The sequence below is a fragment of the Chryseobacterium sp. MYb7 genome (assembly GCF_002979455.1).
Taxonomy (GTDB): domain Bacteria; phylum Bacteroidota; class Bacteroidia; order Flavobacteriales; family Weeksellaceae; genus Chryseobacterium.
In genome coordinates this window covers 114,976-171,446 of sequence record NZ_PCOU01000008.1, presented here as the reverse complement: position 1 = coordinate 171,446, position 56,471 = coordinate 114,976, and the positions used below count along the sequence as shown (strand labels likewise).

General features: G+C 35.9%; 52 protein-coding genes and 1 tRNA gene. 18 read left to right on the top strand and 35 right to left on the bottom strand.

Annotated features, from left to right (window positions below):
- The 7 genes from CQ046_RS09035 to CQ046_RS09005 all read right to left on the bottom strand — a co-directional run.
- The coding region (locus CQ046_RS09035; RefSeq protein ID WP_133166627.1) for a hypothetical protein at positions 1–587 on the bottom strand (587 nt) is incomplete at its 3' end.
- Positions 588–815: 228 nt separating this feature from the next.
- On the bottom strand, positions 816–1,157 hold the full coding sequence (locus tag CQ046_RS09030; RefSeq protein ID WP_105701939.1) for a YkvA family protein: 342 nt from the start codon (positions 1,155–1,157) through the stop codon (positions 816–818).
- Positions 1,158–1,240: 83 nt separating this feature from the next.
- On the bottom strand, positions 1,241–1,780 hold the full coding sequence (locus tag CQ046_RS09025; protein ID WP_105701938.1) for a TlpA family protein disulfide reductase: 540 nt from the start codon (positions 1,778–1,780) through the stop codon (positions 1,241–1,243).
- A gap of 9 nt (positions 1,781–1,789) precedes the next feature.
- Positions 1,790–2,353, bottom strand: coding sequence for a thioredoxin family protein (locus CQ046_RS09020; RefSeq protein ID WP_105701937.1), 564 nt, complete (start codon positions 2,351–2,353; stop codon positions 1,790–1,792).
- Between the two features lie 17 nt (positions 2,354–2,370).
- A complete protein-coding gene (gene aroC, locus CQ046_RS09015) occupies positions 2,371–3,441 on the bottom strand; it encodes a chorismate synthase (protein ID WP_105701936.1) in 1,071 nt (356 codons plus the stop codon).
- A 50-nt stretch (positions 3,442–3,491) separates the two neighbouring features.
- Positions 3,492–5,063, bottom strand: a complete 1,572-nt coding sequence (locus CQ046_RS09010) for an LIC_10190 family membrane protein (protein WP_228406916.1) — start codon at positions 5,061–5,063, stop codon at positions 3,492–3,494.
- Positions 5,064–5,182: 119 nt separating this feature from the next.
- Positions 5,183–5,737, bottom strand: coding sequence for a YMGG-like glycine zipper-containing protein (locus CQ046_RS09005; RefSeq protein ID WP_105701935.1), 555 nt, complete (start codon positions 5,735–5,737; stop codon positions 5,183–5,185).
- Positions 5,738–5,982: 245 nt separating this feature from the next.
- Between CQ046_RS09005 and CQ046_RS09000 the strand changes: the two genes are divergently transcribed.
- Complete coding sequence (locus CQ046_RS09000; protein ID WP_105701934.1) at positions 5,983–6,423, top strand: hypothetical protein; 441 nt, start codon at positions 5,983–5,985, stop codon at positions 6,421–6,423.
- Between the two features lie 462 nt (positions 6,424–6,885).
- On the opposite strand, the gene CQ046_RS08995 is transcribed toward CQ046_RS09000, so the two are convergent.
- The 9 genes from CQ046_RS08995 to thrA all read right to left on the bottom strand — a co-directional run bounded on the left by CQ046_RS08995 (position 6,886) and on the right by thrA (position 16,274).
- Positions 6,886–7,719 carry a glycosyltransferase family 2 protein gene (locus CQ046_RS08995; protein ID WP_105701933.1) on the bottom strand — a complete coding sequence of 278 codons (834 nt, stop codon included), beginning with the start codon at positions 7,717–7,719 and terminating at the stop codon, positions 6,886–6,888.
- Positions 7,720–8,576: 857 nt separating this feature from the next.
- Positions 8,577–8,846 carry a hypothetical protein gene (locus tag CQ046_RS08990; RefSeq protein WP_105701932.1) on the bottom strand — a complete coding sequence of 90 codons (270 nt, stop codon included), beginning with the start codon at positions 8,844–8,846 and terminating at the stop codon, positions 8,577–8,579.
- 277 nt (positions 8,847–9,123) lie between these two features.
- Positions 9,124–9,194, bottom strand: a tRNA-Cys gene (locus CQ046_RS08985).
- A 58-nt stretch (positions 9,195–9,252) separates the two neighbouring features.
- Positions 9,253–9,750, bottom strand: coding sequence for an RDD family protein (locus CQ046_RS08980; RefSeq protein WP_105701931.1), 498 nt, complete (start codon positions 9,748–9,750; stop codon positions 9,253–9,255).
- Between the two features lie 44 nt (positions 9,751–9,794).
- The gene (locus CQ046_RS08975; protein WP_105701930.1) at positions 9,795–11,159 is read right to left on the bottom strand and encodes a DUF4403 family protein; all 1,365 of its coding nucleotides are present in this window, start codon (positions 11,157–11,159) and stop codon (positions 9,795–9,797) included.
- Positions 11,160–11,195: 36 nt separating this feature from the next.
- Positions 11,196–11,564, bottom strand: a complete 369-nt coding sequence (gene folB / locus CQ046_RS08970; protein WP_105701929.1) for a dihydroneopterin aldolase — start codon at positions 11,562–11,564, stop codon at positions 11,196–11,198.
- A gap of 4 nt (positions 11,565–11,568) precedes the next feature.
- Positions 11,569–12,873, bottom strand: a complete 1,305-nt coding sequence (thrC, locus tag CQ046_RS08965) for a threonine synthase (protein WP_105701928.1) — start codon at positions 12,871–12,873, stop codon at positions 11,569–11,571.
- Positions 12,874–12,888: 15 nt separating this feature from the next.
- A complete protein-coding gene (locus CQ046_RS08960; RefSeq protein ID WP_105701927.1) occupies positions 12,889–13,815 on the bottom strand; it encodes a homoserine kinase in 927 nt (308 codons plus the stop codon).
- Positions 13,816–13,826: 11 nt separating this feature from the next.
- Positions 13,827–16,274 carry a bifunctional aspartate kinase/homoserine dehydrogenase I gene (gene thrA / locus CQ046_RS08955; RefSeq protein WP_105701926.1) on the bottom strand — a complete coding sequence of 816 codons (2,448 nt, stop codon included), beginning with the start codon at positions 16,272–16,274 and terminating at the stop codon, positions 13,827–13,829.
- Positions 16,275–16,333: 59 nt separating this feature from the next.
- Here thrA and CQ046_RS08950 point away from each other — a divergent pair, with 59 nt between their 5' ends.
- From CQ046_RS08950 to CQ046_RS08935, 5 genes are read left to right on the top strand one after another with little or no spacing between them, the layout of a single operon-like run.
- On the top strand, positions 16,334–16,567 hold the full coding sequence (locus tag CQ046_RS08950; RefSeq protein ID WP_123906596.1) for a hypothetical protein: 234 nt from the start codon (positions 16,334–16,336) through the stop codon (positions 16,565–16,567).
- 40 nt (positions 16,568–16,607) lie between these two features.
- A complete protein-coding gene (locus CQ046_RS08945; RefSeq protein WP_105701924.1) occupies positions 16,608–16,802 on the top strand; it encodes a bacteriocin-like protein in 195 nt (64 codons plus the stop codon).
- Between the two features lie 51 nt (positions 16,803–16,853).
- Positions 16,854–17,024 carry a bacteriocin-like protein gene (locus CQ046_RS23535; RefSeq protein ID WP_156121586.1) on the top strand — a complete coding sequence of 57 codons (171 nt, stop codon included), beginning with the start codon at positions 16,854–16,856 and terminating at the stop codon, positions 17,022–17,024.
- 60 nt (positions 17,025–17,084) lie between these two features.
- Entirely contained in the window at positions 17,085–17,282 is a 198-nt protein-coding gene (locus CQ046_RS08940; RefSeq protein WP_105701923.1) for a hypothetical protein, read from the top strand.
- A 36-nt stretch (positions 17,283–17,318) separates the two neighbouring features.
- Positions 17,319–17,528, top strand: coding sequence for a bacteriocin-like protein (locus tag CQ046_RS08935; protein ID WP_105701922.1), 210 nt, complete (start codon positions 17,319–17,321; stop codon positions 17,526–17,528).
- Between the two features lie 58 nt (positions 17,529–17,586).
- On the opposite strand, the gene CQ046_RS24040 is transcribed toward CQ046_RS08935, so the two are convergent.
- The 4 genes from CQ046_RS24040 to CQ046_RS08920 form a co-directional block, all read right to left on the bottom strand.
- Positions 17,587–17,748, bottom strand: coding sequence for a bacteriocin-like protein (locus CQ046_RS24040; RefSeq protein ID WP_410493678.1), 162 nt, complete (start codon positions 17,746–17,748; stop codon positions 17,587–17,589).
- A 53-nt stretch (positions 17,749–17,801) separates the two neighbouring features.
- Entirely contained in the window at positions 17,802–18,821 is a 1,020-nt protein-coding gene (gene nadA, locus CQ046_RS08930) for a quinolinate synthase NadA (RefSeq protein ID WP_034694934.1), read from the bottom strand.
- A 103-nt stretch (positions 18,822–18,924) separates the two neighbouring features.
- The gene (gmk, locus tag CQ046_RS08925; RefSeq protein WP_105701921.1) at positions 18,925–19,488 is read right to left on the bottom strand and encodes a guanylate kinase; all 564 of its coding nucleotides are present in this window, start codon (positions 19,486–19,488) and stop codon (positions 18,925–18,927) included.
- A gap of 86 nt (positions 19,489–19,574) precedes the next feature.
- Entirely contained in the window at positions 19,575–20,432 is an 858-nt protein-coding gene (locus tag CQ046_RS08920) for a YicC family protein (RefSeq protein ID WP_105701920.1), read from the bottom strand.
- A gap of 301 nt (positions 20,433–20,733) precedes the next feature.
- On the opposite strand from CQ046_RS08920, the gene miaA reads away from it, so the two are divergent.
- Entirely contained in the window at positions 20,734–21,654 is a 921-nt protein-coding gene (miaA, locus tag CQ046_RS08915; RefSeq protein WP_105701919.1) for a tRNA (adenosine(37)-N6)-dimethylallyltransferase MiaA, read from the top strand.
- Positions 21,655–21,904: 250 nt separating this feature from the next.
- Here miaA and CQ046_RS08910 read toward each other — a convergent pair whose 3' ends face one another.
- From CQ046_RS08910 to CQ046_RS08895, 4 genes are all read right to left on the bottom strand, one after another.
- A complete protein-coding gene (locus CQ046_RS08910) occupies positions 21,905–23,317 on the bottom strand; it encodes an efflux transporter outer membrane subunit (RefSeq protein WP_105701918.1) in 1,413 nt (470 codons plus the stop codon).
- Between the two features lie 171 nt (positions 23,318–23,488).
- Positions 23,489–26,671: an efflux RND transporter permease subunit gene (locus tag CQ046_RS08905; RefSeq protein WP_105701917.1), complete on the bottom strand. Its 3,183-nt coding sequence runs from the start codon at positions 26,669–26,671 to the stop codon at positions 23,489–23,491.
- 40 nt (positions 26,672–26,711) lie between these two features.
- Positions 26,712–27,872 carry an efflux RND transporter periplasmic adaptor subunit gene (locus CQ046_RS08900; RefSeq protein WP_105701916.1) on the bottom strand — a complete coding sequence of 387 codons (1,161 nt, stop codon included), beginning with the start codon at positions 27,870–27,872 and terminating at the stop codon, positions 26,712–26,714.
- A 364-nt stretch (positions 27,873–28,236) separates the two neighbouring features.
- The gene (locus tag CQ046_RS08895; protein WP_089689792.1) at positions 28,237–28,833 is read right to left on the bottom strand and encodes a TetR/AcrR family transcriptional regulator; all 597 of its coding nucleotides are present in this window, start codon (positions 28,831–28,833) and stop codon (positions 28,237–28,239) included.
- 310 nt (positions 28,834–29,143) lie between these two features.
- Between CQ046_RS08895 and CQ046_RS08890 the strand changes: the two genes are divergently transcribed.
- A complete protein-coding gene (locus CQ046_RS08890) occupies positions 29,144–29,698 on the top strand; it encodes a thioredoxin family protein (protein WP_047378998.1) in 555 nt (184 codons plus the stop codon).
- Positions 29,699–30,101: 403 nt separating this feature from the next.
- On the opposite strand, the gene CQ046_RS08885 is transcribed toward CQ046_RS08890, so the two are convergent.
- Positions 30,102–31,007 (bottom strand): AraC family transcriptional regulator, encoded by a 906-nt coding sequence (locus tag CQ046_RS08885; protein ID WP_105701915.1) that lies wholly within the window; start codon positions 31,005–31,007, stop codon positions 30,102–30,104.
- 123 nt (positions 31,008–31,130) lie between these two features.
- Here CQ046_RS08885 and CQ046_RS08880 point away from each other — a divergent pair, with 123 nt between their 5' ends.
- From CQ046_RS08880 to CQ046_RS08870, 3 genes are read left to right on the top strand one after another with little or no spacing between them, the layout of a single operon-like run.
- Positions 31,131–32,360 carry an MFS transporter gene (locus CQ046_RS08880; protein WP_105701914.1) on the top strand — a complete coding sequence of 410 codons (1,230 nt, stop codon included), beginning with the start codon at positions 31,131–31,133 and terminating at the stop codon, positions 32,358–32,360.
- A gap of 2 nt (positions 32,361–32,362) precedes the next feature.
- A complete protein-coding gene (locus tag CQ046_RS08875; RefSeq protein ID WP_105701913.1) occupies positions 32,363–33,844 on the top strand; it encodes a trehalase family glycosidase in 1,482 nt (493 codons plus the stop codon).
- 23 nt (positions 33,845–33,867) lie between these two features.
- Positions 33,868–36,297: a TonB-dependent receptor gene (locus tag CQ046_RS08870; protein WP_105701949.1), complete on the top strand. Its 2,430-nt coding sequence runs from the start codon at positions 33,868–33,870 to the stop codon at positions 36,295–36,297.
- Positions 36,298–36,430: 133 nt separating this feature from the next.
- On the opposite strand, the gene CQ046_RS08865 is transcribed toward CQ046_RS08870, so the two are convergent.
- A complete protein-coding gene (locus tag CQ046_RS08865) occupies positions 36,431–37,069 on the bottom strand; it encodes an MBL fold metallo-hydrolase (protein ID WP_105701948.1) in 639 nt (212 codons plus the stop codon).
- A gap of 70 nt (positions 37,070–37,139) precedes the next feature.
- On the opposite strand from CQ046_RS08865, the gene CQ046_RS08860 reads away from it, so the two are divergent.
- Positions 37,140–38,357 (top strand): type IX secretion system plug protein domain-containing protein, encoded by a 1,218-nt coding sequence (locus tag CQ046_RS08860; RefSeq protein WP_105701912.1) that lies wholly within the window; start codon positions 37,140–37,142, stop codon positions 38,355–38,357.
- A gap of 366 nt (positions 38,358–38,723) precedes the next feature.
- Entirely contained in the window at positions 38,724–40,688 is a 1,965-nt protein-coding gene (locus CQ046_RS08855) for a M4 family metallopeptidase (RefSeq protein WP_105701911.1), read from the top strand.
- Positions 40,689–40,766: 78 nt separating this feature from the next.
- Here CQ046_RS08855 and hemH read toward each other — a convergent pair whose 3' ends face one another.
- Genes hemH through CQ046_RS08840 form a run of 3 tightly spaced genes read right to left on the bottom strand, consistent with a single transcriptional unit; the run spans position 40,767 to position 43,165 of the window.
- The gene (gene hemH, locus CQ046_RS08850) at positions 40,767–41,795 is read right to left on the bottom strand and encodes a ferrochelatase (protein WP_105701910.1); all 1,029 of its coding nucleotides are present in this window, start codon (positions 41,793–41,795) and stop codon (positions 40,767–40,769) included.
- A gap of 15 nt (positions 41,796–41,810) precedes the next feature.
- Positions 41,811–42,275, bottom strand: a complete 465-nt coding sequence (locus tag CQ046_RS08845; RefSeq protein WP_105701909.1) for an NADPH-dependent FMN reductase — start codon at positions 42,273–42,275, stop codon at positions 41,811–41,813.
- An 11-nt stretch (positions 42,276–42,286) separates the two neighbouring features.
- Complete coding sequence (locus tag CQ046_RS08840) at positions 42,287–43,165, bottom strand: NifU family protein (protein ID WP_105701908.1); 879 nt, start codon at positions 43,163–43,165, stop codon at positions 42,287–42,289.
- Positions 43,166–43,328: 163 nt separating this feature from the next.
- Here CQ046_RS08840 and CQ046_RS08835 point away from each other — a divergent pair, with 163 nt between their 5' ends.
- On the top strand, positions 43,329–43,865 hold the full coding sequence (locus CQ046_RS08835; RefSeq protein ID WP_105701907.1) for a gamma carbonic anhydrase family protein: 537 nt from the start codon (positions 43,329–43,331) through the stop codon (positions 43,863–43,865).
- Positions 43,866–44,038: 173 nt separating this feature from the next.
- On the opposite strand, the gene CQ046_RS08830 is transcribed toward CQ046_RS08835, so the two are convergent.
- A complete protein-coding gene (locus CQ046_RS08830; protein WP_105701906.1) occupies positions 44,039–44,491 on the bottom strand; it encodes a hypothetical protein in 453 nt (150 codons plus the stop codon).
- Positions 44,492–44,573: 82 nt separating this feature from the next.
- Here CQ046_RS08830 and CQ046_RS08825 point away from each other — a divergent pair, with 82 nt between their 5' ends.
- Entirely contained in the window at positions 44,574–46,700 is a 2,127-nt protein-coding gene (locus tag CQ046_RS08825) for a helix-turn-helix domain-containing protein (protein WP_105701905.1), read from the top strand.
- Positions 46,701–46,734: 34 nt separating this feature from the next.
- Here the strand turns inward: CQ046_RS08825 and CQ046_RS08820 are convergent, their stop codons facing one another.
- Positions 46,735–47,583, bottom strand: coding sequence for a M12 family metallopeptidase (locus CQ046_RS08820; protein ID WP_105701904.1), 849 nt, complete (start codon positions 47,581–47,583; stop codon positions 46,735–46,737).
- A gap of 323 nt (positions 47,584–47,906) precedes the next feature.
- Here CQ046_RS08820 and CQ046_RS08815 point away from each other — a divergent pair, with 323 nt between their 5' ends.
- From CQ046_RS08815 to CQ046_RS08805, 3 genes are all read left to right on the top strand, one after another.
- On the top strand, positions 47,907–48,911 hold the full coding sequence (locus tag CQ046_RS08815; protein WP_105701903.1) for an LLM class flavin-dependent oxidoreductase: 1,005 nt from the start codon (positions 47,907–47,909) through the stop codon (positions 48,909–48,911).
- A 68-nt stretch (positions 48,912–48,979) separates the two neighbouring features.
- The gene (gene ribB, locus CQ046_RS08810) at positions 48,980–50,101 is read left to right on the top strand and encodes a 3,4-dihydroxy-2-butanone-4-phosphate synthase (RefSeq protein WP_105701902.1); all 1,122 of its coding nucleotides are present in this window, start codon (positions 48,980–48,982) and stop codon (positions 50,099–50,101) included.
- 88 nt (positions 50,102–50,189) lie between these two features.
- Positions 50,190–50,771 carry a Crp/Fnr family transcriptional regulator gene (locus tag CQ046_RS08805; RefSeq protein WP_105701901.1) on the top strand — a complete coding sequence of 194 codons (582 nt, stop codon included), beginning with the start codon at positions 50,190–50,192 and terminating at the stop codon, positions 50,769–50,771.
- A gap of 79 nt (positions 50,772–50,850) precedes the next feature.
- On the opposite strand, the gene fmt is transcribed toward CQ046_RS08805, so the two are convergent.
- The 4 genes from fmt to CQ046_RS08785 form a co-directional block, all read right to left on the bottom strand.
- Positions 50,851–51,798, bottom strand: coding sequence for a methionyl-tRNA formyltransferase (fmt, locus tag CQ046_RS08800; RefSeq protein WP_105701900.1), 948 nt, complete (start codon positions 51,796–51,798; stop codon positions 50,851–50,853).
- Positions 51,799–51,952: 154 nt separating this feature from the next.
- A complete protein-coding gene (locus CQ046_RS08795; protein ID WP_105701899.1) occupies positions 51,953–53,857 on the bottom strand; it encodes an ATP-dependent DNA helicase RecQ in 1,905 nt (634 codons plus the stop codon).
- Between the two features lie 78 nt (positions 53,858–53,935).
- Positions 53,936–55,372, bottom strand: a complete 1,437-nt coding sequence (locus CQ046_RS08790; protein WP_105701898.1) for an OmpA family protein — start codon at positions 55,370–55,372, stop codon at positions 53,936–53,938.
- Between the two features lie 214 nt (positions 55,373–55,586).
- Positions 55,587–56,471, bottom strand: an 885-nt coding sequence (locus CQ046_RS08785; RefSeq protein ID WP_133166628.1) for an OmpA family protein, incomplete at its 5' end; no start/stop codon positions are given.

Sequence of the window (56,471 nt, the reverse complement as noted above, 5' to 3'; positions counted from 1 at the left end):
ATTTTTTCATCAGACATCAGTGGTATTTTGACCTCTGCTATCCCATTTGCATTCACCAGAGCTTTGTAGCTTCGGGTATGTCGGTTATTTTTATTGATGACCGGATCATGACCTTTGCCTGGAGCATCATCTTCCCAAAGGTGAAATTCTATTTCCTTGTTGAACATAGCGATGCAATGAGCCTGCGCAATAAGGGTATCGCGGTAGCTGGCTTTATTGACGTCCTTTGCCCCTCTGTTGAAGAGCACTACTTTATCTATTTTCGGGACCTTGTTACTGGTTGGGATAATGGTAAGAGTACCTGCCAGCTCTTTGGTATCTGGAAGTCCGGGTAAAATTCCTTTCTTAGTCTCATAGACTTTCATTTGAAATTCTATTCCCAGCGCTATTTCTCCAAATTTGTAAGTTACTTTTTGACCAGTTTTAGGCTTATCTGTGATGTCTTTCCAGCTTCCGTTTTTTTGTTTCTTATAAATATACCATTCATATTCACCCCTCAGTCCGAATGAAAGATCGGAAGGTTGTACTTCGTAGGAGTAGGCGGCACCTACCAGAGGATTTTGATTCCCGATAATATTTCCTGTCATGGCTAATGTAATATATTACCAACTCTCAGCTGACAGTTATTTAGGCAGGTATTAATTTTCGGGTCAAATTGTAAGATACGATGATAGATAATATCATCAATTAGGATAACATTTTTTTTCATTGTGTTTTTGTGTTGGTTTAAAAACAAAAATAAAAAAAATCCTGATATTGTGACATAAAAAAACATCCCGGATGGACCAGGATGGTGTGAAAAATATAATAAACTGTTATTTTACGATTTCAGCCTCAATGATTTGGGCTCCACTGTATTTTTGTTCGGCTTCCCATAATAAAAACTTGTCTACCTCTTTGATGAGTTTCGGAATGGTAAGTGACAATACTGCCAGGTCATCCATTACTCCCAATACCGGTATCACAAATTCAGGAAGCAGGTCAATAGGGGAGAGTACATATAAAATTCCCAGTAAAGGAAGAATAATGTCTATGGATCTCATTGGATAGACTCCTTTTCTCCACATTTTAACCATTCTGAAAATATCAGGGATCTTTTTTATAAAGCCCTTGTGATTGATGGCTTCTTTTGCAAGATTTAATTTTGAATATTTCATTTTGTGTTAGGATTTAATAAATTTTTCAACGCTATTAAATTCGCAAATCCTGTACCAATAAATTATAAAATTTAGTTAAAATCTTATTTGATAATATTGTCAATGAACTGATGCACAGTCTCTGTGTTCCAGTCTTTTGTAGCATCCTCTTTAATAAGGATTCTTCCATGCTTATCCAGAAGGAAAGTGGTAGGGAATACCTTTGGAAGAATTTTCTCAGAAATAGGGCTTTGAGCAATATATACAGGAACGGTATAGTTATTTTCTTTTAAAAATTTTCTTACATCCTCTTCCTTATCATTCATGGCAATCAGAACAAAATCTACATGATCTTTTCTGGTATCATACAGTTTCTGAATAGAAGGCCATTCTTTTCTGCAAGGCGGGCACCATGTTCCCCAGAAATTAAGGAAAACCCCTTTGTCCTTAAAGTTTTTAAGATTGGTGCTTGGAGCATTTATTCCTTTAAGCTCTATATCGTAATCTTCTTCACTGATGTGAACAGCATTTTCAATGGTAGCTACCGGAAAGAATGTATCCTTAAGGAAATTTCTTACTCCCGGAACAAATGCAACAACACCAATGATTGCTATGATTACAATATAAATGATACTTTTTTTCATATCTCTTTTTTATAGAAGATCCAAAATTTCCTGAACAGCGTCTTTTCCTCTGTTTTTAGCATAATATATCTGCAGATCATTATAGAACATATCTTTTGAATATACTTCAGGATCAGCTTTGTATTTCATCAGGAGTTCATATCCGTATTTTGGACGCGGCCCCCATGAGTTTTTTACATTAAGGTCTTTATCAAGGATAATTACTTTAGGAATAGATTCCGTACCATTGGTCAGAAACTGATTGATTAGACTTTTATCACTATCTCTCAGGAAGACTCTTACCTCATTATGTCCTTCAAAAAATCTGAAAAGAGCAGGCACAGTTGCGCTTGCGTCTCCGCACCATGCTTCGGAAATGATTAAAATTTTTCCGTCAAAATTTTTGGCAGCAAGTTCTTTCAGTTGATCTTCATCCGGAACGTATTTTTTTACCGTTCTGTCCATTCTTTGAAGACCCAGTTCGTAATATTGTTTATAGTCAAGTTCCTGTTGGTTGGCAGGATTTTCTAATCTTTCTTTTGCAATCTGAAGATATTCTTCAAAAGAAATTCCTTTATCCCAGTAATTTTTCATTACCAAAAATATTTATGTTAAAAATTATTGATGTTTCTTGTTTTGTTGATCAAAAACAGGTCTGCCAGTACAAATGCAGCAAGACTTTCCACTACAGGAACCGCTCTCGGAACTACACAAGGATCGTGACGGCCTTTTCCTTCTACGATTACAGGATTTCCGTCTTTGTCAATACTGTCCTGAGGTCTCAATATTGTGGCTACAGGTTTGAATGCTACACGGAAATAGATATCCATTCCATTAGATATTCCTCCCTGAATTCCTCCTGAAAGATTAGATTTTGTAGTAAAATCTGTATTGAAAGCATCATTGTGCTCTTTTCCTGTCATTTTGGCACCACAGAAACCGCTTCCATATTCAAAACCTTTACAGGCATTGATATTAAGCATTGCTTTTGCCAGTTCGGCCTGAAGTTTTGAAAAAATAGGTTCACCAATTCCTACAGGAACGTTTTTAATCACACAAGTGATGGTTCCGCCGATTGTATTACCTTCTTTTTTTATTTCTTTGATTCTTGCAATCATCTTTTCCGCCATTTCAGCATCAGGACAGCGAACATCATTGCTTTCCGTTTGAGAAAAATCTAAGGCCTGATATGGTTTTTCGCAGAAAATATCCCCTACGGAAGAAACGTAAGCGTTGATCTCAATGTTGGATAAAAGCTGTTTCGCAAGTGCACCTGCTACTACCCAGTTCATTGTTTCTCTTGCAGAAGATTTTCCGCCGCCGCGGTGATCCCTGAAACCAAATTTCTGGTCATAGGTGAAATCTGCATGGCTTGGACGATATGCCCCTGCGATATGATCATAATCTTTCGATTTCTGATTTTCGTTTTCAATGATAAAACCAATTGGGGTACCTGTTGTTTTTCCATCAAAGATTCCGGAAAGAAACTTTACTGTGTCACTTTCTTTTCTTTGTGTAACGATTGCTGACTGGCCGGGCTTTCTTCGGTTCAGTTCGTACTGAACCTGATCGAGATCTACCGTTAAACCTGCCGGAAAATTATTGATGATACCGCCATAAGCCACTCCGTGACTTTCTCCAAATGTTGTAAGACTAAGAAGATTACCTAATGTGTTGAACATAATACAAAATTACCTTTTTTTCTTCAGATAATAAAGTTTCTGGATTTGTTCTATTTATAAGTGTTTTTGATATTATTGATAACCTTTTGGGCTTCCTTTTCTTCTTCTGAAGTCATTTTTTTCCAGATAAACCCTTTTTTAAGATCATTTTTGTCTAAAAGCTGAGGGAAAATTCCTGCTTTTACGTAATCAAAAATATAATTAGGGCTCACTGCAGGAATGGGTGTATCAAAACTGTAAGGGTAATGATGGGGTATATTAAATTTAAAATTCCCGACCTTAAATGTATTAAACTGATGGTATTCGTAGGTTGAAGGCTGGTAAAGCTGTTTCTTTTCAAATCCTGTCATAAAACTTCCCACTCTGAAACTTGGAATATATTTCTGGATAAATTCCGGAAAGGATAAGATTGAAATGAAAAATAAGCTGAGCGCAGAAAAGACAATAATAGATTTCTTTTGATCAAAATATTCATAAAACAGAACAAAGAATATTACAAAAAAAACATCTAAAAAAAATCTGTATTGGGCAGAAAAAGTAAGGATTAATACACTTTTTACTAATAATGAGATACAGATTAGGGTGATCATTTTTTTCTTTTTTATCAAGGCAAATGCAGAGAAAACGGCCAGGCTCAGAACAAAAAGAATATTGATTTTGGATTTGATTCCTTCCAGAGAAAACCAGTTTTTGATATAATTTACTATCGAAAATTTCTGAATTTCCTCATACGTATACTGCATATCATAGGTTTTCATGATCGCAAATTGTGATGAGGTTTTTAGCACTTCCGGATTAGGTTTCCAGGATGCTCCAAAATCGCCTATAGCTACGGGAAAAACAGGATAACCGAATACCCAGATGTTTTTCACAAAGAAAAGTAAGAGAATGATAATTCCTAAAAATAAAGGTCTGAAGCTGTTCTTAAAAATAAATACCGAACTTAAGAATGTTAGTACAGGCAGCCATATCATAGTAGGTTTTATCGCAAAAACAAATACCGAAAATGCAAAAAGGAGTTTGGTATTTCTGTTTCCTGCTATGGTTTCATTTAAAATAATTAGAGAAAAAATAATAACAGGCAGATCCGGGCTTGGCGACTGTGAAAACAGTAATAATATAGGAAGAAAACAAAGCTGGATCCAGCTTTTTCTTTCAATGATATAAATACTGTAGATAATGAGCAGTATGGAATTGATTCTCAAAAACGGATCAGAGAAATTGGAAAATCCAGCCTGAAAAATATGCCATACAGACATTTGCCCGAGCGTTAGGTCTATATTTGAAATTCCCTTTACCAGTCCATATTCTGTGAGCCATTTCAGAGTGGGAACATAGTATCCAAAATGATCTAATATATAAGGATAAAAAGAGCCTGCAAAAATAATAATAAGAGAACTTGCGCCCAATAATGCAAAATCTTTTTTTGAAAACTTATAAAATTCCTGATATAATCTATCTTTAAAGAAAAGCAATAATCCCAATAGGATGGAAGGGAGTTCTACTTTCATATTTAAAGGGATGAAAAAAGAAATAAATGTCCATATCAGACTTATGCCCAGAATTCCGGATAAGATTTTTCCTGAGATTCCCTGGAATAAAATTCCCCGTATATTTTCCATGATTTTCCCCCAGCCCATGAGGACAGGAATGATAAAAATGGAAGAAAACAGAATTAATATCATAAAAAAAGATTGCTTAAAAGTAAGCAATCTTTATATTTTATTCTTAAAAATATTTATTAACGGGGTTGTACTCTTCCGTCTTTTCTATCCTGTGATCTACCAATGGTATATCCTGTAGCACCTCCTACAACACCACCAATTACAGCTCCCAGTCCTCTGTTTTTCTTGGCAATCAGGGCTCCGGCAGCAGCTCCACCTACAGTACCAATAACGGTTCCTTTGGCAGCTTTACTCCATCCTTTTTTCTGGGTAGTTCCCTGTGAAGTACCACTTCCGTTGTTGGCGTAACTTCCGTTGCCGCTTCCTCCGGAATTAGAGTTTGAGCTTCTGTCTCTATATATTGTTCTTGTTTCTCTGATTACTTTTGGTCTTGAATTATTTTCAGCAGCAATTCTTGCTTTTTTGCTTTCGGATATACTGTCTGCTTTTTTCTGAGCTTCATAGACCATTTTTTCCTTTTCAATAGCCAGTTTTTGTTTTTCTATTTCAAGTTGTCTGGCCTGAAATTCAAGTTTCTGTGCTTCCAGTGACTTTTCTGCAACGCTGTCGTCTTTCTTGCAGGCCGTCATTAACAAGACGGATAAAAAACCTGCTAATACTATCTTTCTCATAATTCAAATTTTAATACGATAAAGCCAAAACGACTTTAATTTTAGTTTTATTTTCAATTATGAAGCCAAATTTTAGTTAATGAGTGTTAAAATTATTATTAAATCACCAAAGTAATTTCTAATAACGCTTAGTTTTATATTGCTGGTGCAGGATTTCGGGAGTATTTGTAAATTTTAATTCACTGATAGTTTTTATTGAATTCATATAAGTTGATTATTTTTGAACTACCAAATTACTTTTTAATATGAAAAAATCAATTTTTACAGTATCAGCATGGATTGGATTGCTGACTGTTACAACGTCGTTTTCCTCTGGAGAAATAATAGAAGGCAATAAGATTTGTTCAGAAGTATCGGATAAGGCACCAAAGGCTCAGACTTATAAAATCCGTTATGGTCTTCTTTCTAAAAGTGGAGCAAAAATCCTTTCAGGAAATTATGATGTAGGAAGTTTTGTTGCTGAAAATATGACCACCGGAGAAGTGTATGATACGTATTATGGTGGTGGATTTCAGTCGGTTCCTCAGTATTATGATGGTCTTCCTGCGGGAACTTACACTTTTTCTGCAATGCAGGGACAAGGTGGCTGGGTAGGTTATGGAACAGTAGTTGCTACAGTTTCTGATGCACAGGTAGATTCTGACGGATATATCACGGTATATATTCCAATCGTCTGGGAAGAATAGGTTTGTGAGCCAAAAAATAATTAGCTAAATTTACCCTTCCAGAAATGAAGATTTTTCTTTAGATATTCAATGGATATCTGTGATCTTTGTTGATTTTTATGCAACTATCATAATGGCATAAAATTGAGATTGATTTAATCTTCAGGATGCAGTTTGACTCTTATAGAAGTATTCATTCTTCAATTCCGGCCTTGTATTATATTTTTCTTCAAAAGAAAAATAATTAAGCGGTTATGATGAATGATTTTACAATATTCTGTTTGGATTTTTCTAAATAGATTTTTTTCATCATTTGTGTTTTTTAGGCCTCCATCAGGAGGCCTTTTCATGTAAGGTTATTATAATATTAAAGTTTATGATTCTGCTCATATAATAATTGAGCAGCATATGGTAGATTTGATAAAACATTTTCATTCCATATTTTATCAAAAAGACTTCTCGAAACGAGAAGTCTTTTGTTTTTTATATACTATCCAAAGTAACTTTTATTTTGCTGATTAGGCGTTCTATTCGATTATTCTGATAATTAAGAAGTTCAAATATTTCCTGTGAACTGGTAAAAATTTCAGGAACAGTTTTGTTGTTAATTGCTTTAAGTCCTCGTCTCTTCATGGTCTCATGGATTACTCTGGCAAATGATTCTTTTGCACTTTGTTTTGCTTTATCCTGGGAAATTCCATGGGAGTGAATTCTGTATAAATATAGAGGCTCTTTGAGGTATTTTACTTCTCCTTGTTCCAATATTTTTAAGTAAAGATCCTGATCTACCGCATTTTTCAAATTAGGATTAATGCCTTTTGTTCTTAAATATGTTTCCCTTTTGAATACAAAGAAATGGGCAACCTGAATAGGGCAATTAAAAAAATAACGGTTGTTGTAGATTTGCTTGGTGCCGGCATATGTGCTTTTGGGAGTGAGATTTTCATCACAAAGTCTCATTTGGGAATAAACGGCTGCCAGATCATTTTTGTGTATAAATTCATGAACGGTTTTTTCAAGTGCTTCGGGATAAATGGCGTCATCCGGATCCAGGTAAGCACACAGATCTCCCTGAGCATATTGTATGCAGGCCGCTTTTGTAAAACCACAACCTTGATTGATAATGTTATGATAGAGTTTGAATCGGGAATCATTTTTGATCAGAGACTGGATCATCTCTACTGAATGATCTGTAGAAGCATCATCAATAATAATCACCTCCCAGTTTTCATAGGTTTGATTAATTAAGGATTGATAGCATTCTTTAAAATACTTTCCATTATTATAGTGGGCTATAAGTATAGAAAATTTTATCACGTTCTTTTGAATTAATAATGTAAAATTATATAATAATGCAGATTAAAAACTTAACATGGATCATGGTGTATTTGATATTTTTTTAATATATTTTACCTATTATGAATTGTTATTATTCTTTAAATATTATTTATTAATAAGAAATATAGAATATTTTAAAATTAATCCAATGTTTAATTATTATTTTATGATTCTTTATTGTCTTTTTTTGAGAAATATCGTCTGCCATCCAGAAATTCACTATTGAAAAGAATTAATAATTTTATGATTATACTCATAAAATAAAAATAAAGACTGGTATATCTTTGGTGCTAGAATCAACAGATAAATTAATTTTTATCTCTGATATAAAATTTTTTTTCATCATTTGTGTTTTTTGAGGCCTTCATTTTTTGGAGGCTTTTTCATGTAATGTATTACAGATGACAAATATTATGTCATCTGATTTAGATAAAGAATAAATTATGCAAATAGAGAGTTGGTTTAGTTTTTTTTTGAAGGTCAATAAAGTATATGTTTCTTTAATATGAATTTAATTTTATGAAACTGTAAATTATTTTTTTTTTAATATTTACATTCTGATGTTGGAAATGTTTTAATTAATTATAAATAATTATGAAGTGGATTTTAAAGCATCTATAAAATCGGTTTAAAATGCTGAAATCACAAAAATGATATTATAGGAATAAATAGGTTTTTTTTATCAAAAATGATATTCTTGGCACGATTTTTCGATATAGTAATGTAACTCATGTTTAATTTGAGTTTTCATGGTTATTAGTTTTTATCCTCGGAATTTCCGAGGATTTTTTTTTGAATTGAAATAAAAAATCCCCGCTAAGTGGCAGGGATATTTATTAAGGCAGGTTTGATAAATCATCTAATTTACTTTCTAAAGACAGAACTTCAGCATTGTTATATTGATCTGCTTTATCAAGTAAGTGTCCCAGATAAATGCCGATAGAGTCTATATTCCTTCTTGAAATAAAAACATTTTCTCTTTGAATTTCCTCTTCTATTTCTTCCACATAATCTATTTCTTCATCATCAGCTTTGTCTTGTATTTCCTTTTCATACTGTATTGCTGCGAGTATGAGGTTTTTTTCTTCAGGGGTAAAGTGTATCATCAGTATTTGATTTTAGTATTATTTTTCTATGGATTCTTTGATCCCTTTTTTAACGGCATATTTTATTAATCTGTAAAAGCCATAAATACCACCTAACATCAATAGGGTTAATATAATTGCTGAAATGATAATGTGTGTTGATGATATTGATAAAAACATGGTTAGCTATTTATTAAAGATATGGTTATTATTTTTCCATAAATATAATAATATATGTGTATGGTGAGGTAAGAAATAGAAACAAAAAAACCTCTAAATAACTTAGAGGTTTTTTCTGAGGTACCTAGCGGATTCGAACCGCTGTAGATGGTGTTGCAGACCACTGCCTAGCCGCTCGGCCAAAGTACCATTTTTACCATTTTTGAGGTGTGCAAATATAGCAAAATTTCTTTATGAACAAAAGTTTTTAAGCAATTTCTTTCTTTCCAAGAGCTTCTATTTCGCTTTTTGCTTGAATTTCAGCCTGATAATTTTTGATGTTAATTACTCTTGTTTCGCTCCAGCTGTCATGCCATCCGTTTACGCCAAGAAATGATAACCCATCAAAAGGGACAATTCTGGAAAGACTTCTGTAAATAATTTGCTGGGTGGTTGGTTTTGTACCGTCTGTACTGATTACTTTGGTTCCTGTAATATATTTTGCAACGGTTCTCCCATCTAAATAATTTTCCATCAAAAAATAATAAAGACAATAATTGAAATTTCCAATCAGAATTTGCCATAATAAATTTCCATTACTATAGAAGTAGAAAAACTCAATTGAAGTGGCCTCATAAAGAAGATTAGAAACAGTAGAGAGGAGATAATTAATAATATATAGTACTATAAGGTCAAGAAAATTATTAGCAAGTCTGATCCCTGATGAAGCTTTGTTATATTCAACAACATTTAGAATTGTTTTCATGTATAAGATTATTAGTTTTTTAGTTTAATTTTTTATTTGAAGTTCTAGAAGCCATTGACCAATAATTTTAAAGAAGCATTGGTATCAATAACGGCTGTGATTCCTGTATTGCTGAGTAAAATTTTACTTGGTTTAAGATTGAATACTTTTCCGTTCATCTTTAAACCTTTATAATATTCTTTGTTAAAGGCTTCTTCGATGCTTTTTCTTGAAGTTTCTTCCAGTTCCTGAGTAGGAATACCGTATTCTTCTTCAATCATTTTTACAATTTTCCCCTGAAATAGGAGGGAAGCTGTTTTTTGAAGGATATTGGTTGTTTTCAGTTTAAATTTCGTTTCCGATAAAACAATCTTCCTTTTGGTTTCATCATACACCGGAATCCCTGAAATAATGGATGTTCCTTTGATATAGCCGTCAGTCTGAGCCTCAATAACCACTCTGTCATCAACACCATATACTCTGATATCGGTTACCTTCACTTTAGAATCACGAACATCAAACTCCTTGTTCAGGAAAGTTTTTCTTGCCATATTGCTTGCTTCAGTGAAAGGAATATTGGCTGTTGTCTGCAAAATAAACTTATCCGCAACAGTAGGAGTGGAGTTAAAATTAGCAACACTTGTCACTGGGGAAGAAGCGGAAGGTTTATTTCCTGTAAAAGTTTCCGAATAAATATCCACCCCAAGAGTAGCATTGATCTGGTTTCCATAAAATTTCAAAGGAGTGATATTAACACCCACAGGGCTTACTTTAAGCCAGGTATTATATTCTTCCGAAATATTGAAGGGCTGCAGAAAAGTATTCCACGCCATTAAGGCATATTGCTGGAAGTTCAGCTGCGTAGCCATTTGCTGGTCTATCGTTTTACAGAATTTTTCCTGTTGCTCTTTTAAACTTTTTTCAACAATGGAGGTAATAGGAATCTGTATTCTTCCATAATCAAGCACTGGTTTGCTTACCCATCTGAAACCGTTCGGCTGGGTATTCGTAGTGATTGTCCAGTTGTTTTTAAAAGTAACCGTGGTATTGAAAGACATTACCGTTTCAAAAGTGGTATTTTGATAGGTATACACTCCCAAAGTACCAATTCCTTTTTCTGCCCATATTTTTAAGGGAACTTCAATCAGTAAATTCTGGCTGGTTCCTCCTACAAGACGGATAGGTCTGGTCTTCCAGACTTTTACTTTGAACTGGTCATTGTTGTTATCAGTATAAGAATCATCCTGATACACCAGATCTTTCACAGAAGCATTGATCATATTGCTCAGTTCCGAAAGAGGAATCGTCACAGGCATTGTAATGCTGGATTTGATCTTAGGGAAGTTATAAGCCGCCAATTGATTATCAACACCGGTTTGACCAAAAGTGCTGATCCCTATTGCTAAAAATAATATTTTAACGAATTTCAATTTGTATGTTTTTTTAATGAAACGAAAATAAGCATTTTAATTTTCCGGTTTAAAGCTCTTTTCAAGCTCAATGCTGGCACCTTTCTTTTCTCCCTGCATTGGTGGGGCTGTTTTCGTTATTTTTAATTTAATATAATCGACCTGTGGAAAGCTGTCATGAATTTTTGTGATGATTCTTCCGGCTACATGTTCCAATAATTTGGATTTTATTTTCATTTCGCCGTGAAGGATGTCATTGATATCCGCATAACTTATGGTGTCATGCAAATCATCAGATGTGGCGGCTTTCCACAGATCGGTATGAAGTTCTGCATTCAGAATATAATACGTTCCGATGATATTTTCTTCGGGAAGTACACCATGGTACGCATATATTCTTACATCTTCAAGATATATTTTGCTCATTGCTTCAGATTTTATGAAGCAAAAATCGTCTTAATTCTTCAAAATCTGAATTTATTTCTACAGTTTTTTTCTCCTTTTTCATAAGTTCATTCAATGTTTCCGGAATTTCAATCTGAGTATGAATCGCTTTTTCCACAGCATCAGGGAATTTTACCGGATGAGCAGTACCCAGGATAAATCCTTTTTGCTCAGGATTTTCTTGCAAGTACTGTTCCATTGCAGCAAATGCCACAGCGCTGTGAGGTTCCAGAATATATCCGTATTTCTCATAGACTTCCGTAATGGTGCTCATTGTTTTGTCATCATCAATGGAATAAGCTGATATTTTATTTTTCAATGTTTCAAACTGATGCCCGAAAAGTTCCAGAATTCTTACAAAATTACTCGGATCTCCTACATCCATGGCATTGGATAGGGTAGCGACTGCTTTTTGTGGCTGGTAGTTTTGCGTTGCAAAATAATCCGGAATGACATGATTGGCATTACAGGCCGCAATAAAATGATTGGCAGGTAAACCTCTGAAATGAGCAAGCAATCCGGCACAAATATTTCCGAAATTTCCGCTAGGAACACAGATTACCGGATGTTCCTTATGATATTGTTTCCATTGTTTCAATGCAATTAAATAATAAATCTGCTGGGGAAGCCATCTTGCCACATTGATAGAATTAGCAGACGTCAGAAACAACTGGCTGTTGATTTCTTCATCCGAAAAAGCCTGTTTTACAAGATTCTGACAGTCATCGAAACTGCCGTTGACTTCCAATGCTGAAATGTTTTCTCCCAATGCCGTAAGCTGTTTCTCCTGAACCGGACTTACTCTGTTCTTTGGATACAATATCACTACATCAATCTGTGGGATTTTATAAAAACCATGGGCAACAGCTCCACCCGTATCTCCTGAAGTGGCTACAAGAACAGTGACTTTTTTCTGTTCGTCTTTCAGGAAATAAGACAGACAACGGCTCATGAATCTCGCGCCAATATCTTTGAAAGCTAAGGTAGGGCCATGAAACAGTTCCAATATAGATATCTGTTTATTGATCTTGACCAAAGGGATATCAAAACTGACAGTTTCTTCAACAATTTCTTTTAAGATTTCTGAAGGAATTTCATCTCCCACAAAATCTTTCATGCACCTGTATGCAATTTCTTCATTAGAATATTGATCAAGATTTTGAACAAATTCTTCATCAAACTGAGGAATACTTTCCGGAAAAAACAATCCTTTTTCTTTCCCCTGACCTTTTATGGTTGCCCCTTTGAAATCAATTTTTTCCGAATGGTCCTTTAAATTATAATATTTCATTTCTTTTTTTTAAGATTAAGCTTCTTCAACGATTTGGATTCCCGCCGGATTTATTTTTGAAACGTACACCAAACTTTCTATTTCAATTGAATCATAGACTGATTGCATCATCCGGGCAATTTTTTCTGCTGTTCCTTTTTGTTCGGATAGCATAAAAATAGAAGGCCCTGAACCGGAAATTCCGCCTCCCAAGGCACCCAATTGTAAACTTTTTGCTTTGATTTCGTCAAATTTCGGAATCAAGATACTTCGGATGGGCTCTATAATGACATCATTAAGACTCCTTCCAATCAGCTGAAAGTCATTTTTTTGAATTCCTGCAACGAGTCCGGCTATATTTCCCCATTGCTCTACTGCGCTTTTTAAGGTGATGTTTTTCTTTAAAATCTGTCTGGCATCTGAAGTTTTAACTTCCACTTGCGGGTGTACAGCAGTTACAAATAAATCAGGGCTATTCAAGGGAATAATATCAATCGGGCTGGTAGATTTTACCAAAGTAATTCCACCATAGATGCATGGTGCGATATTGTCTGCATGGCGTACTCCTGAAGCAAGCTCTTCTCCAAACATGGCAAAATGAATCATTTCCTCTTTCGAGAGTTTGTTTCCTAATAAAAGATTAGCTCCAAAGGCTGCTCCGGCGGCACTTGCCGCACTGGAGCCGAGCCCGCTGCCAGGCTTAATATGTTTATGGATAATGACTTCAAAACCGTTTTTCATATTAAAATATTCCTGGATTTTTAACAGGACAACTCCAGCAACATTTTTAGAAGGCTCTTCTGGAAGCCCGAAAGAATCTGTATGTTTTATAATAATTTCGGGAGTTTCCAGTAATTTAAATTCCATCTCATCGTATGGATCATGGACTGCCATTCCCAGAATATCAAATCCGCAAACCAGATTGGCTACAGTAGCAGGGACTTTTAATTTTACTTTTTTCATAAATGTATTTTTTAAATAGAACGAATAATATCTGCAAAAACTCCGCTTGCTGTCACTTCAGCACCGGCACCAGCACCTTTTACGACTAATGGCTGTTCAGAATATCTCAGGGTTTTAAAAATAACAATATTGTCTTTACCATAAAGGTGAAACAGATCACTTTCCGGAGCAATATGCTGCAGACCTACTTTGGCTTTTCCATCTTCAAATTCTGCGACATATTTTAATATTTTTCCTTCGGCTTTTGCTTTATTCAATAAGTTTTTAAAATGCTCTTCATACACCGTAAGTTTCTCATAAAAGTTATCAACGCTTCCTTGCATACATTCTTCCGGAAGAAAACCGATGTTTTCAATTTCATCAAACTGAAGGGGATATCCGGCTTCTCTGGCCAGAATTAAAATTTTTCGTGCGACATCTGTTCCAGATAGATCAAGCCTCGGATCGGGTTCTGTATAACCTTCCTTCTGAGCCTGAGCCACTACTTCAGAAAAAGCTCTGCTTCCGTCATACTCATTAAATACAAAATTCAATGTCCCACTCAATACAGCCTTAATAGATTGAATCCGATCTCCACTTTTGATGAGGTCGTTGATGGTTCCTATTACCGGAAGTCCTGCACCTACATTGGTTTCAAAGTAGAAGTTGCAACTGTGGTTTCGCGCTGTATTTTTTAATGTTTTATACTTTTTGAAATCTGAAGAAGCTGCAATTTTATTACAGGCAACGATATTAATACTTCTGTTTAATAAGCTTTCATACACTTCAGGAACATCAGCACTTGCCGTTACATCAACGAAAACAGAGTTTCTAAGATTTCTGCGGATAATTTCATCAGCAAATTCCCTGGCAGAGGCTTTCTCACCCTTCTGATCCCAGATAAGATAGTTTTCTTTTGATATTCCCTGATCGGAAAATACCATATAACGACTGTTGGAAATTCCTGCAATTCTCAGATTGATTAAAAAGTTTTCTTTTAAATAATCATTTTGATCATAAATCTGCTGAATCAGTTTTGAACCTACATTTCCGGTTCCACAGATGTAGAGGTGAATTTGTTTAACTTCAGACTCAAAAAATTCTTCGTGAAGTACATTCATTGCTTTTTTACTGTCTTTTTCTGAAATGACAATACTGATATTTCTTTCAGATGATCCCTGAGCAATTGCTCTTATATTGATTCCGTTATTTCCGAGACATCCAAACATTTTTGCACTCACACCACTTCTGCTTTTCATACTTTCTCCTACCAAAGCCACAATGGAAAGCCCTGTTTCAATTTTTGCAGCATACACTCTTTCCAGATTGATATCATCAGCAAAAGAAGAATTGATAGCATGTTCTGCACGCAAAGCTTCTTTTTCCTCAATAGCAATGGTGATAGAATGTTCCGAAGATCCTTGAGTAATCAGGATTACATTTATTTTTTCATGGCTCAGACACTGAAAAAGTTTTGCTGAAATACCCGGAATTCCCACCATACCACTTCCTTCCAATGTGAGCAGGGCAATATTGTTCATATTTGAAATCCCTACTGCGATCTGTTTTTCATTCTCTGAAGATTTCAGCTGATGTGAAATTAAAGTTCCTTGTGCACCAGTATCAAAAGTATTCTTGATGATCAGGTCTATATTTTTTACCATAACAGGTTGAATGGAAGGCGGGTAAAGCACCTTTGCTCCAAAATGAGACAGTTCCATCGCTTCATGATAAGATATTTCCGAAATAGGTTTAGCATTGGAAACAAGACGGGGATCAGCAGTCATCATCCCGCTTACATCGGTCCAGATCTGAAGTTCTTCTGCATGAATAGATGCGGCAATAATGGAAGCTGTGTAATCAGAACCTCCTCTTCCTAATGTTGTTGCATTATTTTTTTCGTCTTGAGCTATAAAGCCAGGACCTATGATGATGTTGTTCTGATTTTCATTCACAAAATTGATAATATTTTTTTCGGTAGAGTCAAAATCTACTTTTGCGTGGGTGAAATTACTGTCCGTTCTGATCAGCTCTGCAGAATTCATCCATGCACAATCTAATCCTTCATGCTGGAGTCTTGCTGCTATGATTTTTGATGACAGAAATTCTCCATAAGAAGCTATCTTATCTTTTATTCTGTCTGTCAATTCACCAAGTACTGCAATTCCATTGCAGAGGTCTTCAATATCGTTGAAATGCTTTTTTACAAAGCTTAGCCATGAACTTTGTTCTGTGATTGGGAAAAGATCTTTCACCAGACTGATATGTTTTTCTTCAAGATTCTGAACAATCTGAATATAGCTTTCATCTTTTAATGAAGCATATTCTGCTGCTTTGATTAACTGATCAGTAACGCCATGTAGAGCTGATACGATAACAACAACTTTGCTTTTTAAAGATTCACTTTTTATGATGTTTTCCACCAGTAAGATATTCTGAGAATGGGCGACTGATGTTCCGCCGAATTTTAAAACTTTCATCAATTATTTTTTTGAAGTTGGATAAAAAGAAATGGTTACTCTTTAAAAAAAGAGTACGGGTGCCGGAAATAATATGTGAAAATTTACCCCGTTATGGGGTAGTTGTTGTAGTTGTGAATGTAGAAACGGAAGATATGCCTGAAATAGGTGATTTCAGGGTAGAAATATCAGATATGTTTCTTAATACATTCATTGTAACAGAACAAATGTACAAATTATTTTGGAACAGCCAAGTTTTTAACATAATAAAATATATTTCCTTTTTTGGAGATATATTTGGTGTAATTGATTAAAAATGTTACATTTATAATGTTAACTAATAACGAAATAACCATGAAAAAATTAAAAAAATTAAACCGTCAAAATCTGAAATCCATCAGTGGAGGTAATGTAAACAACTGTTTTGAAAACTGTCCTGCCGGACCTTACGGACCTGGTGAACCAAGATCATGTGCTGATTATTATGCTTTACCGGAATGCTGTAAAGGAAGAGTACTGGTAAGCTTTGAGTGCTTTGGTCCTAATTAATGTGAACAATACAATTTATTGTTATTCAAGAAATACTAAAATTATTACAATATGAAAACAATCAAGAAATTATCAAGAGAAGATAAGAAAAATATCAAGGGTGGCTTCACTGATATTCAGATTGAAGCATGTGGTGGAGAGCAATTTGTCTGTTTCCGAGGAGGTGGAAAATGGGGATGCTGGCTAAAGCCGGGAGGTACTTGCTATGCGCCGATGCTGTAAATATTGACTGATTTTGTCTAATAAAAAAACGATCAAAATTTAATTTAAAATAAAACTACCATGAAAAATTCAAAAAAATTAAACAGAGAAAGCTTAAGAGCTATTATGGGAGGAGGTGGAGACGAATGTGCTGTAGATCTTGACTGTGGACCAAAAGGCTGTGCTGTATGTACAGATTTTAAAGGGCGTAAAGTTTGTCTTTACCTTTTCCCTTATGATCCAACCATCCCAGGTAGCTGCCCAATTCTGGAAGCTTAATGAAAAATCAAAATCAAAAATTTAATTAAAACGACTATGAAAAATTTAAAGAAATTAAACAGAAAAGAGCTTGAACAATTAAATGGAGCAGCAGGTCCGTCAAGATGTGCAGGATGCCCGCAGCATGCTACATTCGGAGATGGTCCAGAATATCAATACCCATGTTCTGCTTATCAGGGACTTCCTGACCATTGTAAAATGTGTGTGTTGGTAAGTATGGAATGTGTGGACGGAGGAGTTTCTTAAAATAATATCTGTTTTAATAGCAATAAAAAAGCACTGTGAAAACAGTGCTTTTATTTTATTAACAATTATCGGGGATGTACATTCCTCTTGGTACGCAGATCAATTCTCCGTTGCATCCTAAACCGCAGGTTTCATGTATTTCACAGTTTAAGTTGCAAGTACTACCGCCTCCATTTACATTTTTAAGACTTCTTCGGTCTAATTTTTTTAGATTTTTCATATTTATTATTAGTTTGGATGCTAAATATAATAAATATTGAATGACAAAAAAAATTATTTTATGCTTTTAGAAAGATCAAGCATGGCTTCAATAGGCTTCAATGCTTTTAATCTTAATTCTTCGTCGATAAGAATTTCAGGAAGCTCATATTTCATACATAAATACAATTTTTCCATGGTGTTGCGCTTCATGTAGAAACATTCTGAACAGTTACAGCTTTCGTCAAAAACTAATGCAGGAATAAGTTCTTTGTGAGGTGCACGTTTTCTCATTTCGTGAAGGATACCTTCTTCTGTAGCGATGATGAATTTCTGACAGTCATCTTTTTCTACATAGTTCAACAGAGCAGAAGTAGAACCAATGAAGTGAGCCAGTTTCAAAACAGCTTCTTCACTTTCAGGGTGTGCAATCAGTTTAGCATCCGGATTGTCAGCCAATTGCTGGGCAATTCTTTCCATTGAAAATGCTTCGTGTACTACACAACTTCCATCCCAAAGGATCATATCACGTCCTGTTTTCTTAGACAGATATCTTCCCAGGTTTTTATCCGGTGCGAAGATGATTGGTCTGTCTTTCGGAAGGGCTTCAATAACTGTTTCAGCATTGGAACTTGTTACGATGATGTCACTTTCTGCTTTAGTTTCTGCATTACAGTTGATGTAAGTAGCAATTAAAGCATTCGGGTGCTGCTCACGCATTTTTCTCAATCCTTCTCCGGAACAACCATCTGCAAGAGAGCATCCAGCCATGGTATCAGGAAGAACTACTTTTTTAGTTGGATTCAGAATTTTAGCGGCTTCTGCCATGAAATGTACTCCGCAGAATACAATCATATCAGCATTGGTGTCTTTTGCCTGTCTTGCCAACTGTAAAGAATCACCCAGGAAATCAGCGATATCCTGAATTTCTCCAGGTTGGTAATAATGGGCAAGGATTACCGCATTTTTTTCTTCTTTCAGTTTAAGAATGGCTTTCACCAATTCTTCTCCCTGAGGAATAGCAATATCTTTTATATCCAGAAATCCTCTGACAGGAATTGCAGATTTAGCTTTTTCTAATGTTTCGGTACTCATATCACCTCAATTTTTTATTATCAGAAGCTAGAGGTTAGAAATTAGAAGTTAGATTTTGAGTGTAGTATTTTACTCCCATCCTCCTTCTTCCATCTTCCAGCCATTAATTACTGATAAAACTTTTTATTAAACTTTCTATTTCTATTTTAGCTGCATCAAGATCTTCATTGATTACGATCTTGTCAAACTCGCTGGCGTAGGTCATTTCTTCTTCTGCCTTTGCTACACGGGTTTTTATGGTTTCTGCATCATCTGTATCTCTGGAGATCAATCTTCGTTCCAATTCTTCAATAGAAGGTGGTTCTATAAAAATAGATAGCGCTTTCTCACCGAAATATTTTTTTAGCGAGATCCCTCCTTTTACATCTACATCAAAAATAACTACTTTTCCCTGTTTCCAGATTTTTTCTACTTCAGATTTTAAAGTACCGTAATATTTGTCAGTATATACTTCTTCATATTCTACAAAAGCATCTTCAGAAATTTTCTGTCTGAACTCATCCGGTGTCAGAAAATGATAGTCCACTGCATGAACTTCACTTCCTCTAGGCTGTCTCGTTGTGCATGAGATTGAAAATTCCAGCTCAGGAAATGTTTCCAGTGAATGTTTTACCAATGTAGTTTTTCCGCTCCCTGATGGTGCTGAAAATATAATTACTTTATCCATTTTTTACAATTTCGGGTTACGAGGTCCGAGTTTTGGGTTTCTTTTTTAGAAATGACAACCACACATCTCGTACCTCATACCTATCATTACAATACGTTTAACGTTTGTTCTTTAATTTTTTCAAGGTCATCTTTCATCATCACAACCAGTTTCTGGATGTCTGCGTGATTGGCTTTAGAACCCAAGGTATTAATTTCTCTTCCGATTTCCTGAGAAATAAAGCCCAGTTTTTTTCCGTTGAAAGATTCATTGTCCATTACTTCTTTGTAATATTTCAAGTGCTGGGCAAGTCTTACTTTTTCTTCAGAAATATCAAGCTTTTCAGTGAAGTAAGCCATTTCCTGGTAAAAACGTGTTTCATCCACATTTTCGAATTCTTTCAAAGATTTCTGATAACGCTCTTTCACGCTTATAATTCTTTCTTCTTCGAAAGGAATTACTTCTCCAAGATACTTGTCGATATTCTGAATATTTCTGTTTAATTCTTCATGTAAGATGCTGCCTTCAGTTCTTCTGAATTCTTCGAATCTGTCTACGGCGTTGTGGACAATTTTAGCCAAAGCTTCCCATTCCCCTTCCGTCAATTCGTCAGGTCTTGATGTAATAGCATCAGGAAGTCTTACCGCCATTTTAAGGTATTCGAAATTGGGTCCGTCAGAAGCTATGTTTTTAAGTTCGTTGATATAAGAATCAATTAAGTTTTTATTAATTTTTACATCATTGGACTCTTCAAGATTCTCAATATTAACGTAGCAGTCTACTTTTCCACGGATAATTCTATCGTTAAGAATTTTTCTGATTTCAAATTCTTTTTCTTTATAACGTAAAGGAATTTTGATATTCAAATCAAAGCTCTTGCTGTTCAGAGATTTAATATCAATTGTAATTTTTTTTCCTTCAAAAACATCTTCGGCTCTACCGAATCCGGTCATTGATAAAATCATAGTTTTTTATTGTTCTACAAAGATAAACAATTAAGTGTATAATGTGATACAATGAAATTTCAACGTAAATGATCTGATTGTTTAATTTTAAATTTGTTTTAAACCATTAAGATTTTAATGAAGGTGTTAAGAATATTAAGATGAGCTTCGCTTTTAGCATAATGCTTAAAAGAAATCTATTGGATTTTTTTCTTAATTAAACTTAACAAATTAAATATTCTTAATGGTTCAAAACAATCCGCAGCTTTTTTTGTATTTAAAAATAAAAATTCAAATGAACTCGTTTTCGTAAATTAGCGCTGTGAAAAAGAAAAATTTAATTTCTGTAGTAGGACCCACCGGAATTGGTAAAACGAGATTGGCAATTGATTTGGCTCAGTATTTCAATACGGAGATTATTTCCTGTGATTCCCGTCAGTTTTTTAAAGAAATGAAAATAGGAACGGCTGCCCCTTCGGAAGAAGAATTGGCTGGAGCGCCTCATCATTTTATCGGAAATCTTTCAGTGGAAGACTATTATTCTATCGGACAATATGAAGAAGATGCGCTTCAAAAACTTAATGAACTTTTTGTCACTCATGACACTGTAATTCTTGTGGGTGGGAGCATGATGTATGAAAAAGCGGTGATAGAAGGACTGCATGATTTGCCAGAAGCGAATGCTGAAAATCAGGATAAACTTCAGGCTATGATGGAGCAGGAAGGAATAGAAAAACTTCAGGGAATCTTACAAAAACTCGATCCTGAATACTTCAATGTGGTGGATATTCACAATCACCGCCGACTATTAAGAGCTATTGATATTATCTGGCAAACGGAGAAAAAATATTCTGAACATATTTCGGTTTCTCAAAATGGCAGAGATTTTAATGTGATCCGTATAGGAATAGAAGCGGAAAGGAAAGAACTGTATGACAGAATCAACCGTAGGGTGGATATTATGATGGAAAACGGATTGTTGGATGAGGTAAAAGGTCTTGAGAAATTCAAAGAGCTGACTGCTTTAAATACGGTAGGATATGCAGAACTTTTCAAATATTTTGATGGCGAGTGGGACCTTGATTTTGCAGTTTCAGAAATAAAAAAGAACAGCCGGAGATATGCGAAACGCCAGCTGACCTGGTACAGAAAAGCAGATGATATTCATTATTTACAATTGGGATATTCTGAAAAAGAGTATGAAGATTTGTTGAAATGGCTTGCAGAGGAGTTTGAAAAATAAGATGCTTTTACATTATTAAACGACTTTAGGAGTTTTTAAAATATAGATTCCTACGGAATGACATAGTGTGCGGATAAACTAAGCGCTTAGTTTGTCATTCTGACGAAGGAAGAATCTCATCGATTGTTTTTTAAAGATTCTTCATTCCACTTTGTTGACAGTACAGATTGTAATTAATTAGGGTGTTTTTATACTAAAAAAATGCGGCTCTGAAAAGAACCGCATCTTAAAACAAATATAATTTAATTTACTACTTCCAACCGCCGCCTAGTGCTCTGTATAAATCTACAATGCTGCTTAATCTCTGTCTTTTAATGGAAGCCAGATTCAACTCTGCCTGTAGGGAATTCCCTTGTGCTGTAATCACTTCCAGGTAATTGGCTGAACCTCCTTTGTAAAGAAGTTGTGCACTTTTAATTCCGTCTTTTAAAGTAGTAGATTGCTCTGTAGCTTTTTGTTCTTGAACTTTTAAATTTTCATTGGAAACCAAAGCATCAGAAATTTCTCCTGCAGCATTTAATACCGATTGACGGAATGCCAGAACATTTTTCTCTCTTTGAATTTTAGCTACTTCCAGATCTGTTTTCAACTGTCTTTTCTGGAAAATAGGCTGGGTAATTCCTCCTAAAACTGATCCGAATAACGAAGCCGGAATCTGGAACCAGTTATCAAATTTGAATGAATTTACTCCTCCGTTGGCTGTAATCTTTAATGCAGGGTACATATTGGCTTGAGCAATTCCAACCATGGCATTGGATTCTAATAAAACCAATTCCTGCTGACGCACATCCGGTCTGCGGCTTACCATAGCTGCCGGAAGTCCTGCGGAGATATTCTGAGGTAATGAAGTATCAGACATTTCAATCGTTCTGTTTACTTTATTAGGCAGCTCACCAGTTAGAATACTCAATGCATTTTCCTGAATAGCGATATTTTGCTCCAGTTGGGCAATCAGAAGTTCTGTTGCCTGTTTCTGTGCGGCTGCCTGCTGTACTCCTAAAGAGGTGTTATCACCACTTTCCCACATTTTCTGTGTAATCAATAGGGTATTGCTGCTCAGTTCCAGATTGGATTTTGCAATAGCCAATTGTCTGTCAAGCATTAACAAATTATAATACCCTTGTGCAATAGCTGCTACTACCTGAGTCTGAACGGCTTTTGAACCTTCATAGGTTTGAAGATACTGCATTCTTGAAACTTCCTGCTGGTTTTTGATCTTTCCCCAAATGTCAGCTTCCCACGAAAGGTTGAAGGCTGCATTATAATCTTCAACATGGCTTGAACCTAAAAATAAATTTAAGCTTTGCCCGTTCATACTGTTTTTGGAAGGTCTTGAAATCTGTCCGCTTACTCCGAAACCAACGTCCGGATATTGCATATATTTTGCCTGTTTCAGTTTTTCCTGTGAAGCAGCAACCTGCTTTAATGCGATCTGAAGGTCATAATTATTTTTAATTCCTTTTTCAATCAATCCCTGTAAAATAGGATCACTGAAAAACTGTTTCCACTCCAGATTGGCAATACTGGCAGTATCTGCAGTGGCGGTGTACTGGAATTTTTCCGGAAGAGGAAGCTCGGGCTCTGTGTATGCCAGTTTAGACACACACGAAACAGAGCCGATTGCCAGCACAAATGTTAGAATAATATTTTTTACTCGTTTCATAGTTTTTAAACTTTTAGTTGAATACAAAACTTAGAGAGGTTTTTGTTGAGGCAAAAATTGTCTTTAGTAGGAGGAAATAGTTAGCTTTTGTAAACCATTAAGAACAGGCAGGTAAATAGGTAAACCTATGATCTTAAAATTTTCTCTAAGTTTTTGTTATTCATTTTTTTATTAGTGACTAGCAGCTAAAAGCTCTTCCTCCATTTGTTTTTTCAGAAGTCTTTTCTTTTTTCTGCTTGGCATTTTTTCATGCAGATACTGGAATACTACGTACATTACTGGAATGATAAAGATTCCTAATATTACTCCTGTAAGCATTCCACCTACTGTACTATAACCGATAGAGTGGTTTCCTTTTGAAGAAGCACCCTGTGTCCATACAAGTGGAAGCATTCCCACGATGAAAGCAAAAGAGGTCATTAAGATCGGTCTTAAACGTAATCTTGATGCCTGAAGTGCAGATTCAATTAATGTTTTACCTGCTTTTCTTCTCTGTACGGCAAACTCTACAATCAGGATGGCATTTTTGGCCAGTAGCCCGACCAGCATGATCAATCCTACCTGAACATAAATATTGTTATCAATTCCCGCTAATCCCGTGAAGGCAAATACTCCGAAAATCCCTGTTGGAATGGTAAGAATAATAGCAAATGGAAGGATATAACTTTCATATTGAGCTGCCAGTAAGAAGTAAACAAACAAGATACTTAGGAAGAAGATAAATGAAGTTTGTCCACTTGTCTTGATTTCTTCACGGGTAATCCCTGTCCACTCATATCCATATCCTCTCGGAAGGGACTGCTGAGCAACTTCTTCTACTGCTTTAATAGCATCTCCGGTACTGTAACCAGGTTTTGGAGTTCCGTTAATCGTTACTGCGTTGAAAAGGTTATTTCTTGTTACCGTCTCAGGACCAAAAGACCTTTTTAACGTTACCAAAGTTTTTGCAGGAACCATTTCTCCAGATTTATTTTTTACATAAATTCCTGCCAGTGAATTAACATCTGTACGGTAAGGAATATCGGCCTGAGCCATTACTCTGTAATATTTTCCGAATCTGTTGAAATCCGATACAAAGCTGCTTCCGAAATAAATCTGCATCGTCTGCATCAATTCTGTTACAGAAACACCTAACTGATTGGCTTTATCCGTATCCACATCAATAGTATACTGAGGATTTCCTGCTGCATATGTTGTAAAGGCGAAAGCAATCTCAGGTCTTTTCATCAGCTCTCCAATGAACTGTTGCGTAGTTGTTCCCAACTGTTCGAAAGAACCGTTTGTTTTATCCTGAAGCATGAATTCAAATCCGGAAACGTTACCGAAACCTTGTACAGTAGGGAAGTTGAAGAAGAATGCATTGGCATCTTTTACCTGGCTTACCTGTCCTGTCAATGTTGCTGCAATCTGATCCGGGTCTTTCATTTCACCACGCTTGTCATAATCTTTAAGTTTAATGAAACCTGCAGAATATGGAGAAGCATTTGCATTACTGATGAAGTTCATCCCATCCGCAACCCAAAGGTGGTTGGTTGCTTTTTCACCGTTGATAATTTTATCAATCTGTGCCGTCGCTCTGTGTGTTCTTTCTAATGAACTTCCCGGAGGCGTATTCACTGCATACAATACGAACCCCTGGTCTTCAGTAGGAATAAATCCTGATGGTGCTTTTTTGATCAAAAATACACTTGCCGCTGTAATGATGACAAGACCTCCTATCGCAACCCATTTGTTTTTAATTAAAAATTTAAGGCTGTAGATATACTTTCTGGTCATGCTGTTGAAACTGGCATTAAAAGCATTGAAGAATCTTGCTCCAAAACCTTTTTTATGACCGTGTTCACCATGTTCTCCCTGAGGATCATTTAAGAACATCGCGCATAATGCCGGGCTCAATGTTAATGCATTCACTGCTGAGATTAAAATCGCAATCGCTAATGTGAAAGCAAACTGTCTGTAGAAAACCCCTGCAGGTCCCTGCATGAAACCAACCGGAATAAATACTGCACACATTACCAATGTAATGGAAATGATGGCTCCTGAAATTTCACTCATCGAGTTCATTGTAGCCTGTTCTACCGGCATCCCTGTCTGTTCCATTTTAGAATGGACGGCCTCTACCACTACAATGGCATCATCCACTACAATACCGATGGCGAGAACCAATGCGAATAAAGTAAGCATGTTGATACTGAAGCCAAATAACTGAAGGAAGAAGAATGTTCCGATAATCGCTACCGGTACGGCAATAGCAGGAATTAATGTAGATCTGAAATCCTGAAGGAAAATAAATACTACAATAAATACCAATACGAAAGCAATAACAAGCGTTTCCACAACCTGATGAATTGAAGCATCAAGGAAGTCTTTGGAATTATACATGATAATGGGTTTCACTCCTTTTGGAAGCGTGGTTTCCATTACTTTCACCTGCTTTTCAATTTCTGTCAGGATTTCGTTGGCATTAGAACCTGCAGTCTGTAAGATCGCAAATCCGGCAACGGGTTTTCCGTCTACTCTGTTGGTAGCAGTATAGGTATAAGATCCAAACTCTACTCGTGCAACATCTTTTAATCTTAAGAAAGAACCATCACTATTTGCTTTGATTGCAATATTTTCATAGTCTTCATTCTTGTTCAGTTTTCCTTTATATTTAAGGATATATTCGTAAGTTTCCTTACTCCCCTGTCCAAGACGGCCTGGGGCAGCTTCAAGGTTGTGATCTTTAATGGCTGCCAAAACTTCCTGTGGAGAAAGATTATTTGATGCCAAGCGATCCGGTTTCAACCAGATTCTCATGGAATAATCCCTTGTTCCGAATACCTGAGCCTGTGCAACTCCGGGGATACGCTGTATCTGTGGAATAACGTTGATCTTCAGATAATTTTGAAGGAATAATTCATCGTATTGTTTTTCATTTTCACTGGTCAGTCCCATGAACATAATCATACTGTTCTGAACCTTCTGGGTTGAAATCCCGGCCTGTACTACTTCCTGAGGCAGCTGGCTCATTGCTTTTGATACACGGTTCTGTACGTTTACCGCGGCATTGTCAGCATCTGCTCCCTGCTTGAAGTACACACTAAGTGTCATGGTACCGTCATTACTGGAGTTGGAAGTCATATAGGTCATATTCTCAACCCCGTTCACGGCTTCTTCAATAGGAGTGGCAACCGAACGTGCTACAACTTCAGCATTAGCTCCAGGATAGAATGCCGTTACCTGAACGCTTGGTGGAGCGATGTCCGGAAAGAGGGCAATCGGTAAATTAAAGAGAGACAAAGCTCCCAATAATAAGAGTATTATGGAGATGACCGTTGAAAGGACCGGTCTTTCTATAAATTGTTTTAACATAAGAAGTTTATTTTTTTAAGTCTTCTGTTTTCGGAAAGGACTATAATGGTTTCGCTTTTAATAAGCTGTCAGACGAAATATTTTTCGGTCTGATGGATGCACCGTCTTTTAAGCTTCCAATTCCTGTGTATACTATTTTTTCTCCACGGGAAAGTCCTTCAGAAATAAAGTAATAACTGTCTGTTTTTCCGGATATTTTAATAGGTCTCCCCATTACTTTTTTATCTTTATCCATCACGTATACATAGGTTTTATCCTGAATTTCAAATGTTGATTCCTGGGGAATAACTACTGCATTCGAAATCAGCTGAGGCATACGCACTCTTCCTGTATTTCCGGTTCTTAAAGTTCCGTTGGTATTAGGGAAAACGGCACGTACACTGATGGCTCCGGTAGTTTTATCAAACTGTCCGTCTACAATGCTTAATCTTCCTTTTTCAGGGTAAGTACTGTTATCGGCGATGACAAGATCTACCATCGGCATATTTTTCAGCTTTTCTTCTAAGCTTGCTCCAGGGTATTTGTTTTGGAAAGCAATGAAATCAAGTTCACTTAAAGAGAAGTAGGCATAGATTTCACTGATATCAGATAATAATGTCAATGGATTTACATCTGTTCTTGAGATCAAACTTCCTTTTTTGTAAGGAATTCTTCCGATATAACCACTTACAGGAGCTGTAATCGTTGTAAATCCTACATTGATTCTTGCGCTTCCAACAGAGGCTCTGGCTTGAGAAGCAGCGGCAACGGCAGCTTCATAATTGGCTTTTGCTGTTTTAAGCTGTACATCAGAAACTACTTTTGCAGCAACCAGTGGCTGAATTCTGTCTACTTCCACTCTTGCTTTTTGGATATTGGCATTGGCAGCCTGAAGATTAGCCTGAGCCATATTCATCTGCTCGCCGTAGCTTCTTGAATCTATTTTAAATAACGGTTGTCCTGCTCTTACATAAGCACCTTCTTCTACATAGATTCTATCCAGATATCCGTCTACCTGAGATCTGATTTCTACGTTGTTTTTCCCTTCCAAAGCAGTTGGGAATTCCTGATATGTAGTAGCGGGTGATGTAATAACGGTATAAACCGGAAGTTCTGGAGCTGGAGGTGCGGCATTGGTTCCTTCTGCGGCTTTTGTGCAGCTCTGTAAAAGAATTATACTTGCAATAAGTACAATAAACCTTGTTTTTCCAGGTAATTTCATTGTTGGTTTAATTTTTTTAATGAAGTGTTAGAGGTAAGTAAAGTGTTTTAGTAAATGCTGTATTTTTTCCTAACAGTGTTAATAATTAGTTCAAAAAAAATTACAGAATTTTTAATGTCCAATGAAGTCGATTGTTTCCATAATTGAAAATTGTTTTTAATGTATTTAAGTGTATAGTGATGGTGTAAGGTGTGTTAATTTTACTAACAGTGTTAATTGATAAGCAAAAAATGACTAATTTTAACAACTGAATACTATGAATGGTTTCATAAAAGATTGAGTTTTTAATCAGGAAAAACAGAATAATTTAAATTAATTAAGCGTTAAATTTCCTAACGGTGTTAATTTTTAATTCAAAAAAAATTTACAAAGACTTAATAAAAGCCGAAACAGTTTCGTCCAATGTAGTCTTATTCATTGTAGAAGGGATATCAGCTGTACGCATCATCATAATAGAGATCATTCCGTGTACGGCAGAAAACAGAGCGTGAGACATATGACAGGCATTGTCCGGATTGGATCCGTTTTTCTTTATAATCTCATAAGTGCATTCATAGATAAGCTCCTGAAATGATGAGAATTCCTTTTTCATTTGACCTTTTCCGCAACACTGCATTCCAAGACCAAACATAAGCTGGTAATATTCCTTGTTTTTAAAAGCAAAGTTCCAGTAAGCATCCACAATGGCAACAAGCTGTTCTTCCGGAGTACTGTGTTTCTGCTGAGCTTTTAATAATTCTATATGTAACTTGTGGAAGCCATCTAATGAGATTTCAAATAAAATAGCTTCTTTATTTTCAAAATAATCGTACACCACCGGGGCACTATACTCAATAGCGTCTGCTATCTTTCGCATAGAAAGTGATGCCCAGCCTTCAGTTTTAGCCAAAGTAAAAGCAGCCTGCAAAATATTTGCACGGATGGATTCTTTTTCTCGTTGACGGCGTTCATGTAGACCCATGATATTTATTTACTAACAGCGTTAGCAAAACTACAAACTTTTTGATATAACTTCCAAAGGATATTATGAATTTTATAGATTGGGCGACTATTTAAAGAAAAATAAATCAAAGGCTGGAAGCAGGAAAAATGGGGGCTGGAAGTTCTTTTTAGGGTTGAATACTATAATAATAGAATTTGACTATAACTATTTTTGAAGCCTAAAATCTTCCCACCTCCAGCTTCCAGCTTCCTTACTTTATTAAAAATGAAAATGTCTTCTTCCTAATTAATAAAAGAAATATCTATCTTTGCGGTAAAGAAAAAAGGATATGAATACTCCCTCAAATATGCTGGCATTAGGAACAAAAGCACCGTTTTTTGAGCTTCCTAACCCGTCAAAAACGAATGAACTTCAGTCTTTGGACGAACTGAAAGGAGAAAAAGGAACTTTGGTGATCTTCATGTGCAACCACTGTCCGTTTGTTCTTCATGTGATCGACAAGATCAATGAATTATACGAAGATTATAACGAACGTGGAATTGAATTCATTGCCATTAATGCTAATGATATTGAAAAATACCCGGCAGATTCTCCTGAAAAAATGATCGAATTCCAAATTGAAAGAAATTTTGATTTCCCTTATTTATTTGATGAAAGCCAGGCTGTAGCTAAAGCTTACGAGGCTGCTTGTACACCGGATTTTTATTTCTTTGATGATAAACTGGATCTTGTATACAGAGGTCAGATGGATGATTCAAGACCTGGAAATAATAAAGATGTTACAGGTGAGGATCTGATTATTGCTTTTGAAAATCTTTTGGCGGGAGAAGCGCAGGAAGAAATTCAAAGACCTAGCATGGGATGCAATATTAAATGGAAATAATTGCTGGTTATTTAGTTACTGGTTTATAATACAAGCTGCTCTTTTGGAGTGGCTTTTTTGTTTCTTGTTGATTCATACGTGGAGGCTTTCTACAGCAGACTTGGCAGACGATAAAGCGCTTTATACATAATTAAATTTCTCCAGCTACTTTGTCACTCCGTAGGAGTCTCAGCATCACATTTTTTTAATAAACTTCTGTAAATTTTCTATAAGTAAGTCTAGATTCCTACGGAATGGACAAGCATAACGCTTAGTATAACCACGCGAATTGTCACTTCATAAGAGTCTCAACATTGCTTGTATTCTTTTATTGTAAACTTTTTGAAAGTAAGTCTGGATTCCTACGGAATGGACAAATAGAACTTTTAGTATGACCGCAGAAATTGAAACAAGAGCCAAACTATTAAAAGCTTACTTTGACCTTAGTCTCCTTTTCAATCTTCAAATCTACATTTACTTTATTATGAGAATAATTCCTGATAAACTCTGAAGGTGTTTTCCCCGTATATTTTTTAAACATCCTGTTAAAATACGTTACATTATTAAACCCACACTGATAGCTGCATTCTGAAATAGACCTGTCTTGGGCCATCAGCAGACATGCTTTATTGATTCTGTAACGGTTTACAAACTCTGTAAAAGTAATCTGTGTCGCTTTTTTAAAGAAATTACAGAAAGCCGGTAAAGTAAGATTGGCCAGTTTGGCAACGTCTTCAATATCAATTTCTTTGTCGTAATGATGTTCTACATAGGTGAAGATATTCTCAAGGCGGGTTTTATTTTTTGAAATAATGGTATAAGGCATGATTTCCTTATTTAAGAGATCATAATCCTCACATTTCGAAAGCTCAAAAAGAATTTCAAGCAATAGTAAATATCTTTTATAGCCTTCTGATTCTAACATCAGCTTCAGTTTGGGAAGCATTACTTTTTTTACTTTATGATGAAAATGAATCCCATATTTAGAAAGTTCCAACAGATTTTTAATAGATCTGGCTTCTACTTCCTGCTGTGGAAACTGAAGGATTTCTTCTTTGAACTGAAGCACAATTTCCTCGTGAGGATCAATAGAATTCAGTCCAAATCCGGAGTGGGGAATATTGGAACCAATTAATACCAGATCTCCATTCGTATAATTACTTTTATGATAGCCTACATGGCGGGTTCCGTTCCCGGAAATGACACATACTAGCTCAATTTCGGGATGATAATGATATTCCCATTTGAATTCTGAAATAGGAGAGTTATTATGAATCGTTCGGAATGAACTCTTTTCATTAGGGATGACCCTTTCAAAAGTAACTTTCATCTAATTAATCATATTTATTCATTAAAAATACTAAATATATTAATATAGTTCAAATATTGATTTACTGTGTTAAATTATCGTTAACAGAAATGCTTCTATCTTAGCCGACAAGAAATAACCTGAATGAAAAATCTTAACATCAAGGCCGTTTTATTTTTAAACTATTTTGTCTTCGCAATTCTTCTGAATTCTGTAGGAACAGTCATTCTACAGGTACAGCAGAATTTTGGGATTTCAAAATCTTCGGCCAGTGTTCTGGAAGGCTTCAAAGATCTTCCGATTGCCATATGTTCTTTCATTCTGGCTTCATTTCTTCCGAAGATAGGAATCAAAAAATCAATGTTGATTGCCTTATTACTGGTAAGCTGCATGTGTTTTGTAATGCCGTTTACCAATGACTTCTGGGTTTTTAAATTATTATTTGCAACCGTAGGAGTTTCATTTGCATTAATCAAAATATCGGTTTTTACTTCTATTGGATTGGTAACGGAAACTGATAAAGAACATTCCAGTTTTATGGGATTTCTGGAAGGTTTTTTTATGATTGGAGTACTGGCAGGAAATGTTTTATTCAGCTTATATATAGATGATCATAATCCGAAATCTACAGAATGGCTGAATGTATACTGGATTCTGGGAGGACTTTCAAGCTTATCTTTTTTATTCTTATTCTTTTCAAAATTGAATGAACAGGAGGCTAAAAGTGAGAAAACAGATCTCTTGGGAGATTTAAGAAACAGTGTAAGCCTTTTCAGTTATAAAAAAGTTTTGTGCTTTTTATTATGTGCTTTCCTTTTTGTATTGGTGGAACAGAGCTTTCAAACCTGGACACCTACATTTTATAAGGAAATTTTAAAAGTACCTACATCCATGAGCATTCAGGCGGGAGCGGTTTTGGCAGGAGCTTTTGCGTTGGGAAGATTTTTATCGGGATTCTTCTCCAAAAAATTCAGCTGGATCTATGTAGTTTCTTTCTGTGTGGTTGGTTTTGCCATCAGTTTACTACTGGTTTTACCTCTTACCCATAATATTCATATTGATACGAATACAAACTGGATGAATGCCCCTTTGGTGGTTTATTTATTTCCTTTAATGGGAGGTCTGCTGGCACCTATTTATCCAAGCATTAATTCTGTAATTCTGGCATCTATCCCCAAATATCTGCACAGTGCCATGTCAGGATTGATTGTTGTTTTCTCAGCAATCGGAGGAACGATAGGTTCTATTATTACCGGTTTTGTGTTTCAGGAGTTCAGCGGGCAGCAGGCGTTTTACCTTTCTCTGATTCCACTTTCATTGCTGATCACATCGGCGGTTTTCATGAATAAATTAAAAATTAATCCTAAAAAATAACAATGAGTAATCAGCTTTACATAAACGAAATTCAAAGTCTGTTTGATGCGGTACAGAGATCTGAAATTTTTGAAGATCAGAAAATGATGACGGATGCAGTTCCTCTGTTTCCAATTGCAAAGATTAATGAGGATTATGAACAATCAAAAAATACCGAAGGTTTTAATCTGAAAGATTTTGTGATGACTCATTTTGACTTTTTAGGAGCAAAAGTTTCTGTACACAGAGAAGAACAACTTCCCATTGGTGAACATATTGAAAAGTTATGGGATGAATTGACCCGTACAGCATATGAAGAAAAAGGAACCCTTTTAAAATTACCAAAACCATATATCGTTCCGGGAGGCCGTTTTAATGAATTTTTTTACTGGGACAGCTATTTTATCATGCTTGGATTACAGGTTTCAGGAAGAATAGAAATGATGAAAAACATTATTGAAAACTGTTCTTATCTGATCTTAAATGTAGGATTTGTTCCGAATGCGAGCAGAACCCATTTCCTGAGCAGATCTCAGCCGCCTTATTTTTCATTAATGCTGGATCTTCTTTTTGAAACGACACAAGACGAAGGAATTTATACGAAATATCACGAAACACTGGAGAAAGAATATGCTTTCTGGATGAATGGCGAAGAATGGCTTGAAAACGGATCCAGTGTAAAAAGGGTGGTTAAAACAACAAACGGAGATATTCTGAACCGTTATTATGATGCAGAAAATGCACCACGTCCCGAAAGTTATCTGATCGACATTGAAGATCATGAGACCACTTCAGGTGACGAATTTTACAGAAACATAAGAAGCGCCTGTGAATCTGGCTGGGATTTTTCCAGCAGATGGTTCGCAGACGGAGAAAATATACAGACGATAGAAACGCTGAACCTTGCGCAGGTTGATCTGAGCTGCCTTTTGTGGCATTTGGAAATGACTTTGGCGAAATCTTCAGCACTTCAAAATCTGAGTGAAAAAAATAATTATTTTTCAGAAAGAGCAGCAAGCCGAAGACAGATGATCAATACCTATTTCTGGGATGGAAATACTAACAATTATAAAGATTATCACACTAAAAAAAACACAAACACACCGTCTGAACATATTGCTGCTCTTTACCCTTTATTCCTTGGAATTGCAGATCAGGAGCAGGCTGAGGCAGTTGCTAAAGCTATTGCTGAGAAGTTCCTTTACCAGGGAGGGCTTGTTACGACAACCAAAAACTCAGGACAGCAGTGGGATCTTCCCAATGCATGGGCTCCTTATCAATGGTTAGGATTTAAAGCCATGAAAAATTATGGCTTTGATGAACTGGCAGAAAAAATTAAAAACAACTGGTGTTCCAATGTAGAAAGGGTCTACAAAAACACTGGGAAACTGATGGAAAAATACAATGCATTAGACACAGAAACAATAGCAGGCGGAGGGGAATATCCCAATCAGGATGGATTCGGTTGGACCAATGGAGTGTATTTACAATTACAACAAAACTGAAACTAACAATAAAAAATATGGCTATGAAAAAAAAATCGATCTTTTTAATCGCCGCAACAGCTACTTTATACTTTAATAATGCTTATGCCCAGGAAACTCCGAAAGATTCGGCAAAAGTTTCTTCAATAGATCAGATTGTCATTACCGGAAATTCCGGTCCTAAGAAAAAAATAGAATCCAGTACTGCGATTTCCACATTTAGTGCTAAAGAAATTCAGAAGCAAAACCCAATAAGTGCAGCTGCTTTATTACAAAGAGTACCTGGGTTTGCTGTGGAAACTTCAGGAGGTGAAGTAGGAAATAACCTTTTCGCAAGAGGAATTCCTTCTGCCGGAGCTTATGAATTTGTACAGGTACAGGAAGACGGTCTTCCGGTTTTCGAAGATGGTGCGCTTCAATTTGCTAATGCAGATAACTTTTTCCGTGTAGATAATTCGGTAAGCCGTCTGGAAGCTTTAAGAGGAGGTTCCGGTTCTATTTTCGCTACCAATTCTCCTGGAGGACTTATCAACTTTATTACCAGAGAAGGATCCAATGATTTCAAAGGAACTGCAAAAGTGGAAACAAGTACTTATGGGCTAATGCGTACAGACCTTAATGTAGGCGGCGCTTTGGTTCAGGATAAATTATTCTTCAACATCGGTGGTTTCTACAGAACAGACAGCGGAATCAGAAAAACTGGTTTCAAAGCTAATGACGGAGGTCAGATCAGAATGAACCTGAAATATGTCTTTGATAAAGGCTATGTGAAAGTATATTATAAAAAACTGGATGACAGAAATACATTCTTCCTTCCGATTCCTTTGATTCAAAATGGAAATGATCTGAAAGGATTCCCTGGTTTTGATCCTAATTACGGAACATACAGCTACAGATCAATCAGCCAGTTGAATATCCCACAAGCCGGAGGCGGATTTTTCAAAAGAAATCTTGAAGACGGAATTCATCCTAAAGTAGATGTGTTGGGTGCTGAGTTTAAATATGATCTTGGAAATAATTTCAGTGTTTTAAACAAAACAAGATATACGAATATCAATATGAATTATACAGGGATTTTCCCTGCCGGAGCACCCTACACAGCTGGCGATTTTGCAAAGCGCAGTGGAATTGCCGGAAATAATTACCAGTATTCATTAGTAAGCAACGGAGCTGTTGTAAACCCTGCCAATGTACAGGAACTAGGTTTCTGGGCTATTGATAAACAGATGAATAATTTTGTGAACGATTTGCAGTTCAACTATAAATTTGATAAAGGAAATGTTACAGCAGGTTTCTATAAATCAAACTGGAAGTCTCACCAATACTGGAACTGGAGTAATATTCTGGCGACTGCAACGGACAGACCGGAATTGCTGAACCTTGTAGATACTTCTCTTACGCCTTTGGATAATGGATATTCAAAAACGTATAACGGAGTGACCAGTATGACGTTTTTACAGAGAGATACTCAAACGCAGGGAAGTTTGAATGATCTTTATGTAAACTTAGACTATAACATTACCGATGCTTTAAGTGTAAATGGAGGTCTTCGTTACAGCCACGATTATTACAAAGGGAATTTTGCCAATACAACGACTGCCAATTTAAATAATTCAGGGTTAACAACGGATGGAACTCACGGTTTCAACACGACAACTGCTGATGATAATATGAGTGTGTTAGGAAACAAATACACGTATTGGAGCTATAATATTGATAAAGTGTCTTTCACTTTAGCGGCTAATTATAAAATCAACAGAGAAAATGCAGTATATGCCCGTTTTTCTAACGGTTTCAGATCTCCGAATGAAGAAGCATATTACAATTATTTCTCCAACCCGAATCCTGATAAACCGTTAAAATCTGTAACAACCAATCAGCTGGAAGTAGGGTACAAGTATTATTCGCGTACTTTTGATATTGCAGTGATTCCGTTCTATTCTACATTGAAAAACCTTTCCTTTACGGATATTTTCTCTAATGGAAAATCTGAAAATACATTTGCCAATACACAAAACTACGGGGTTGAATTTGAAGGGTATGCCCGTCTGTTCAATAATATGTTGGAAGTTTCATTCAACGGAACGGTTCAAAGTCCAAAATATAAAAACCTTGAAGCAGGAAGTGTTCTTGAAGGAAATGTAGTACGAAGAATGCCAAAATTTTTCTTCAATATTTCACCGGCAGTTAATATTACAAAAGCCTGGAGAGCTTATGCAAGCATGAATTACTATGGAAAACGTTTCCAGGATGAGAAAAACGTACAAACCTTGCCAGCTTTCACAGAATTCGGGGCGGGTACATCTTATCAGCTGGGAAAAATACGCTTTGCAGTTGATGGAACCAATATCTTTAATACCATTGGTATCACAGAAGGAGATCCAAGAGCAGGATCACCGAACGGAGATGGAACTATTATGGCAAGACCTATTATGGGAGCTGCTGTAAGAGCATCCATTACATTAGATTTCTAAAAACAGACTCTATTTCTTCTTATTAATGAAACCACCGGAAATTCCTGGTGGTTTCATATTTTTATTTAAAAAATTAATCTCAAAATTTGATTATAAAAGATCTGCTTAATCTGCGAAAATGATTACTGATCGTTTACTTCAAAAACGGATTGTACTGTTTTTCAAATCCTATAGAGGTAGGGTTTCCATGTCCTGAGAAAACCTGCGTATCATCATCCAGAGTGAAAAGTTTTGATTTAATACCCTCAATCAGCTGATCATAATTTCCTTTATATAGATCTGTTCTTCCGATACTGCCTTCAAAAAGAACATCCCCGGAAATCATGAATTTCTGATCTTCATTATGATACACCACACTTCCCGGAGAATGTCCCGGAACATGATATATTTTAAATTTTTCACCATCCAAATCCAGTTCATCCCCTTCCTTGATGTATTCTACATCCACTTTTACAGGATCTATCTGCATTCCGAACCTTACGCCGCTCGCCTGAAGCATATCCAGTACTTCCTGATCTTCCTGGTGTATATTCACAGGAACTTTGAATGTATCAAATGCCCACTGAAGTCCCAATACATGATCAATGTGTGCGTGTGTCAGAAGTATCTTCTGAATTTTCAGATCGTTTTCAGTGATGAAGTTGTTAATAGCCTGAGTTTCCTGTCCGCTCATATTTCCGGGATCAATTAACCATGCATTTTTATTTTCGTTATAAATGATGTACGTATTTTCGCTCGCAAAGTTGAATACGAAACCTTGAATCTGAAGCATATCTGAGTATTTTTTATTCAAAAATACGATATTATTAAGAAAATGGCTATTTTTCGTTATCTTCGTCATAATGAAAACTTTGCAAATACTCTTACTTTTTTTGGGCGGACTGGTTTTTGGACAAAATATCCAAAGTGTTCAGCTGTTCAATCCTCAGACCAATGATGAAACTCCGGTAATTAAGATAGGTGAACAACTGGTTCTGGGTTTTGATGATCTTACCAACGGCAGTCAGATCTACCGATATACCTTCAAACATTATGATAGAAACTGGAATGAAGATAATCTGTTTTTTACAGAATTTGCTACCGGAAGTATGAATGCACTTCTTGACCAATTTCAGTATTCTTTCAACACATTACAGGCTTATACCCACTATAAACTGGTTTTTCCGAATGATAAAATCCAGCTTAAGGTTTCAGGAAATTATGAACTGATTGTCTACAAAGACTCTGCAGACAAGCCTCTTTTCAAAAAAAGATTTTATCTGGTAGAAGATGTAACCTCTGTAGCTTTAAATATTTCAAGATTTGCGGATGCAAAAAAGCCTAATCTCAACCAAAGGGTAGAAGTGAATGTTTCTCCGAAAGGAGGAGACATTTCTTCCAATGTCAATTCAATCACGATGAATGTGATGCAGAATAACAACCCGAATATGGTCATTTCCAATCTTAAGCCAAGCAGCGTTTTAGGAGACCAGGTGCTTTTCCAGCAGATGAATCTTACCTTCCCGGGAGATAATGAATTTTATTATTTCGATAATAAAAATATGAATATGGCCGCCGATATGGTACGTGTTACCGAAATAAAAGATGATGTCAACCAGACCTATCTGCATCCGGTATGGGCATTTCCTTTAAATTATCAATATCAGCCAGATGTGAATGGAGCATGGTATTATAGAAGAAATGATTTAGGAAGAGAAAGAGATGCCGAAAGAGAAGCTGACTATTCATGGGTACATTTCTATCTAGAATCGGATCCTGTGGATAAAGAGATTTATGTTCTAGGAGGGTTTAATAATTTTTTACCAAGCAAAGAAAATCAGATGCAGTATGATGCAGCTACCAAACAATATGTTGCTAAGATATTCCTGAAGCAAGGGTTTTATAACTATGTTTTGGTGACAAAAGATGGAAACGGTTTGAATTTTGGAGAAGTGAATGGTAACTTCTGGCAGACAGAAAACCTTTATCAGGCATTTCTTTATTATGCACCTTTCGGAAGAAATTATGATGGTCTGATGGGATATGGTGAATTCAGAACACCAATTGCCAATAAAAGATAATCATGATCTGATATCAAATTGCATAAAAATTTACCTATAAAATAGGACCGTCTCTTAAGATGGTCCTTATTTTTTTGTCAATTTTGAGAATATCGGGCAGTAAAATTTCATAATTGGCTTAATTTTTTCGATTATAATGCACTGCATAGTGAAAAATAATAATTCACAAAATTTTTATTTTAATTAAATTTTTTAATCTAAAGATTGTATTGTTGAAAAATTATATTTAAATAATTTTCTTTGTTTTAAAATCATCATTGTGTTTTATTTATTGATTTATAATATCAATTGAATTTTATTCATGATTTATATCATTTTGTTGTGAAAAGTTTATAAATTCGTCATCACAATCAACCAAATATTATTATGAAAACGAAATTTATCTTAGTGGCAAGCATTGCTGCCTTCTCTTTTGTTTCTGCACAAAACACACCATCAAAATTAGATCCAGGTAAAAGCGGACTACACGCAGATTTTATGAGATTCGACAAAAATGCACCGGCTTTCCAGGGAAGCCCTGTTTTATTTGATGAAGCATCACAAAGGCTTTCTCAGGGACAAGGACTTAAGTTAGGTCTAGAGAGGGATGCATTGGGTTTTGAAACTCATAGATTCCAACAGACCGTAAACGATATTCCTGTAGAATACGGAATGATGGCTGTACAGACAAAAGACGGAAAAATCGTAGGACAATCAGGAAAATGGGTTCTTAATGTTCCGAAGGGAGTTGAAAAGAAAGCCAATCTTTCTGAAAACATTGCACTGCAAAATGCTTTATCATTCATAGGGGCAGAATCCTACAAATGGCAGAATAGAGAAGAAGAAGATTTTCTTAAAAAAGACTCTAAAAATGCCGATGCAAGCTTTGCTCCTAAAGGTGAATTGGTATATTATTCAGATCCGACAGATGAAAAACTGAATGACTTAACACTCGCTTATAAATTCGATATTTATGCGGAAAAACCATTAAGCAGACAGTATGTTTTTGTAGATGCTAAAAATGGTAAAATACTGGGAACGGATGCCATCATCCACGAAGTAAATACTCCGGGAACAGCTACAACAGCGTACAGCGGAAGCAGATCTATTGTTGCGGATTCTTATAACGGAAGCTACAGATTAAGAGAAACCGGAAGAAACGGAGGTACCTCAGTAGAAACATACAACCTGAAAAAAGGAACCAATTATTCAACAGCAGTAGATTTTACAGACACAGATAATGTATGGAATAATGTGAACACCAACAAAGATCAGTATGCTACCGATGCTCATTGGGGAGCAGAAATGACCCTGGATTATTACTATACAAAATTCGGTAGAAAAAGTATAGATAACAATAATTTTGCAATCAAATCTTACGTACATTATTCTACTAATTATTTCAATGCATTTTGGGATGGTTCAAGAATGACCTATGGAGATGGAAGTTCTACAACAAACGGAGGTAAACCATTAACAGCTCTTGATGTTTGTGGGCACGAAATTACTCACGGTATGACTTCTAAAACAGCCAATCTTGCTTACCAGAGAGAATCCGGAGCATTGAATGAAGGTTTTTCTGATGTTTTTGGAAACTCAATAGAACGTTGGGCAAGACCTACTCAGGCAAGCTGGACACTGGGTGAAGATTTCAGTTATGTAATCAGAGATATGGCAAATCCAAATGCTTATAGCCAGCCGGATACTTATAAAGGAAAATACTGGAAAGATGCAAGCAGTTCTTGTACTCCTCAGGGAAATCCTAATCTACCTGGATATAATGATTCATGCTGGGTGCATACCAATTCGGGAGTGCTTAACTTCTGGTATTATTTATTGGTAACAGGAGGTTCTGGTACGAACGATAACAGCTTTGCTTATAATGTTACCGGAATAGGATTAGATAAGGCAGGAGCTATTGCTTACAGAACATTAACAACCTATCTGACATCATCATCCAACTATGCCAATGCAAGAACGTATTCTATCCAGGCAGCTACTGATTTGTATGGAGCAACCAGCAATGAAGTAACTCAGGTTAAAAACGCTTGGAATGCAGTAGGTGTAGGAGGCGGAACTTCTGCAGCAGGAAAAGTAGCCGCTACAGATACTCAGCTTTATACAATAAGTCCAAACCCTGCAACAGACAGGTTTACTGTAAACTTTGAAGGTAAAGCCGGAAAAGGAATTGTAGAACTGGTAAGCCTTACAGGTAAGAAAGAAATTTCTGAAAAAGTTGAGCTTACAGACGGTATCAATAAAGTGAATATCCAGTTACCTTCCAATATGCTTCCAGGAGTATATATTGTAACAGTAAACGGACAAAAAGCTGGAAACCTTATTAAAAAGTAAACACCAAATTTTAATATATTCATCAAAAAGGCCACAAGTTAGTTCTTGTGGCCTTTTGTATATTTTGATTCAAGTGAATTATACCAAATAGAAATCATTCAGTTTTTCTTCACAAAGTATTTTTACAACATCAATCCATCGGTCTTCGTCATTCAGACATGGAATATAATGGAAATTTTCACCACCTCCATGCATGAACTGCTCTTTCCCTTCTACGGAAATTTCTTCCAGAGTCTCAAGGCAGTCAGAAACAAAAGCAGGGCAGACAATAGCCAGATTTTTTACTCCTCTTTTACCATTTGTTTCCAGTGTTTCATCTGTATAAGGCTCAATCCACTTGTCTTTTCCTAATCTTGACTGGAAAGAAACGATGGTTTTCTCCTTAGGTAAATTTAGCTTTTCAATCACAAGCTGTGTTGTTTTGTAACACTGATGACGATAGCAGAACTGATGACTCGGGTTATCTTCTCTGGAACAGCAGTCATTAAGATTACAGGTCTTTGTAGGATCTGTTTTATAAATATGTCTCTCTGGAACTCCATGATAAGAAAACTGCAGGGCATCAAAATTTTCCGGAAGTTTTTCTTTAATACTTTCTGCCAGACAGTTGATATAAATATCTCTGTTGTAAAAAGGCTGAATATAATTGATCTTGATTGTTGGGAAATTCTTTTTTCTTACTTCTTCGGCCTTTTCAATCACCGTTTCCGTAGTACTCATAGCATATTGAGGGTACAAAGGGAAAAGTACAATTTCTGTGACTCCCTGATCTACCAGCTTTTGAATTCCTGCTTCAATACTTGGCTGCGCATATCTCATCCCGATTTCCACCGGAACATCTACCACTTTCTGAAGTTTTTTCTGAATTTGTTCCGTGATAACAATTAATGGAGAACCCTGATCTGTCCAAACCGTTTTATAGGCTTCAGCAGATTTGGCAGGTCTTGTTTTCAGGATAATTCCCTGTACAAGAAGAGCACGAAAGATCCAACGGTAATCAATCACTCTCTCATCCATCAAAAATTCATCAAGATATTCCTTTACGTCGTTTACAGAGGTTGATCTCGGTGATCCGAGGTTGACCAGTAAAATTCCTTTCTTATTCAATATTCTAAATTTTAATTATGAAACAGAAGTTGTAAAATCTGTTACTAATTTTGATACTTTAGCAAAGGTATTACTTTCCAGTAAGCCATTGCTGTCAAATTTGCCTTTTATTCCCTTTATTAATGCCTGATGTTTATCATCTGCTGTCACACCCAGAGTTTTTAAAATCAATAACAACTCTTCATGGCCTTTTTCTCCACTGGCTGAAGCCGTAATCACAGCTACAGGTTTTTCAGAAAAGATTGTAGTAGAAAATATCACTCCCGATGAATTTTTAATATCTTCTCTCAGTTTTAAGACCTCTTCGGGAGTATTCTGATCCGTTAAAGCAGTATCAAAATGGGGAAGAACAGAAAGATCACTGTACATCTGGAAATCAATATTGTTCATATTTTCCATTACCTGATCCATCAATCTCAGGTTGCTGGAATTTTCTGAAGCACTTCCAATAATGACTACAATTTTCTTTCCGTGAGGCATTTCAGCTATTATTATCCGTTTACAGCTTCCACTCTTTCTACTAAATCAGGAACGAATTGCTTTAAGATATTTTCAATTCCGTTTTTCAAAGTAGCAGTAGAACTTGGGCAGCCTGAACAAGCTCCCTGTAAAAGCATTTTTGCTGTTTTATTCTCCTGATCATATTCCATTAAAGAAATCTTTCCACCGTCATTTTCTACAGCAGGAGCTACATATTCATTTAAAATGTCAGAAATTTTCTGCTCATCTTCTGTATAATCTCTGTTGATAATCTTTTCAACAGGGTTTTCATGCTTCTGAGGTTCAATATTAGCAATTTCACCTCCATTCTGAAGATATTCAGCAATAAGACCACGAACAGCCATCATTACCTGGTGCCATTCTACAGAATTATTTCTTGTAACCGCTACGAAATTGTCAGAAATGAAAACTTCCGTTGCAAAATCAAATTCTTTAAAAATAGCTTCTGCCAAAGGAACTCCCTCAGCTGCATCTCTTGATTTTACTTCCACAAAACCCTCCATCAGTAATTTGCTCGAAACAAATTTCATTACATTAGGATTCGGAGTCATTTCAGCATAAATCTGATACATTTCTTTTTTCTTCTGAAGATAAATTCTTGGGTTGGCCAATAATTCGTCCTCAATTACATTTTTCAGACTTTCAGCTACATGTTCCCATTCTATCGTATCCTGTTTTGCTACAGCCACAAAATTAGCCGTAATGAAAATTCTTTCCACAAACGGATAATTGAAAAGTTCCTGAGCTAAAGGAATTTCTGAGATATCTGAATTTCTGTCCAACTCTAAAGACCCGGGAATGAGATTGTAATCTGTAACGAATTTCATTACTTTTGGGTTTTCGGTAGGTTCTATAAGTACGGTACGCATTTTTTCGTTAAATTTGAGATACAAAAATACGCATTAGAAGTTAGAAGCTGAAAATTGAGAGTTAGATTTTTGCTATCACTGTAATTTAGAACTTATATACATAAAAAGATAGTATATTTTAATTTTCAAATTGGCCTATTTTTAAATTTTCAAATTAATACTTATGGCACTTATAAAAGAACTCTTAGGAAAAGCACCACAGATTGGAGAAAACACTTTTTTAGCAGAAACCGCTACCATTATTGGTGATGTTACCATGGGAAGAGATTGCAGCGTTTGGTATAATGCGGTAATCAGAGGAGATGTTCATTATATCAAAATGGGTGATAAGGTGAATGTTCAGGATAATGCAATGCTGCATTGTACTTACAAGAAACACCCTCTGAATATCGGTAATAATGTTTCTATTGGGCATAATGCGATTGTGCATGGATGTACCATTAAAGATAATGTTCTGATTGGAATGGGCGCTATTGTAATGGACGACTGCCTTGTAGAAGAGAATTCTATTGTAGGAGCAGGATCTGTTGTTACTCAGGGTACCCATATAAAATCTGGAGAAGTTTGGGGCGGAGTTCCGGCAAGAAAAATCAAAGATATCAATGCCCAACTATTGGAAGGAGAAGTGAACAGAATTGCAGATAACTACGTGAAATATTCTTCGTGGTATAAAGAAAATGTAAAGGATCACCAATTCTAGCCTGTCAAGTGAATAGTAAATAGTCAATTCGCTGTGCTTGTCAATTTTTTTAATACAGAAATTAACCATTCACTTGCGAAGCAAAATTCACTATTGACGTACCAAAATAAATATAAAAGCTCCGTCCATAGACAGAGCTTGTTTCGATTTGATATTGAACCTTTGCTTTAGTGTTAGTTGGGATCAGGCGTGATCAGCCTTACCTTTCCATGAATACATTTTAGAGATGTAGGTGGAGTAATCGCCACACAGTCGGGCATAATATTATATTTTTCATTAAAAGCCCTTACTTTATCCGTATAATCGTTCACTCTCTGTAAGAAAGCGGTTTCTATTTTCTTGGGATAAGCAATATATTGTTGAGGTCCGCCACAAGATTTTGCCCCCATAGGAGCAAATGCCCATTCACTGACGTCGGTACATTTTTCCCCCGATACTTCAGATTCAATCGATGCTTTTAGTCTGTCGAGCTGTGCCTGCTCGTATTTTTGACTGTCTTCATCGGGAGGCCTGTTGGCAATATCAACGGGAAGATTAGTATTGGTATTCTTTGATGTATTACATGAAACCAGAGTTAATGTAGTACATAATACTATTGCCGGAACTTGAAAGAATAATTTTTTCACAATAAACTTTTTTCTTTTTATAATTTTTCAAAACTTATGCCAAGGTAAGAAATTCAAATTCATTTCCGTATTTTTGACAACGATGAACAATCATTTTTTTGACTTAATAGAATATACCAACAGAAGCGTTTTTTTAACCGGGAAAGCCGGAACAGGAAAAACGACATTTCTTAACGATTTTGTAAGACGAACAAAGAAAAAGCATATCGTAATAGCTCCCACGGGAATTGCTGCGATCAATGCAGGTGGGGTAACCATCCATTCTATGTTTGGACTGCCGTTGAGAACCTTTCTTCCTACAACAGAAAGGATAGATACCAGTTTGGCCAATAATATTGCCGATCTGATGCCCCATTTCAAATACCGTAAAGATAAATTGAAACTTCTCAGAGAAGTTGAGATCATTATCATAGATGAGGTTTCGATGCTTAGAGCAGACGTTCTGGATATGATGGATTTTTCTTTGAGATTTATCAGAAGGAATAATCAGAGATTTGGAGGGGTGCAGATGCTTTTCATCGGGGATTTGTTTCAGCTTCCTCCGGTAGTGAGGGATGAGCATATTCTGAAAATGTACTACAATTCACCTTTCTTTTTTGACAGTCATGCCATTAAAGAAATCCCTATCGTTACCATTGAACTTACAAAAGTGTACAGACAGTCTGACGAAGAGTTTTTGGAAATTCTGAATGCTATCCGTGACGGTGACGTAGATAATATAGATTTTAATCATCTCAATGAAAGGTATGATCCTGACTTTGATATGGGGAAAGAATCTTACGTTTATCTGTGTTCTCACAACAAAATGGCAGATGAAATTAATCAGGAGAAACTGGCAGAGATTAAAGTGGATCCTCAAACGTATGAGGCGAAACTTGTAGGTGATTTTAAAGAAAATCAGTTTCCAAATGAGCAGTTTTTGGAGCTTAAAATCGGAGCTCAGGTCATGTTTATCCGAAACGATATTTCCGGCGAAAAGAAATATTTTAACGGAAAACTGGGAGAAATCATTGGATTGGATGAAAATGAAATCCGTGTTGTACTGGACGAAAGCGAGAGAGAAATTGTTGTAAAAAGAGAAACCTGGGAACAGAAAAAATATTTCCTTGATACCGATAAAAATATCAAAGAAGAAGTGTTGGGAAGTTTTGAACAGTTTCCAATCAAGCTTGCATGGGCTGTAACGATCCATAAAAGTCAGGGGTTGACATTTGATAAAGTTATTATTGATGCAGGGAAAAGTTTTACTGCCGGTCAGGTATATGTCGCTTTATCCCGTTGCAGAACGTTGGAAGGAATTGTTTTAAAATCAAAAATTACCCCTGAAGTTATTTTCAAGGATAACAGAATTTTACATTTTCACACCGATACAATTGCCAACGACCATGTGGAAGCCATTCTGAATCAGGAAAAATATGATTACAGCATCAGAAAAGTACTTCGTACACTGGATTGTACATGGTTTTTGAAAGAAGTGGAGGAGTGGAATAACCTTTCGATTGTTACCAAGAATATTGACCATGTTAAAACCAAACAGCTTTATCTTCAATTGAAACATGAAGCAGTAAATCTTGGGAAAATATTTGAAAAACTGGAACGCATCATTTTTCAAAAGGTTAATAATTTTATTGAACAGAAAGAAGAGTGGTCTGAGATTGAAAGTAAATCAAAAGGAGCGGTTAATTTCTTTTTTATAGAAATCAGAAATAAGATTTTTGATCCTTTGAAAGATTTCTATGCCGAAATAAAAGGGGCGAAAGGCTTAAAACAATATAACGAAGAATTCAAAAACTGGCTGGAAGACATTGAAGAATATCTGAATAGCTTGAGAGATATTCACCTTCTTGAAACGAAACTTTTAGATGAAAAGAATGATAAAGAAATCAATTTGAAAATTGCCAAAGTTCCGTCACAGGTTTTAACCTTTCAATTATTTGAGCAAGGAAAAACTATTGGTGAAATTGCTTTAGAAAGAGGGTTGGTGAAGGAAACAGTAATTGGACATCTTGCCAAATTTGCAGAACAGGGTTTGCTGGATATTGCCAGAGTTATCACTTCAGATAAGATCAAGGCTTTTGAAGATGAGTTCTACAAAAATCCACACGAAACATTAACCGAATGGAAAAATGCACTGCCAAGCACTTTTGAATTTAACGAAATCAGGATTTTAATCAATCATTACAATTATAAAAAAGAAAAGAACTCCTAGGAGTTCTTTTTTGATTTGATATGAATTTTTAAAACTAAGGATACATTGCATTAATGGTATTGATGTCTCCGGTTGTAAATCCGGTTCTGTTATAGGTAAAACTGCTGTTGTCAGCTCTGGTAATGGTTGGCTGTCCGTTTTTAGAATATGAGGTCGGCCAATACATCATCACCGAATTAATATTGAAAGACCCTATATCTGTACCAGAACTATAGATATTAAAATTATGAGACTGTCCGCTTTGGATATTGTTCCACAGGATTTTTACATACTGATCCCTATCTTTACGCGTATGTTCATGGTAAAGTCCTACCGTATGTCCCATCTCATGAATAACTGATCCTACAGAAATATATTGATCTAAAGAAACATTTTGTTTTCCACCCTGATATCCGATATGAGCCCAGCCATCTGACCCGGATGAACTTCCGAATATAAATTCAACATAATTAGACTGATTGGTGCGGTAGATCCATTGAGTATTGGTTTTATTGTTATACTCACTGATCGCAGAATTAATTTTATTAACGTTGATTGAGCCCATGTTACTGGCAATAGTATAATAAATTTTACCGCTTGGCCATCTGGAAAAACTGGCACCTCCTTTATTAGTTTGGCTGCCTTCGGATAGTTGTTTGTCTGAAAGAATCATATCTCCCTCAAAAAAATTCATTCCGTTTTTTCTCTCATAGGTAATATCCTGGCCATTCAGTTGTCCTTTTTTAAGATTGTCTGCATTGAAGGCATTCGTTTGAGCTTCAGAGGTAATTTCCTCATTGTTTTTGCTGCAGGATGATAATGTTGCAGCTATAATAAAACTCATAAAGATAGTTTTCCCTGTCAGGATCTGTCGATAAAACAGACTGTTTGATTGTTTGTTCATATTAAAGTTTTTTAAGATTTGGTATACGAATATAGTAAATATTTCTCTTTTTATTGAATTATTAATGTTAAAGTATGTTTTTCATGGTATAAATGATTTTTAGAATCTGAAACTAAAACATCACATAAATAAATTCTAGTGAACAAAAATTCTATTCCAATAGTTTTTCCCTGAACTGATCAATTGTTTTTATTAATTACAAAAAGTAACTAATGCGGTTTTTATGTTTTAAATTTGTTTGGTTCTTTAAGAGCCGAATTTAGAATTATGAAATTGTCGAAGGAGATTTTTTATCACCTTTCGAAAAAATTAACGATCTCAATATGAAAAATTTTGAAATTTCTGTTTTAGATCTTGCACCAGTAAAGCAAGGCAAAAGCATTCATGATACTTTTCAGGATAGCTTATCATTAGCCAATCACGCTGAAAATTTAAACTATAAAAGATTCTGGCTGGCCGAGCATCACAATATGGAAAGTATTGCAAGCTCAGCAACTTCTGTTCTAATAGGTTTCATTGCCAATGGAACGAAAAAAATCAGAGTAGGTTCCGGAGGAATTATGCTTCCCAACCACAGTTCTCTGATTATTGCAGAACAGTTCGGAACTTTGGAGTCTTTATTTCCCGGAAGAATCGATCTCGGATTAGGAAGAGCACCAGGAACGGATGGGTTGACAGCTCAGGCTTTAGGAAGAAACCCAGCCATCATCAATGAACAGTTTCCAAGACAAATTCTTGAACTTCAAAGATATTTCTCCAAAGAAAATTCAGATGCGATGGTTCGTGCTATTCCCGGAGAAGGTTTGGATGTTCCACTTTATATTCTGGGATCAAGTACAGATAGTGCGTGGCTGGCTGCGGAATTGGGATTACCTTATGCATTTGCAGGACATTTTGCTCCGGAACAGATGGAAATGGCTTTTAAAATATACAGAGAACATTTTGAACCGTCAAAATACGCAGATAAACCTTATATCATTGCCTGCGTAAACGGTGTAGCAGCAGAAACTTCGGAAGAAGCTCATAAAATTTCGACTACCTTATTTCAGGCATTCATTAATATTGTAAGAAACGACAGAAAGCCTTTTGCGCCACCAGTGGATGATATGGATGAAATCTGGTCTCCAATGGAAAAATCTATGGTGCTTCAGAAGTTGAGATATACTTTTATTGGTGATCAGGCTGAAGTTCAGGAAAAGCTTAGAGATTTTCAGGAAAGATTCCAGGTTGATGAGCTGATGATCAATTCACATATCTACGATCATCAGAAAAGATTGAGATCTTACGAGATTTTCAGAGAGGTGGCTAACTCCTTATCCAAAGCTTAACAAACCATTCATAATTAGTTGGCAGATGCTTATTTTTATGAGTATCTTTGCAAAAATAAAAAGTAAAAATGTCCGATATTAAATTAAATACTATTCCAGAGGCTATTGAAGACCTTAAAAATGGTAAAATAATCATAGTAGTAGATGATGAAGACAGAGAAAATGAAGGCGATTTTCTTTGCGCTGCAGAACTGACAACGCCGGAAATTATCAATTTTATGGCCCTTCACGGAAGAGGACTGATCTGTATGCCGCTTCCGGAAAAAAGATGTGATGAACTTGGCCTTGAAGTAATGGTAAGCAGAAGCAGTGATCCTAAAGAAACTGCTTTCACTGTATCGGTTGACCTTCTAGGTAATGGAACATCTACGGGAATTTCTGCAGGTGACAGAGCAAAAACTATTTTAGCACTGATGGATGAAAAATCCAAACCTACAGATTTTATGAGACCTGGCCACATTTTCCCGCTTCGTGCAAGAAAAGGAGGAGTATTGAAAAGAGCCGGACATACTGAAGCAGCTATTGATCTTACTCATTTATCAGGATTGAAAGAAGGAGGAGTGATCTGTGAGATCATGAATGAAGATGGTACAATGTCTCGTTTGCCTGAACTTCATGCATTTGCTCAAAAGCATGATATGAAGATCGTTTCTATTGAAGATCTGATCCATTATCAGCTTAAAAAAGGAAATCTGGTAGAAAGACTTGAAGAGAAAAAAGTAAAAACGCATTACGGTGATTTTGATTTTTATGCTTTCAGAGAAACTTCCAATGATCAGATTCACTTTGCTTTGACTAAAGGTGCATGGACAGTAGATGAACCTGTTTTGGTAAGAGTACAGTCTTCAGATTCTTATTTTGATGTATTGACCAGATTAAATAATGGTGAGAAACCGCTATTGGAAAAAGTAACCAATATGGTAAATGAGGCAGGAAAAGGAGCTATTATTTTCATCAATAACGTTTCTAACTCTGAAAATACGTTGAGAAAACTTCAGCAGTTCCTTAACTATCAGGACGGTCAGGAGCAGCATCCTACATTGGCGTACAATTACAGAGACTATGGAATCGGAACGCAGATCTTAAAGAATTTAGGAATCAACAAGTTCAAAGTAATCACTCAAAACCCTAATATCAAACCTCAGGTTGGAGGATATGATGTAGAGGTTACTGAGTTGGTGCAGCTATAATAAAGAATAGTCAAAATTCACTTTTGACTGTTTATAATATGAAATAAAAGGTTTAGGATTTTTCTAAACCTTTTTTTATTTTTAAACTATGACTGAGCCCTTAAAAAAACACATCCGGGAATATATTGATATTTCAGACGAAAAGCTGGAGAAATACTGCAGTGCTTTTATTCTTCGGAAAATAAAGAAAAAAGATTTTCTTTTGAAAGAAGGAGAGATCTGTGAATTTGAAGGATTTGTGATCAGTGGCTGCCTGAAAGTTTTTCATACCCATCATAATGCTGCTGAACAGATATTATATTTTGGAATTGAAAACTGGTGGATTTCCGATATTGACAGTTTTATCAACCGTATTCCATCAAAACTCAATATTCAGGCGCTTGAGGACAGTGAGGTTCTTCTTATTCCCAAAGAAAATAAAGAAAAACTGTATACAGAAATGCCTGAGATTGAAAGATTAATGAGGCTCAAATTTCAAAAGTCAATTATAGCACTGCAACGCAGGATTATTGATAACCTGAATAAACCCTCGGATGAACGTTATGTGGAGTTTTTAAAGGATTATCCAAAAACAGCACACCGTCTTACCAATATTCAGATTGCAGCCTATCTGGGCGTAACACCGGAGTTTATAAGCAGAATCCGGAAGAAGATTGTAAGTAAAGGCTAATAGTTAAAAATTAAAAAAGTCCCAAAAGTATTAATAAGTAAAACTTTGGGGACTTTTTTATATATAATGATTTTATTTTTTAGGCTAATGAAATTCCATCAAAGTTTCGGAAACCATTCAGAAAATCTTTGACCATCATTCTTTTTTTACCTTCCAGCTGAAGTTCCTGTGGATAGTATATTCCATCTAGAGTATAAATTTTAAATTCATTCTTTGAAATATTTAAAGTTCCTGCTGGTTTCCCGTGATCAGAAATTTCAAATTTCCCTCCAAATATTTTTAACCCTTTTTCTTCGTTTTCAATCTTTAAAGTGGTAAATGCTGCAGGATAAGGAGACATTCCAAGGATAAACTGATGAACGGTTTTTGAAGGTTGCTCCCAATTGATTTTAGTATCTTCTTTGAAAATCTTATAAGCATTTTTAGGATGTTCTACCTGTGGCTGAGGTTTTTCTTCAATGGCATTTTCAGCAAGCCCATCTAAGGTTTTAACAACTAGCCCTGAACCCATTTCCATTAATCTGTCGTGAAGGCTTCCCGCATTTTCATCAGGTAAAATTTCCATTTCCTGCTGAAGTAAAATATTTCCTTCATCAATTTTTTCATTAATAAAGAAAGTAGTTGCTCCGGATTTCTCTTCTCCGTTGATAACCGCATAATTAATAGGCGCAGCACCTCTGTAATCTGGAAGCAATGAAGCATGAAGATTGAAAGTACCCATTTTAGGCATTTCAAAAAGTACTTTAGGCATCATTCTGAAAGCTACCACCACAAAAACATCGGCATCCAGTTTTCTTAGTTCTTCCAGAAACTCTGGATTCCTTAGCTTTTCCGGTTGAAAAACAGGAATATTATTTTCTTCAGCATAGATTTTTACCGGTGATTGGTGAATCTTTTGTCCACGCCCACTTGCTTTATCAGCTACCGTTACTACACCTACCACCTGATGGTGAGATTGATGGATTGCCTCCAAAGAAGTTTTTGCAAACTCAGGAGTTCCTAAAAAAACGACTTTCAATGATTTCATACTGCAAAGATAAGTTTTTGATCTGAGAGTCGAAGGATGTTAGCATGTTAGGGTTGGAAGGTATGATAGTTTTAGGGATAGGATGGGTATATTTATTTTTTATCTAAAAAATCTATACATATTATATTTATTGCTCATTACTTATTAATTATAGCTAATGATTCAGCTCATACGTTCTGAAGTTCAGCATTCTTACCTTTCCGGAATCTAAAAGAAAAATAAGATTTTCTAATATATTCTCTTTAGAATGATAGCTTAGTTGTATTGAAAGCTCTTCAATTGTTGCTGGCTTTTTTGCTAATAAATTAACGATCTGCTGAGAAATATTTTTCCCAAACATAGATTGTTTATTTTTTTCACAAACAGAACATTGACCACAGTTTTTGGGATTTTTTTCACCAAAGTAGGCTAGAATTAATTTCATTTTACAATAATCATTGTTTTCTACGTAAAACTTCATCTCTTCCCATTTTTGGATTTTATTTCTCTGAATATGTTCAAATAATTTCCAATAAGCATTATTTACAGCCCTTTCGTCGCGGGGCTTCAAAAATTTAATACTGGAAAGTGCACCGTCAATATATTCAAGATAATTCTTTTGCTGAAGTTCTTTCAGGCGCTCCTTGATCAGAGGAACGCTGATATTGATTTTATTACTCACCTGCTGTTCACTGAACATTACTTTGTGAGTCGTAATTCCTGATACAGTACGGAAAAGGAGCTCCATAAAATGGGCATCTTTTTGTGGTAATTGATCCATCTCATCGGCTTTAATAAAAAGTTCCAGAGAAGAAAGACTTTTGTTTTCGTTATAGTAAATAATTTCTTGATTATGCAGAAAATTAAGAATATTATTAATTTTTGCTTTTGACAGTTTGGTGAAATTCTGAATACCCAGCGTATTCAGCTGAAATGTTTTTTCTGGAAGTTCAAATTCTGCTACCTGGAAAATAGAGTAGAGGAAGCTGATGATCTTTAAAAACTCTGCTTTATTGGGGGTTTGGTTTTTTAAAATCTGATCAAAATTCAGAAGTTCCTGTTTATTCCAAAGCATGAAGGCAAAACTGTCTTTTCCGTCTCTTCCTGCTCTTCCGATTTCCTGATAATAGTTTTCCAGAGAAGCAGCAGGAGAGTAGTGGATAACAAAGCGTACATTGTCTTTGTCAATACCCATTCCAAAGGCATTGGTAGAAATAAGAACATGATTATCACTGTTATTCCAAAGATGCTGTCTTGCATTTTTTTCTTTGGTTGTCAAGCCGGCGTGAAAATAATCTACATTTTTAAGTTGATTTTTTTTCAGGAATTCTGACAGCAGTTCTGCTTCTTTTCTGGTTCTTACATAAACAATCCCAGAGTCGTTGCTATATTTTAAAATATCAAAAACACGCTGGAATTTATCGGATACTTCATCACTGAAAATTTTAATATTTTCTCTCTTGAAACTTTTTTGGAAAACAAACGGTTTTTTCAGTTCCAGTTTATTTTTAATTTCTTCCAGCACTTTCGGAGTTGCTGTTGCGGTCAGGGCAAGACAGGGAATCTCAGGATTATTACTTCTAAATCCTTTAATATTCTGATAACTTGGTCTGAAATCCTGACCCCATTCTGAAATACAGTGTGCTTCGTCCACCGCAATAAAGGATAGCTGAATTTCCTCCATATTCTGAATGAACTGTTTATTGGTAAGTCTTTCAGGAGAAACATAAAGTAATTTGGTAAGTCCTTCTTTACATCGGTCATAAATAGTTTCTGCATCATATTCATCCAGTTCAGATGAAAGATATTCTGCTTCTATACCGCGGGATTTAAGCTGATTTACCTGATCTTTCATCAATGCAAGTAGAGGGGAAACTACGAGGCAGGTTCCTTCTTTGAGCAAAGCAGGTAATTGATAGCATAAAGATTTTCCTGCTCCTGTGGGTAACAGTACCAGGGTATCTTTTTCATTGATAACGGCATTAATAATTTCTTCTTGAGAGTCTCTGAAGTCGGTATAACCCCAGAAATACTTAAGAGTATCATATTTGAGCTTTTGAAAATCCTGCGGAGAAATCATGTTGTAAAAGTAAGGAAAGAATGATGACAAAAAAAGCCACGCATAGCGTGACTTTTATATAATATATCAATAAGTTTATTATTTAGCTTCGAAGTATACTCTTCTGTTGGCTCTGTTTTTCCATTCAGGGCACTTCGTTGCTGGTTCGCACTCAGGGTATTTAAGGTCTTTTTCACCTTTTCCTACTGCCTGTAGTTTACCTGTTTGAACACCGTTTTTGATCAGATAGTTCTTAACGTTGTTTGCTCTTCTTTCAGATAGTTTTTGGTTGTAAGCATCAGTACCTCTTGTATCAGTAGCTCCGATTACATTGTAAGAACCATTAGAAGAATTAATATAGTTTACAGCATTATTTAGGATTGGAGTATTTGAAGGTAAAATTCTGTCAGAATTTAAATCAAATTCAATTCCTTCCAATTTAGTTTCTGTTTCTACGACAGGTCCTGTGGTTGCTACTGGACATCCATTATTTTCAACAGGCCCAGGAACAGTTACACACTTATCGTAAAGATCGATTACCCCATCTAAGTCTGTATCAAGAGCAACTCCGGCACCATCCACTCTTGCTCCTGCAGGAGTATCAAGTTGTCTGTCCCAATCGTCGCATACTCCATCATTATCAGCATCTCCTTTTTTACATACTTCGATATCCTGGTTTTTATTAGCCAGTACATCCAGTTTGTAATAGATTTCCTGAAGTGGATCATGCCACATTACATGAGATTCATGTTTTCCAAGTTTTAGAGAAACCCCTAAAGTAGCGTTGAAGAAATTATCAGAAACCTGCTCAGAACGCTTGTTGATAGCACTGTAAGCATCACCACCACCATCAAACTCTTCATCACCTGTTACTACATACATCAATCTACCTTCAATATCGATTCTTCTGTTCACTTTAAACTTCAGACCTGTACCAGCCTGCATGAACATTGAACCTAGTTGGAAAGGCTTTACTTCTGTCATCAATCTCTGTCCGTTGATGTCTTTTTGATATGCTCTGTAAGCGATAGTACCGATACCCGCATACCCGTGAAGAGCCCATCTGTAAGGAGAATGATTATCAACTCTTCTTAATAAGTTAGAGAAATTGATATCTCCTAAGATTGAGATTGCATCGTATTGAGTTCTTGCTGCTACTGCATAAGCATCTGGTGCGGCATTTTTAGTATTGAACCATCCTTGTCTGGTTTCACCTCTGTCATATTGTAAATTGATCCCAAAAGCATGGGTAATTGCTTTATCAATACTCACATAAGCTGAATATCCGAAAAGGTTTTTACCATTACCATTTTTGATAGAGGTCAAATCCGCTGACTGAAGAAGTGGAACACCTACCCCAGCAGAAATAGACCAATCGTTAAATCTTTTAGATTGATTGGTGAATGGGGAAACATTAGCAGATCCCGAAGAAAATGTATTAGGATACTCTCCTTTTGAAACTGCCGTTGAGTCTTGTGCATAAGTGGCAGAAGGAATTGCCAAAGCAAATGCAACAATTGCTAAACTTAATTTCATAGTGTTATTTTTTTAAGTTAAGTTATTTTAAATGATTTTTTACGTTAAAAAGTGATTTTGTGTTGATTTTTTCTCAAAACAAACTTGCTGATTTTTAATGTGTTTCATACCATTTGTCATGAAAATAATGATAAAGGTATGTAAAATAATTCGTAGTAGAAAAAAAAATGAACCGAAAAGAATAATTCTTTCCGGTTTATAGTATATCTAAGAATTATTTTTTCTTTTTCTTAGCTGGAACTTTTTTTACAGCTTTTTTTACAGGAGCATCTTCATAGTCTTTCTTTTTGATAGCATCCCATTCTGATGTTTCAATGAATCTTACTGTTACTTTTCTGTCTGCCATTCTTTCAGCATCTGAAGCTGATGCAGGGATCGTTGCTTCTGAAGAACCTACACCTTTTGATTTCAGTACATTTTCATTGATTCCTCTACTTTCTAAAGCTCCTACAACTGCAGCAGCTCTTTCTTTAGATAGCCTTAAGTTGTAAGCTGCACTTCCTTTAATATCAGTATGTCCTGTTAACAGGTAGTTACCTCCATTTTCTTTAATGATAGAAGCCGCTAAATCTAATTTTTGGTTAGACTCTGGTCTGATAGTCGCTTTATTGAAATTGAAATAAATATCTTTTAAAGATCTTTCTACTTCTTTAGCTGTTTCGTTGTTGTCTTTTTTAGTTACCGGACATCCGTTGTTTTCAACCGGTCCAGGAACTGTTACACACTTATCGTAAAGGTCAATTACCCCATCTAAGTCTGTATCAAGAGCAACTCCGGCACCATCCACTCTTGCTCCTGCAGGAGTATCAAGTTGTCTGTCCCAATCGTCACATACTCCATCATTATCAGCATCTCCTTTTTTACATACTTCGATATCCTGATTTTTATTAGCCAGTACATCAAGTTTGTAATAAATTTCCTGAAGTGGGTCGTGCCACATTAAGTGTGATTCGTGTTTCCCTAATTTGAAAGAAACCCCTAAAGTAGCGTTGAAGAAATTATCAGAAACCTGTTCAGAACGTTTGTTGATAGCACTGTAAGCATCACCACCACCATCAAACTCTTCATCACCTGTTACTACATACATCAATCTACCTTC

Excerpts from the sequence above, each read along its gene's own strand:
- CQ046_RS08905 (WP_105701917.1), bottom strand. The coding sequence starts at position 26,671 with ATGTTAAAACAATTTATAGAAAGACCGGTCCTTTCAACGGTCATCTCC.
- CQ046_RS08825 (WP_105701905.1), top strand. The coding sequence starts at position 44,574 with ATGAACAATCATTTTTTTGACTTAATAGAATATACCAACAGAAGCGTT.
- CQ046_RS09020 (WP_105701937.1), bottom strand. The coding sequence starts at position 2,353 with ATGAAAAATTACTGGGATAAAGGAATTTCTTTTGAAGAATATCTTCAG.
- fmt (WP_105701900.1), bottom strand. The coding sequence starts at position 51,798 with ATGAAATCATTGAAAGTCGTTTTTTTAGGAACTCCTGAGTTTGCAAAA.
- CQ046_RS08980 (WP_105701931.1), bottom strand. The coding sequence starts at position 9,750 with ATGAAAACAATTCTAAATGTTGTTGAATATAACAAAGCTTCATCAGGG.
- CQ046_RS09000 (WP_105701934.1), top strand. The coding sequence starts at position 5,983 with ATGAAAAAATCAATTTTTACAGTATCAGCATGGATTGGATTGCTGACT.
- CQ046_RS09030 (WP_105701939.1), bottom strand. The coding sequence starts at position 1,157 with ATGAAATATTCAAAATTAAATCTTGCAAAAGAAGCCATCAATCACAAG.
- CQ046_RS08910 (WP_105701918.1), bottom strand. The coding sequence starts at position 23,317 with ATGAAACGAGTAAAAAATATTATTCTAACATTTGTGCTGGCAATCGGC.
- thrA (WP_105701926.1), bottom strand. The coding sequence starts at position 16,274 with ATGAAAGTTTTAAAATTCGGCGGAACATCAGTCGCCCATTCTCAGAAT.
- CQ046_RS08815 (WP_105701903.1), top strand. The coding sequence starts at position 47,907 with ATGAAAAATTTTGAAATTTCTGTTTTAGATCTTGCACCAGTAAAGCAA.
- CQ046_RS08940 (WP_105701923.1), top strand. The coding sequence starts at position 17,085 with ATGAAAAATTCAAAAAAATTAAACAGAGAAAGCTTAAGAGCTATTATG.
- CQ046_RS08865 (WP_105701948.1), bottom strand. The coding sequence starts at position 37,069 with ATGCTTCAGATTCAAGGTTTCGTATTCAACTTTGCGAGCGAAAATACG.
- CQ046_RS08855 (WP_105701911.1), top strand. The coding sequence starts at position 38,724 with ATGAAAACGAAATTTATCTTAGTGGCAAGCATTGCTGCCTTCTCTTTT.
- CQ046_RS08840 (WP_105701908.1), bottom strand. The coding sequence starts at position 43,165 with ATGCGTACCGTACTTATAGAACCTACCGAAAACCCAAAAGTAATGAAA.
- CQ046_RS23535 (WP_156121586.1), top strand. The coding sequence starts at position 16,854 with ATGAAAACAATCAAGAAATTATCAAGAGAAGATAAGAAAAATATCAAG.
- CQ046_RS08845 (WP_105701909.1), bottom strand. The coding sequence starts at position 42,275 with ATGCCTCACGGAAAGAAAATTGTAGTCATTATTGGAAGTGCTTCAGAA.
- CQ046_RS08895 (WP_089689792.1), bottom strand. The coding sequence starts at position 28,833 with ATGGGTCTACATGAACGCCGTCAACGAGAAAAAGAATCCATCCGTGCA.
- CQ046_RS08875 (WP_105701913.1), top strand. The coding sequence starts at position 32,363 with ATGAGTAATCAGCTTTACATAAACGAAATTCAAAGTCTGTTTGATGCG.
- CQ046_RS08920 (WP_105701920.1), bottom strand. The coding sequence starts at position 20,432 with ATGATTTTATCAATGACCGGATTCGGTAGAGCCGAAGATGTTTTTGAA.
- CQ046_RS08790 (WP_105701898.1), bottom strand. The coding sequence starts at position 55,372 with ATGAAATTAAGTTTAGCAATTGTTGCATTTGCTTTGGCAATTCCTTCT.
- CQ046_RS08860 (WP_105701912.1), top strand. The coding sequence starts at position 37,140 with ATGAAAACTTTGCAAATACTCTTACTTTTTTTGGGCGGACTGGTTTTT.
- folB (WP_105701929.1), bottom strand. The coding sequence starts at position 11,564 with ATGAGCAAAATATATCTTGAAGATGTAAGAATATATGCGTACCATGGT.
- CQ046_RS08805 (WP_105701901.1), top strand. The coding sequence starts at position 50,190 with ATGACTGAGCCCTTAAAAAAACACATCCGGGAATATATTGATATTTCA.
- CQ046_RS24040 (WP_410493678.1), bottom strand. The coding sequence starts at position 17,748 with ATGAAAAATCTAAAAAAATTAGACCGAAGAAGTCTTAAAAATGTAAAT.
- CQ046_RS08990 (WP_105701932.1), bottom strand. The coding sequence starts at position 8,846 with ATGATACACTTTACCCCTGAAGAAAAAAACCTCATACTCGCAGCAATA.
- CQ046_RS08900 (WP_105701916.1), bottom strand. The coding sequence starts at position 27,872 with ATGAAATTACCTGGAAAAACAAGGTTTATTGTACTTATTGCAAGTATA.
- CQ046_RS08835 (WP_105701907.1), top strand. The coding sequence starts at position 43,329 with ATGGCACTTATAAAAGAACTCTTAGGAAAAGCACCACAGATTGGAGAA.
- CQ046_RS08870 (WP_105701949.1), top strand. The coding sequence starts at position 33,868 with ATGAAAAAAAAATCGATCTTTTTAATCGCCGCAACAGCTACTTTATAC.
- gmk (WP_105701921.1), bottom strand. The coding sequence starts at position 19,488 with ATGGATAAAGTAATTATATTTTCAGCACCATCAGGGAGCGGAAAAACT.
- CQ046_RS09005 (WP_105701935.1), bottom strand. The coding sequence starts at position 5,737 with ATGAGAAAGATAGTATTAGCAGGTTTTTTATCCGTCTTGTTAATGACG.
- CQ046_RS09010 (WP_228406916.1), bottom strand. The coding sequence starts at position 5,063 with ATGGAAAATATACGGGGAATTTTATTCCAGGGAATCTCAGGAAAAATC.
- CQ046_RS08795 (WP_105701899.1), bottom strand. The coding sequence starts at position 53,857 with ATGATTTCTCCGCAGGATTTTCAAAAGCTCAAATATGATACTCTTAAG.
- CQ046_RS08960 (WP_105701927.1), bottom strand. The coding sequence starts at position 13,815 with ATGAAAAAAGTAAAATTAAAAGTCCCTGCTACTGTAGCCAATCTGGTT.
- CQ046_RS08880 (WP_105701914.1), top strand. The coding sequence starts at position 31,131 with ATGAAAAATCTTAACATCAAGGCCGTTTTATTTTTAAACTATTTTGTC.
- CQ046_RS08890 (WP_047378998.1), top strand. The coding sequence starts at position 29,144 with ATGAATACTCCCTCAAATATGCTGGCATTAGGAACAAAAGCACCGTTT.
- thrC (WP_105701928.1), bottom strand. The coding sequence starts at position 12,873 with ATGAAATATTATAATTTAAAGGACCATTCGGAAAAAATTGATTTCAAA.
- CQ046_RS08885 (WP_105701915.1), bottom strand. The coding sequence starts at position 31,007 with ATGAAAGTTACTTTTGAAAGGGTCATCCCTAATGAAAAGAGTTCATTC.
- CQ046_RS09025 (WP_105701938.1), bottom strand. The coding sequence starts at position 1,780 with ATGAAAAAAAGTATCATTTATATTGTAATCATAGCAATCATTGGTGTT.
- aroC (WP_105701936.1), bottom strand. The coding sequence starts at position 3,441 with ATGTTCAACACATTAGGTAATCTTCTTAGTCTTACAACATTTGGAGAA.
- nadA (WP_034694934.1), bottom strand. The coding sequence starts at position 18,821 with ATGAGTACCGAAACATTAGAAAAAGCTAAATCTGCAATTCCTGTCAGA.
- CQ046_RS08820 (WP_105701904.1), bottom strand. The coding sequence starts at position 47,583 with ATGAACAAACAATCAAACAGTCTGTTTTATCGACAGATCCTGACAGGG.
- ribB (WP_105701902.1), top strand. The coding sequence starts at position 48,980 with ATGTCCGATATTAAATTAAATACTATTCCAGAGGCTATTGAAGACCTT.
- CQ046_RS08935 (WP_105701922.1), top strand. The coding sequence starts at position 17,319 with ATGAAAAATTTAAAGAAATTAAACAGAAAAGAGCTTGAACAATTAAAT.
- CQ046_RS08945 (WP_105701924.1), top strand. The coding sequence starts at position 16,608 with ATGAAAAAATTAAAAAAATTAAACCGTCAAAATCTGAAATCCATCAGT.